The sequence below is a fragment of the Actinophytocola sp. genome, assembly GCF_009379765.1.
In the GTDB taxonomy this organism is placed as follows: Bacteria; Actinomycetota; Actinomycetes; order Mycobacteriales; family Pseudonocardiaceae; genus Actinophytocola.
Genome location: NZ_WHTD01000047.1, coordinates 1 through 49,931, shown reverse-complemented (window position 1 = coordinate 49,931; position 49,931 = coordinate 1). Strand labels below are relative to the sequence as shown.

The 49,931-nt window shown below is 71.4% G+C and carries 42 protein-coding genes; 22 read left to right on the top strand and 20 right to left on the bottom strand.

Annotated elements, in window-relative coordinates:
* Positions 1–95: 95 nt before the first annotated feature.
* From GEV28_RS16500 to GEV28_RS16490, 3 genes are all read right to left on the bottom strand, one after another.
* Positions 96–434, bottom strand: a complete 339-nt coding sequence (locus GEV28_RS16500) for a hypothetical protein (protein ID WP_291412959.1) — start codon at positions 432–434, stop codon at positions 96–98.
* A gap of 588 nt (positions 435–1,022) precedes the next feature.
* Positions 1,023–1,205 (bottom strand): hypothetical protein, encoded by a 183-nt coding sequence (locus GEV28_RS16495; protein WP_291412958.1) that lies wholly within the window; start codon positions 1,203–1,205, stop codon positions 1,023–1,025.
* A gap of 137 nt (positions 1,206–1,342) precedes the next feature.
* Entirely contained in the window at positions 1,343–2,374 is a 1,032-nt protein-coding gene (locus GEV28_RS16490; protein ID WP_291412957.1) for a hypothetical protein, read from the bottom strand.
* Positions 2,375–2,563: 189 nt separating this feature from the next.
* On the opposite strand from GEV28_RS16490, the gene GEV28_RS16485 reads away from it, so the two are divergent.
* The 9 genes from GEV28_RS16485 to GEV28_RS16445 all read left to right on the top strand — a co-directional run bounded on the left by GEV28_RS16485 (position 2,564) and on the right by GEV28_RS16445 (position 15,964).
* On the top strand, positions 2,564–3,934 hold the full coding sequence (locus GEV28_RS16485; RefSeq protein WP_291412956.1) for a GH1 family beta-glucosidase: 1,371 nt from the start codon (positions 2,564–2,566) through the stop codon (positions 3,932–3,934).
* On the top strand, positions 3,931–5,139 hold the full coding sequence (locus GEV28_RS16480) for an MFS transporter (RefSeq protein WP_291412955.1): 1,209 nt from the start codon (positions 3,931–3,933) through the stop codon (positions 5,137–5,139). The genes GEV28_RS16485 and GEV28_RS16480 overlap by 4 nt, the downstream gene beginning before the upstream one ends.
* A 62-nt stretch (positions 5,140–5,201) precedes the next feature.
* Positions 5,202–6,815 carry a methyltransferase domain-containing protein gene (locus GEV28_RS16475; protein WP_291412954.1) on the top strand — a complete coding sequence of 538 codons (1,614 nt, stop codon included), beginning with the start codon at positions 5,202–5,204 and terminating at the stop codon, positions 6,813–6,815.
* A complete protein-coding gene (locus tag GEV28_RS16470; RefSeq protein ID WP_291412953.1) occupies positions 6,803–7,078 on the top strand; it encodes a DUF6752 domain-containing protein in 276 nt (91 codons plus the stop codon). Before GEV28_RS16475 ends, GEV28_RS16470 begins: the two co-directional genes overlap by 13 nt.
* A 166-nt stretch (positions 7,079–7,244) precedes the next feature.
* Positions 7,245–7,514, top strand: a complete 270-nt coding sequence (locus GEV28_RS16465; RefSeq protein ID WP_291412952.1) for a GlsB/YeaQ/YmgE family stress response membrane protein — start codon at positions 7,245–7,247, stop codon at positions 7,512–7,514.
* Between the two features lie 362 nt (positions 7,515–7,876).
* The gene (locus GEV28_RS16460) at positions 7,877–8,503 is read left to right on the top strand and encodes a hypothetical protein (RefSeq protein WP_291412951.1); all 627 of its coding nucleotides are present in this window, start codon (positions 7,877–7,879) and stop codon (positions 8,501–8,503) included.
* Between the two features lie 16 nt (positions 8,504–8,519).
* A complete protein-coding gene (locus tag GEV28_RS16455; protein WP_291412950.1) occupies positions 8,520–10,520 on the top strand; it encodes a flotillin family protein in 2,001 nt (666 codons plus the stop codon).
* Between the two features lie 47 nt (positions 10,521–10,567).
* A complete protein-coding gene (locus GEV28_RS16450; RefSeq protein WP_291412949.1) occupies positions 10,568–15,490 on the top strand; it encodes a DNA repair ATPase in 4,923 nt (1,640 codons plus the stop codon).
* A gap of 3 nt (positions 15,491–15,493) precedes the next feature.
* Positions 15,494–15,964: a hypothetical protein gene (locus tag GEV28_RS16445; RefSeq protein ID WP_291412948.1), complete on the top strand. Its 471-nt coding sequence runs from the start codon at positions 15,494–15,496 to the stop codon at positions 15,962–15,964.
* Between the two features lie 7 nt (positions 15,965–15,971).
* On the opposite strand, the gene GEV28_RS16440 is transcribed toward GEV28_RS16445, so the two are convergent.
* From GEV28_RS16440 to GEV28_RS16430, 3 genes are all read right to left on the bottom strand, one after another.
* Positions 15,972–17,090: a cytochrome P450 gene (locus tag GEV28_RS16440; RefSeq protein ID WP_291412961.1), complete on the bottom strand. Its 1,119-nt coding sequence runs from the start codon at positions 17,088–17,090 to the stop codon at positions 15,972–15,974.
* Between the two features lie 130 nt (positions 17,091–17,220).
* Positions 17,221–17,634: a TIGR03668 family PPOX class F420-dependent oxidoreductase gene (locus GEV28_RS16435; RefSeq protein ID WP_291412960.1), complete on the bottom strand. Its 414-nt coding sequence runs from the start codon at positions 17,632–17,634 to the stop codon at positions 17,221–17,223.
* Between the two features lie 11 nt (positions 17,635–17,645).
* On the bottom strand, positions 17,646–18,809 hold the full coding sequence (locus GEV28_RS16430; protein ID WP_291412947.1) for a PLP-dependent aspartate aminotransferase family protein: 1,164 nt from the start codon (positions 18,807–18,809) through the stop codon (positions 17,646–17,648).
* A gap of 186 nt (positions 18,810–18,995) precedes the next feature.
* Between GEV28_RS16430 and GEV28_RS16425 the strand changes: the two genes are divergently transcribed.
* The 5 genes from GEV28_RS16425 to GEV28_RS16405 all read left to right on the top strand — a co-directional run bounded on the left by GEV28_RS16425 (position 18,996) and on the right by GEV28_RS16405 (position 23,704).
* Entirely contained in the window at positions 18,996–19,973 is a 978-nt protein-coding gene (locus tag GEV28_RS16425) for a thiamine pyrophosphate-dependent dehydrogenase E1 component subunit alpha (RefSeq protein WP_291412946.1), read from the top strand.
* Between the two features lie 111 nt (positions 19,974–20,084).
* Positions 20,085–21,137 (top strand): alpha-ketoacid dehydrogenase subunit beta, encoded by a 1,053-nt coding sequence (locus tag GEV28_RS16420; protein WP_291412945.1) that lies wholly within the window; start codon positions 20,085–20,087, stop codon positions 21,135–21,137.
* Positions 21,138–21,159: 22 nt separating this feature from the next.
* Entirely contained in the window at positions 21,160–21,555 is a 396-nt protein-coding gene (locus GEV28_RS16415) for a nuclear transport factor 2 family protein (protein ID WP_291412944.1), read from the top strand.
* A 4-nt stretch (positions 21,556–21,559) separates the two neighbouring features.
* Complete coding sequence (locus GEV28_RS16410) at positions 21,560–22,999, top strand: tryptophan 7-halogenase (protein ID WP_291412943.1); 1,440 nt, start codon at positions 21,560–21,562, stop codon at positions 22,997–22,999.
* 69 nt (positions 23,000–23,068) lie between these two features.
* Positions 23,069–23,704: an NAD(P)-dependent oxidoreductase gene (locus GEV28_RS16405; protein WP_291412942.1), complete on the top strand. Its 636-nt coding sequence runs from the start codon at positions 23,069–23,071 to the stop codon at positions 23,702–23,704.
* Here the strand turns inward: GEV28_RS16405 and GEV28_RS16400 are convergent.
* Positions 23,698–24,105: a nuclear transport factor 2 family protein gene (locus tag GEV28_RS16400; RefSeq protein ID WP_291412941.1), complete on the bottom strand. Its 408-nt coding sequence runs from the start codon at positions 24,103–24,105 to the stop codon at positions 23,698–23,700. The two genes, GEV28_RS16405 and GEV28_RS16400, sit on opposite strands and share 7 nt — an antisense overlap.
* Before the next feature lie 159 nt (positions 24,106–24,264).
* On the opposite strand from GEV28_RS16400, the gene GEV28_RS16395 reads away from it, so the two are divergent.
* Positions 24,265–29,511 carry a type I polyketide synthase gene (locus GEV28_RS16395; RefSeq protein WP_291412940.1) on the top strand — a complete coding sequence of 1,749 codons (5,247 nt, stop codon included), beginning with the start codon at positions 24,265–24,267 and terminating at the stop codon, positions 29,509–29,511.
* A gap of 10 nt (positions 29,512–29,521) precedes the next feature.
* Positions 29,522–31,192, top strand: a complete 1,671-nt coding sequence (locus GEV28_RS16390) for a (2,3-dihydroxybenzoyl)adenylate synthase (protein ID WP_291412939.1) — start codon at positions 29,522–29,524, stop codon at positions 31,190–31,192.
* A gap of 28 nt (positions 31,193–31,220) precedes the next feature.
* On the opposite strand, the gene GEV28_RS16385 is transcribed toward GEV28_RS16390, so the two are convergent.
* Both GEV28_RS16385 and GEV28_RS16380 read right to left on the bottom strand, forming a co-directional pair.
* Positions 31,221–32,186, bottom strand: a complete 966-nt coding sequence (locus tag GEV28_RS16385) for an LLM class flavin-dependent oxidoreductase (RefSeq protein WP_291412938.1) — start codon at positions 32,184–32,186, stop codon at positions 31,221–31,223.
* Positions 32,183–32,593 (bottom strand): hypothetical protein, encoded by a 411-nt coding sequence (locus GEV28_RS16380; protein ID WP_291412937.1) that lies wholly within the window; start codon positions 32,591–32,593, stop codon positions 32,183–32,185. The genes GEV28_RS16385 and GEV28_RS16380 overlap by 4 nt, the downstream gene beginning before the upstream one ends.
* A gap of 129 nt (positions 32,594–32,722) precedes the next feature.
* On the opposite strand from GEV28_RS16380, the gene GEV28_RS16375 reads away from it, so the two are divergent.
* Both GEV28_RS16375 and GEV28_RS16370 read left to right on the top strand, forming a co-directional pair.
* Positions 32,723–33,526, top strand: coding sequence for a helix-turn-helix domain-containing protein (locus GEV28_RS16375; RefSeq protein WP_291412936.1), 804 nt, complete (start codon positions 32,723–32,725; stop codon positions 33,524–33,526).
* 50 nt (positions 33,527–33,576) lie between these two features.
* On the top strand, positions 33,577–34,503 hold the full coding sequence (locus GEV28_RS16370) for an SEC-C metal-binding domain-containing protein (RefSeq protein WP_291412935.1): 927 nt from the start codon (positions 33,577–33,579) through the stop codon (positions 34,501–34,503).
* 476 nt (positions 34,504–34,979) lie between these two features.
* On the opposite strand, the gene GEV28_RS16365 is transcribed toward GEV28_RS16370, so the two are convergent.
* The 8 genes from GEV28_RS16365 to GEV28_RS16330 form a co-directional block, all read right to left on the bottom strand.
* Complete coding sequence (locus GEV28_RS16365) at positions 34,980–35,840, bottom strand: LLM class flavin-dependent oxidoreductase (protein ID WP_291412934.1); 861 nt, start codon at positions 35,838–35,840, stop codon at positions 34,980–34,982.
* Complete coding sequence (locus GEV28_RS16360; RefSeq protein WP_291412933.1) at positions 35,840–36,220, bottom strand: SchA/CurD-like domain-containing protein; 381 nt, start codon at positions 36,218–36,220, stop codon at positions 35,840–35,842. The genes GEV28_RS16365 and GEV28_RS16360 overlap by 1 nt, the downstream gene beginning before the upstream one ends.
* Before the next feature lie 26 nt (positions 36,221–36,246).
* A complete protein-coding gene (locus GEV28_RS16355) occupies positions 36,247–36,996 on the bottom strand; it encodes an SDR family oxidoreductase (RefSeq protein WP_291412932.1) in 750 nt (249 codons plus the stop codon).
* Positions 36,997–37,066: 70 nt separating this feature from the next.
* Positions 37,067–37,999, bottom strand: coding sequence for an amidohydrolase family protein (locus GEV28_RS16350; protein ID WP_291412931.1), 933 nt, complete (start codon positions 37,997–37,999; stop codon positions 37,067–37,069).
* A gap of 6 nt (positions 38,000–38,005) precedes the next feature.
* Complete coding sequence (locus GEV28_RS16345) at positions 38,006–38,491, bottom strand: cupin domain-containing protein (RefSeq protein WP_291412930.1); 486 nt, start codon at positions 38,489–38,491, stop codon at positions 38,006–38,008.
* 95 nt (positions 38,492–38,586) lie between these two features.
* The gene (locus GEV28_RS16340; protein WP_291412929.1) at positions 38,587–39,804 is read right to left on the bottom strand and encodes a cytochrome P450; all 1,218 of its coding nucleotides are present in this window, start codon (positions 39,802–39,804) and stop codon (positions 38,587–38,589) included.
* Between the two features lie 76 nt (positions 39,805–39,880).
* The gene (locus GEV28_RS16335; protein WP_291412928.1) at positions 39,881–41,053 is read right to left on the bottom strand and encodes an acyltransferase; all 1,173 of its coding nucleotides are present in this window, start codon (positions 41,051–41,053) and stop codon (positions 39,881–39,883) included.
* A 154-nt stretch (positions 41,054–41,207) separates the two neighbouring features.
* Complete coding sequence (locus tag GEV28_RS16330) at positions 41,208–42,464, bottom strand: MFS transporter (protein ID WP_291412927.1); 1,257 nt, start codon at positions 42,462–42,464, stop codon at positions 41,208–41,210.
* A gap of 227 nt (positions 42,465–42,691) precedes the next feature.
* Here GEV28_RS16330 and GEV28_RS16325 point away from each other — a divergent pair, with 227 nt between their 5' ends.
* From GEV28_RS16325 to GEV28_RS16315, 3 genes are read left to right on the top strand one after another with little or no spacing between them, the layout of a single operon-like run.
* Complete coding sequence (locus GEV28_RS16325) at positions 42,692–44,290, top strand: MDR family MFS transporter (protein WP_291412926.1); 1,599 nt, start codon at positions 42,692–42,694, stop codon at positions 44,288–44,290.
* Positions 44,287–45,714 carry a DHA2 family efflux MFS transporter permease subunit gene (locus GEV28_RS16320; protein WP_291412925.1) on the top strand — a complete coding sequence of 476 codons (1,428 nt, stop codon included), beginning with the start codon at positions 44,287–44,289 and terminating at the stop codon, positions 45,712–45,714. Before GEV28_RS16325 ends, GEV28_RS16320 begins: the two co-directional genes overlap by 4 nt.
* Complete coding sequence (locus GEV28_RS16315; protein WP_291412924.1) at positions 45,714–46,268, top strand: NUDIX hydrolase; 555 nt, start codon at positions 45,714–45,716, stop codon at positions 46,266–46,268. Before GEV28_RS16320 ends, GEV28_RS16315 begins: the two co-directional genes overlap by 1 nt.
* A gap of 20 nt (positions 46,269–46,288) precedes the next feature.
* On the opposite strand, the gene GEV28_RS16310 is transcribed toward GEV28_RS16315, so the two are convergent.
* A complete protein-coding gene (locus GEV28_RS16310) occupies positions 46,289–47,404 on the bottom strand; it encodes a DegT/DnrJ/EryC1/StrS aminotransferase family protein (protein WP_291412923.1) in 1,116 nt (371 codons plus the stop codon).
* 34 nt (positions 47,405–47,438) lie between these two features.
* Entirely contained in the window at positions 47,439–47,891 is a 453-nt protein-coding gene (locus tag GEV28_RS16305; protein ID WP_291412922.1) for an FdtA/QdtA family cupin domain-containing protein, read from the bottom strand.
* A 144-nt stretch (positions 47,892–48,035) separates the two neighbouring features.
* Between GEV28_RS16305 and GEV28_RS16300 the strand changes: the two genes are divergently transcribed.
* Complete coding sequence (locus GEV28_RS16300; protein ID WP_291412921.1) at positions 48,036–49,214, top strand: glycosyltransferase; 1,179 nt, start codon at positions 48,036–48,038, stop codon at positions 49,212–49,214.
* 19 nt (positions 49,215–49,233) lie between these two features.
* On the opposite strand, the gene GEV28_RS16295 is transcribed toward GEV28_RS16300, so the two are convergent.
* Complete coding sequence (locus GEV28_RS16295; RefSeq protein WP_291412920.1) at positions 49,234–49,794, bottom strand: hypothetical protein; 561 nt, start codon at positions 49,792–49,794, stop codon at positions 49,234–49,236.
* Positions 49,795–49,931: the final 137 nt, after the last annotated feature.

Genomic DNA, 49,931 nt, shown 5'->3' with positions numbered 1-49,931 from the left:
GTTTGATACGGCTGTGGTAACCGAAATCAAACCATCAGGAAAGGCCGTTGCCCACTCGACACGCCGACTAGATCCACGGGAAAGAAACTCCACTTTCAAATAGTCGGCGCATCACCAACTGACCCTTTTGAATAATCCTCCATGTTGTGCAGGCGCAGGCCCGCGCGCACGTATTCCACGAACGGGTGAATTAGTTGTGCGGTCGGGATATCGGGCGGAACCGCTACGACAAGTCCGTCGCCGCGGTCCTCCGAATAGCATTGGCGAAAATCGACCTCCGATTTGACGAAGGCGTTCTCGATGAGCGTGTGCAGGCTGTCGCGCAGATAGATCTGGACTTGCAGGTTCTTGCGCTGCCTGCCGAAACCGACCACGTCGGCGGCGACCAGACTGCACCTTCCCGCGGGAACCCATGTTGTTCGTCGTTCGGTCATGCCAGCCTCCCCAGCGGCTGTCGAATCCGGTGCTGCAAAGTCGTGACGGGGTGGCGGTGCGCCGCTGCCGTGTGCCGTGAGCCCGCTCAGTCGGAGCGTGTGACTGGGACTACAGTAGAGCATGCGTTGCGGCGACCAAAAGAGCATGACGACGCCGATGGCTAGCAGACTTTCGTGTGGCTCACGTGATGGAGCGAACGTCTCCGGCTGGGCTCCAGATTAATGACCAGCTCTCATCTACTCGACATCTGCTGAAGTAAGACGCCTCTCGGTGGTGGGGCGCACTGCAGCAGAAGTACTGCTCAAGTGTGCGGGCCGAAAGGGACGTGAACACGTTCTGAATTCGGCTCGGTTGCTGGGGAGCAACAGCTGAACCCGGGGATGAATTGGCCGGTCGTGTTCAGGTGAGCTGAATTCTTCAGTCGAGGTTCAGCGGGCTGATGCTGAACCAGTGGCACCGGACCGGAGCGTGCTGCCGGAGCCTGACGCGCCGGTGCGGAAGCCGGGGCCTGGTCGCCCGGCGGCGGGAGCCCATCGGCCGACGTTCGGGTCGATATCGTGGAAACTGCGTGCGTACCCGCTTTACCTCTACTTCTTTTTCTTTATCGCCTCACGCCAGATGATCTTGGCGATGCTCGGCCTGACCGCGGTGGTGACCACGGCCATCGCCTTGCCGACGTAGCGCTTCTCGGTCAGCTCACGCAGCATGCTCGCCGCGAGGTCGGCCCGGGCGGTGAAGAAGAACGCGCCGCCGACGTGCACCGCATCCACGGGCCGGCGCTGCGCGCGGCGCTCCACGGGCGGGGCTGCCCGGCCGACCGGTCAGGCGCTGAACGACCCGACGTCGGTCTGCCACAGACCGTCGCCGGCGAGCACGTACAGCGTTCGGCCGATCAGGGTCACCGCCGTCACCGCGCCGCTCGGGCCACCGACCGGACCGTCCAGCCGTCGCGGTCCGGGAACGCGATCCGCACCGCGTCGCCGTCGTTGATCACCTGGGTCGGCCGGCCGTCGACGTCGACCGGGGCCGCGAGCTTCTCGTCGTCGGCCACCGCAACGGCCGGGACGCCGGCCAGGCGCGCCCACCTGCCGTCGGTCAGCGACCACACCGCGAGCTTGTCGTCGACCCGGCCGGCGATCGCGCACGCCGACTCCCAGCACCGGGCCGCGACCGCGACACCCGGCGCGGCGGCGTCGGGCAGCGCCGTCATGGTCCAGCCGGTGTTCCCGGCACCCGACTGCCACACGACCGGTCGCTGCTTCCCGCCGGACAGCTCCCAGCCGGCGACGAGGATGCCCTGCCGCAGCGCCGTCGCCGCCATCGGGAACTTGAGCGACTCGCGCCGGTTCTCCAGCGCCGTACCGGCCGCGGGCCCGCGGAGCCACAGGTCGCCGTCCTGGGTCCAGATCCTGATGTCCAGGCCGACTTGCTCGCTCTCCCACGTCCCGACAAGCATCGGCCCCGCCGGCGTGTGTACGGCGGCGGTCAGGTCGCCCGCGCCGAGGCCGCCGAACGTGCTGAAGGCCTGCTCCTTCTCGGTGATCCCCGCGTCCGACCCGGTCCACGCGCTCCACCGGACATTGCCGTGCGCGCCGCCCCGCTTGCCGCCGATCGCGACGATCCGCTCGCCGTCGGTCGTGAGCGAGTACCAGAACGCCTCGCGCCCGTACGGCGTGCCGGGGTGCACCGCGATCTCGGCGATCTTGCCGTCCGGGCCGCGCCGCAGCAGCCCCGGCACGACCTGCGCGCCCTCCCGCCGCACGCCGATCAACAGCGTGTCACCGGTGCCCGCGAGGACTTCCGGGGTCCCGCCGGCCGGCAGCACGACCCTGGTGAACCGCACCGGCCCCGGCTCGTCGGTGCTGTCCGCGCCGCAGCCGGTGAGTACCAACAGTGCCACGGCCAGCGCCAGAGGGAACCGGGCGGGGCGGCTGCGCATGACGCACAGTATTCCTGGGCTCACACACGGCTGAACCCGCTTCCATGTCACGGCTTGGCGAAGAACGCCGAGCCGCGCGAGGCGCGAAGCGAGCAGTTGCCACAAACGTGTCTTGACCACACGGATCACACGGTCCAAGCTCTGTTGGCTCTTGATTCACGATCACGCCCTCGGGGAGGACGGCCACCGATGACGCCACCCGCGATTCCCGCGTTCCCGGACGGGTTCCAGTGGGGCGTCTCCTCCTCGGCGTACCAGATCGAGGGCGCGACCGACGCGGACGGGCGCGGTCCGTCTACTTGGGACACCTTCTGCGCCCGGCCCAACACGGTGCTCGGCGGCGACACCGGTGCGGTGGCAACGGACCACTACCACCGCTACCGCGAGGACGTCGCGCTCATGGCCGAGCTCGGCGTCGACACCTACCGGTTCTCTGTCTCGTGGTCGCGCGTGCTCCCGGCCGGCTGGGGCGAGGTCAACCAGGCAGGCCTCGACTTCTACGACCGGCTCGTCGACGAGCTCTGCGCCGCCGGCATCGCCCCCGCGGTCACGCTCTTCCACTGGGACACCCCGCAGGTCGTCGAGGACGCCGGCGGCTGGCTCAGCCGCGACACCGCCTACCGTTTCGCCGACTACGCCACCGTCGTCGGCACGAAGCTCGGTGACCGGGTCAGGATGTGGATGCCGCTCAACGAGCCCATGGTGCTCACGATGTTCGGCTACGCGGTCGGCGCGCACGCCCCCGGCTGGCAGCTGATGCTCGAGGCACTCCCGGTCGCGCACCACCAGCTGCTCGGGCACGGCCTCGCCACCCACGCGCTGCGGGCGACCGGTGCGCAGCGCATCGGCATCGCCAACCATCATGTGCCGGTGTGGTCCGCGTCCGAGGCGGTCGCCGACCGCACCGCGGCCCACACCTACGACGCGCTCGTCAACGACCTGTTCGCGGCACCCGTGCTCCTCGGCAAGTACCCGGACGACTTCGCCAACGCGATGCCCGGCCCGGTGTCGGAGGACCTGAAATCCATTTCCACGCCGCTGGACTGGTACGGCGTCAACTACTACCAGCCGAGCCGGGTCGGCGCGCCGCAGCCGGCGACCGCCGCCGCGGTGATCGACGGCGTCGCCATGCCCGACGGGCTCCCGTTCGAGTTCCCGCCGGTCGACGGCTACCCGATCACCGACTTCGGCTGGCCGGTGGTGCCGGACGGGCTGCGCGAGGTCCTGGCCGCGCTCAAGGCCAAGTACGGCGACCGGCTCCCGCCGGTGTACGTCACCGAGAGCGGCTGCGCGTACAACGACGGCCCGGACGACGACGGTCGGGTCGCCGACGTGCGGCGGATCGACTACCTGGACGGGCATGTACGCGCCGCCCGGCAGGCGATCGACGACGGGATCGACCTCCGCGGCTACTTCGTATGGTCCATTGTGGACAACTTCGAGTGGGCGGTCGGATACTCGCAGCGGTTTGGGCTGGTCCATGTGGACTACGACACGCTGGAGCGCAGGCCGAAGGACTCCTTCCACTGGTACCGCGAGCTGATCAGAGCCCAGCGTTGACCACCCTGGCCGAGCCGACGGAACGGGTCCCGGCACGCTGGACCGCGCTGCTGTCACTCGCCGGGCTCGGCCTCTTCACCGCCTGGTACGGGCCGATCCAGGTGCTGCTCGGCAAGCAGGCGGAGGAGCTCGCGCCAGCGAACAAGGAGCTTGCGCTCGGCCTCGTGGTCGGGCTCGGCGCGGCCGTGTCGATGGTGGCGAACCCGCTGTTCGGCGCGCTGTCGGACCGGACGACGTGGCGCATGGGCAGGCGGCTGCCGTGGACCGCGCTCGGCGCGGCAGGCGGCGCGGTGAGCCTGGTCGTGCTCGCCGTCGCGCCGAACATCGCGATGATGGCGCTCGGCTGGTGCCTCGCGCAGCTGACCCTGAACGCGATGTTCGCCGCGCTCGTGGCGGCGGTGCCCGACCAGGTGCCGCACCGGCAGCGCGGCATGGTCGGCGGGTGGATCGGCGTCGGGCAGACGCTCGGCATCGTGGCCGGCTCCGGCCTCGCGGCGGCAGTCGGCGGGCTTGCCGCCGGTTACCTCGTGTGCGCCGCGTTCCTGCTGGTGGCGACCGTGCCGTACCTCGGACTGCGGCGAGACACCGTGATCACCGAGCCGCCCGCGTTCAGCTGGCGCGGGTTCTGGGTCAGCCCGCGGCGGTTCCCGGACTTCGGCTGGGCCTGGCTGACCCGGTTCCTGATGAACCTGGGCAACAGCATCGCGATCGTCTACCTCCTGTACTTCCTGCAGGACGCGGTCCACCACGACGACCCGGACGGCGGCGTGTTCGTGCTGACCGGGATCTACGCCGCCACCCTGCTGTCCACCGTGGTCGTCGGCGGCATCTGGTCGGACCGGGTCGGGCGGCGCCGGACCTTCGTCTGCTGGGCCGGGATCGTGATGGCGGTGGCCGCGCTGCTGCTCGCCGCGTGGCCGACCTGGACGGGTGCGCTGGTGGCGGCCGCGGTGCTGGGCCTCGGGTTCGGCGTCTACACGTCGGTCGACTTCGCGCTGATGACCGAGGTGCTCCCGGCGGCGGGCGACCGGGGCAAGGATCTCGGCGTCATCAACGTGGCGAACGCGTTGCCGCAGGTCCTCGCGCCCGCACTGGCGGCGCCGATCGTCACGTATCTAGGTGGGTACCCGGTGCTGTACGGATTGGCGGCCGCCGTGGGGCTTGCCGGCGCGGTGCTGGTGTTCAAGATCCGCGCGGTCGCCTGAGCGCCAACCAGGTTTACGGGGATTCCACCTTTCGTTTACGCGCTGTTAGAGTGCTGCGAATCATGCCTGGAACCGACAGCCGCCGAGGCCCCGCGCTCCCTGACGCCGCCGGGAGCGCCTCCGCAACCACCGCCGGCGCAGCCCTCGTCGATCGGGACGGCGTTCGGGTCGCCGCCGACCAGCAGGCGGTCATCGACGTCCTGTTCGACGGCCAGTGGGTCTGGTCCTTCCACGCCGGCCGCGACACCCGGGCCGCCGGGAAGCGCAGGCTCGCCTCCTGGCCGGTCAACCTCAGGCCGTTCCTGCGCGGCACCGGCCACGTCACCGTCCGCGAGCGGTTCTCCGAGGAGACCCTCTTCGACGGCGACTACGCGTTCGACGACAGCGACCACCGCGTCAAGATCGTCGACGGGCAGGGCAGGCCGCTCATCGTCGACAAGGGCGGCGACATGCAGTGCTCGTTCGCCGAGCGTGGCCAGGCCACCGTCGACGCGTTGCTCGACGCCGTCGAGGACGTGCTCGCCCGCATGCGGGGCGCCGGGGTGGACGCGTTCCTCGCGTTCGGCGCGCTGCTCGGCGCGGTGCGTGACGGGAAGTTCATCCCGCACGACTCCGACGCCGACGTCGCCTACCTCAGCGAGCACCGCAGCCCGGTCGACGTCGCCCGCGAGTCGTTCGCGCTCGAGCGGGTGATGATCGAGGCCGGCTACTGGACCTGGCGCTTCTCCTCGGCCGACTTCAAGGTCATCGTCCCGGACCCGGAGGGCGGCCGGGCGATCGACGTCTTCGCCGGGTTCGTCGTCGAGGACACCTTCTACCTCATGCCCGAGGTGCACTCGACCACCTTCCGCCAGGAGGTCATCCTGCCGCTGGGCGAGATCGAGCTCGAAGGTCGCAAGATCACCGCGCCGGCCGATCCCGAGGCGCTGCTGGAGATCACCTACGGCCCGCACTGGCGCATCCCGGACCCGTCGTTCAAGTTCGAGACCCCGCACCGGGTGCGCCGCCGTCTCGACGGCTGGGCCCGCGGCAACAACAACAACCGCCAGCACTGGTGGCCGTTCTACTTCGGCAGGTCCAGCGCCGCCGTCTCGGACAACCCGTCGCCGTTCGCGCAGTGGGTGCACGACCAGGAGCCCGCCGACGCGGCCATTGTGGACATCGGCTCCGGCACCGGCCGCGACTCGCTGTGGTTCGCCCGCGAGGGACACGACGTGCTGGGCCTGGACTACATCCCCGCGGCCACCGAGCGGGCCGGCAACCTCGCGGAGAAGGACGGCCTGCCCGCGCGGTTCCAGACGTTCAACCTCTACGACATCCGCCAGATCCTGGCCATGGGCGGCGACCTTGCGCACCGCGCCGCGCCGCCGATCCTCTACGGGCGCTTCCTGATCCACGCGCTCGAGGACTTCGGCCGGCACAACCTGTGGCGGGTGGCGGGCATGTGCCTGCGCCGGGGCGGGAAGTTCTACCTGGAGTTCCGCACCGGCCTGGACGCCGGTGTGGAGAAGGAGTTCGGCGAGCACTTCCGCAAGTACCTCGAGCCCGACGTGGTGGTCGCGGAGATCGAGGAGCGCGGCGGGCAGATCGAGCATCGGGAGGCCGGATACGGCCTGGCCGTCTACAAGAACGAGGACCCCCACGTATGCAGGCTGGTGGCAACATGGAAACACTGAAGACGAGGCTGCGTGCCGGGACCCGGGACATCGTGTTTCGGCAAGCCAAGCGGCTCGCCCGGGTCGTCGGCGTGGACGAGGAACTGCGCCGGCTGCGTGACCGGGTCACCGAGCTCGAGCACGAGGTGCAGGAGACGCGCAGGCTGCACCAGCGCCTCGCCGAGCTGACCGACGTCGTCACCGAGGTGCTGGTGCCCGCGGCGGACCGCGAGGACGACAAGATCCGCGCGATCCTCGCGAAGTACAACCGCACGTCCTTCTAGCGCGCCCGGCCACCGGCCCTCGACCTCGGCGATGTCCATGTCGGTGGTCGGTCGGGTCGCGGGTCAGGGTTCTCTCCGGGTGATGCCCGATGTCACGGGGCCTCCGCGGGCCGATCCTGGTATGTGGGCGCCCGTGGACCGGCGCCCACAGGAGGAGGGAGCTCTCGTGGAGATCACCGGGATCATTACGGCCATCATCTTCGGGGCGGCTGTCGGTGGGCTCGGGCGGCTCATCGCCCCCGGAAAGCGGCAGCTGTCACTGTTCGTCACCATTCTTGTCGGAATCGTGGCCGCCGTGGCGGGCACCGGGGTGGCGGGCATCATCGGCGTCGCGGACACGCCGGGTGTCGACTGGACCGAGCTCGCGCTGCAGGTCATCTTCGCCGGTGGGGGTGTCTCGCTGCTGTCCGGGGTGCGGGCGCGCCAGCCGCGGTAACCCTGGTGTCCCTTGGCCCCCTGGCGCCCGCTGCGGCCCACGCAACCAGAACCACGGGACACTAGTATCGCGTGACCCTGAAACCTTTACGCCGCTGCGGCCAACGCGGCCCCTGGATGCGTTGGAGAAAAGCCCAAGTACATCCAGTACGAGCGGCTTTCCTCCGCCTTGCCAGGAGCCACGTTGATCCACAGCGGACGCAAAGGTTTCAGGATCACGCGACACTAGCGGTGGAAATACCCGCACAACAGCGCGCATTTTCACCGAACCGCTCCTGAACGGGCATTCCGCCTGAGTATGCTCGCGGCTCGCGGGCAACCCGGTGGCGGGATGCCGAGGGTGGGGCTCGGGAGGCATTGCACATGGGCGAGTTCGTCGACGCCGCGCTGTCCTTTCCCGCTGTACTCCTCAGTTTCCTGCTCGTCGTCGTCGTTCTCTACTGGCTGCTGGTCGTGCTCGGGACGCTGGACATCGACGTCGGGGGCGGGGACGACGTCGGCGGGGACGACGGTGGTGGCGACGACGGCGACGGCGGCGGCCTGCTCGACGGGCTCGGGCTCGGCGGCGTCCCGGTCACCGTCTCCCTTTCCGTACTGATCATCTTCGCGTGGTTCGTCAGCCTGGTCGGCGGGTTGCTGCTCGTCGGCCTCGACGGCGCGCTCGCGACCGCACTCGGCATCGGGGTGCTCGTCGTCGCGATCGTCGTGGGGCTGCTCGCGGCGCGGCTCATCGCGCTGCCGCTGCGCAAGCTCTACGTCTCCGGCCTCGAGCCGTCCCGCGCCGACTTCATCGGGCGCGAGTGCGTCGTCCGCACCGGCAAGGTCTCCACCGACTTCGGCCAGGCCGAGGTCACCGCCGCGGACGGGTCGTCCGCGGTCATCCAGGTCCGCCAGACCGGCGAGCACGAGCTGACCGCCGGCCGCCTGGCGCTGATCTTCGACTACGACACCGACGGCGAGTTCTTCTGGGTCGCGCCGGCCGCCACCTGATCAAGAAAGGTCCACGATGGAGCCAATCCTCATCGCGATCGGCGTGGTGCTCGCCGTTCTGCTCATCCTCCTCATCGCCATCAGCCGCCTGTTCCTCAAGGTCGAGCAGGGCAAGGCGCTGATCGTCTCCAAGGTGCGCAACGTGCACGTCACGTTCACCGGCGCGGTCGTGCTCCCGGTGCTGCACAAGGCGGAGACGATGGACATCTCGGTGAAGACCATCGAGATCGAGCGGACCGGCCAGGACGGGCTGATCTGCCGGGACAACATCCGCGCGGACATCCGGATCACGTTCTTCGTGCGGGTCAACAAGACCGTCGAGGACGTCGTCAAGGTCGCCCAGGCCATCGGCACCGCACGGGCCAGCGACCAGGTGACGCTGCAGGAGCTGTTCAACGCCAAGTTCTCCGAGGCGCTCAAGACCGTGGGCAAGCACCTCGACTTCGTGGACCTCTACACCAAGCGCGACGAGTTCCGGGATCGCATCCTCCAGGTGATCGGCACCGACCTCAACGGATACAGCCTCGAGGACGCGGCCATCGACTTCCTCGAGCAGACCCCGCTCGCGCAGCTGGACACCAACAACATCCTCGACGCGCAGGGCATCCGCAAGATCACCGAGCTCACCGCGATCGAGCACGTGCGCACCAACGAGTTCACCCGCAACGAGGAGAAGGAGATCACCCGCCAGAACGTCGACGCCCGGGAGGCCATCCTCGAGCTGGAGCGCCGGCAGGCCGACGCGGAGAACCGGCAGCACCGTGAGGTCGAGACCATGCGTGCCCGGGAGGAGGCCGAGACCGCCAAGGTGGCCGCCGAGGAGCGGCTCAAGGCCCAGACCGCGAACCTGCGCACCGACGAGCAGCTCGGCGTCCAGGACCAGAACCGGGCCCGCGAGGTCGCGGTCGCCGAGAAGAACCGCGAGCGGGTCATCGCGATCGAGACCGAGCGGATCGAGAAGGACCGCCAGCTCGAGGTCGTCGGCCGCGAGCGGGAGATCGCCCTCGCGAACGCCGCCAAGGACAAGGAGGTCGAGGTCGAGAAGCGCTCGGTCGCCGAGGTCGTCCGGGAGCGGATCGCGGTCGACAAGACCGTGGCCGAGCAGGAGGAGAACATCAAGCGGCTGCGCGCGGTCGAGGAGGCCGAGCGGTCCCGCCAGGCGATCGTCATCAGGGCCGAGGCCGATGCGCAGGAGAGCCTGGTCAAGGACATCAAGGCGGCCGAGGCCGCGGAGGCCGCCGCCAAGTTCAAGGCCCGCGAGGAGCTGCTGCTCGCCGAGGCCCGCCAGCAGGCCGCCGAGCTCGACGCCACCGCCAAGATCCGGCTCGCCGAGGGAATCCAGGCCGAGGCGGCCGCCGAGGGGCTGGCCGACGTGCAGGTGCGCGAGCGCGGCGCCGAGGTCATCGAGAAGGAGGGTCGCGCCGAGTCGATCGTGATCCGGGAGAAGGCGCTGGCCGGCGCCGACGCGCTGCGCGAGAAGCTCAAGGGCGAGGCCGAGGGCCTCACCGAGAAGGCCGCCGCGATGGCCACGCTGGACGATGCCTCCCGCGGGCACGAGGAGTTCCGGCTCCGCCTCGAAACCGAGAAGGACGTCCGGCTGGCCGGCATCCAGGCGCAGCGTGAGGTCGCCGCGGCGCAGGCCTCGGTGCTCGCGAAGGGGCTGGAGAAGGCCGACATCGACATCGTCGGCGGCGACACGGTGTTCTTCGACAAGCTCATGGGCTCGATCGCACTCGGCAAGGGCGTCGACGGCTTCGTGGAGAACTCCGAGGTGGCGCAGAAGCTCGCGGGCCCCTGGCTCAACGGCGAAGCCAACTTCGCCGACGACGTCAAGCAGATCCTGACCTCGCTCGGCAGTGACGACGTGAAGAACCTGTCGATGTCGGCGATGCTGATGAAGCTCATGAAGGACGGCGGCCCGAACGCGACCCGCATCCAGGAGCTGCTGAACGGCGTGCCGGCCGTCCCGGTCACCGTGGCCGAGCCGCCGGCCGCCGTCATCGCGTCGAAGCAGTGACCCACACGGTGACGGACTCCCCGGCCAAGCCGGCCGGGGGGTCCGCAGTGGCCGAACAGGACGGGCTGGACGCGCGCACCTACGAGGTGCTCCGGACCCGGCTCGCCGCCCAGGCGGCCGAGCTCACGAAGCGGGCCGAGGCGCTCAACGCGCAGCGGCTCGAGGTGTTCGGGAGCACCGAGCTGCGGCTCGTCGGCGCCGAGCGGATCCGCACCGAGCACAACTGCGTGCCGCGCGACATCGTGTCCGTCCCGGACGGCGACGGCAACGGGGCCGGCGGCCTGATGCTGTTCGGCTACAACGTGTTCATCGGCCTCAAGCCGGAGACCACGGTCGACGACGTGTTCTCGCTGCACCGGTTCACCCGGGACGGCGACGCGTTCCGGTTCGAGGACGCGGGCCCCGACGAGCGTCCCGAGCTGCTGCGTGACGAGCGGTTCCGGCGTGACTTCACCGAGCTGCACCGCTACTACCGGGAGACCCGGCTGCTACAGCTGCGCCCGGTCGAGGGCAAGCTGCTGGCGGTCTTCCAGACCGGCCCGCGCACCGAGGACATCAAGGTGCTGCGCTGGGCGGTCGGTTCCGGGCCTGCCGGCGCCGGGGGCCGCGACGGCGGCACGATCTCCTACCTCGACAACGCGGGCGAGCGCGATCACGTCTTCCCGCCACCGCACGACTTCGAGTGGGTCGATACCACCCGCGAGCACCATGTCCTCGGCCGGTTCCCGCACATCTCGATCGAGCACCAGGTCTTCATCGAGACGCTGGGCGGCGACCTGACCGTCAAGATCGAGAACAACACCGAGGTCGGCGAGGGCATCTACCGCGAGCCGGTGGACGAGCCGCTGCAGAGCCTCGCCGACGCCGACGTGCGCTACGCGATGGTCGGCCCGCTGATCCTGCTGAAGATCCTGCCCTACAAGGAGACGACCTGGCGCCACCTGGTCTTCAACACCCGGACCAAGAGCGTCGTGCGGCTCGACGGCATCGGCCAGGCGTGCCAGCGGCTGCCCGAGGACCAGGGCCTGATCTTCCCCGGCGGGTACTACCTCGCCACCGGCGCGTCCCGCACCTTCGACACCGACACCGACGACCTCGAGTTCGAGCGGGTCATCCGCTCACCCAACGGCGAGGACGTGGTGTACGCGTTCCACGCCCGCCGGGAGGGGCGCACGCTGCTGCTGCCCTACAACGTGATCCGCAAGGAGGTCGCCACCCCGCTGCCGTGTCACGGGTACTCCCTGTTCGAGGACGGCACGCTGGTCGCGTTCCGGGCCACGTCCGAGGAACCGACCCGGGTGCACCCGATGCAGGTGTGGCAGACGCCGTACGTGTCGGACAGCTTCGCCGCGTCGCAACCGGTGGGCACCGGGCCGCTGGAGCGGGTGGGCAACGCGGACCTCGTACGCGGCATCTCCGACTGCCTGTCGGTCACCCGCATGATCGGCGAGATGGCGCCGTCGACGGCCATGTTCGAGGGCCTCATCGCCGCGTGCGCCAGGGCGTTCGACAACTACCACTGGCTCGGCGAGTCCGAGCTGGGTGACCTGCGCACCCCGGTCGCGGACGTGCGGGCCACCGCCGAGCGGGCGCTGGCCGAGTTCGAGAACGTCCAGTCGCTCACCGGCACCGCGGCCAAGGAGCTGGGTGCGGCGGGCGAGGCGATCGCGTCGCTGGTGCGCCGGGTTCGCGGCGAGGCGCCGAAGTCGGCCGACCAGTGGGTGGCCCAGCTCGCCGAGCTGCGCCGCGCGCAGGGCCGGCTGGTGACGCTGCGCGAGCTGCGGTACGTGGACACCGCCGAGATCGACGAGCTGGCCACGACGCTGGAGTCCGAGCTGGGCGCCGCGGCCAAGCGGGCGGTCGAGTTCCTGCGCGGCCCGGACGCGTTCGCCGGCTACCACCGGACGGTCGACGCGCTGGTCGCCGACGCCGACGCGATCAAGACGGTCGCCGAGGCCGGCCCGGTGGGCGAGCGGCTCGCCGAGCAGGCGGGCGGGCTGGAGATCGTCACCGAGGTCGTCGGGTCGCTCGACATCGCCGACGCCACCGTGCGCACCCAGATCCTGGAGCGGGTCGGCGAGGTGCTCGGCGGCGTCAACCGTGCCCGGGCCACGCTGGACGGCCGGCGCAAGGCGCTGCTGTCCACCGAGGGGCGGGCCGCGTTCGCCGCCGAGTTCGCGCTGCTGGGCCAGGCGATCACCGGTGCGCTCGCGGTGGCGGACACCCCGCAGCGCTGTGCCGAGCAGCTCGGCAGGCTGCTGCTGCGGCTGGAGAACCTGGAGTCGCGGTTCGCCGAGTTCGACGACTTCCTCGCCGAGCTCGGCGAGAAGCGCACCGACGTCTACGAGGCGTTCTCCTCGCGCAAGCAGTCGCTGGTCGACGAGCGGGCGCGGCGCGCGGACCGGCTGGTCGACTCCGCCGAGCGGGTCCTCACCAGCATCAACCGGCGGGTCGCCGCGCTGTCCTCATTGGACGAGATCAACACCTACTTCGCCTCCGACCCCATGGTCGCGAAGGTCCGCAGCGTCGCCGACGAGCTGCGCGCGCTCGAGGACTCGGTGCGCGCCGAGGAGCTGGCGGGGCGGATCAAGGCCGCGCGGCAGGAGGCCGGCCGGTCGCTGCGGGACCGCGCGGACCTGTTCGGCAGCGACGACAAAACTGGCGGCGAGACCCTCCGGCTGGGCCGGCACCGGTTCGCGGTCAACACTCAGGCCATCGACCTCACGCTGGTGCCCAAGGACGGCCGGATGTCGCTTGCGGTCACCGGCACCGACTTCCGGGAACCCGTGCGGGACAAGGACTTCGAGGCGACCAAGCCGTTCTGGGACCAGATCCTGGTGTCCGAGTCGGCCGAGGTCTACCGCGCGGAGTACCTCGCCACGAGCCTTCTCGCCGACGTGCCGCCCGACGCCTCGCACGAGCCCGCGGACCTGCTCGACCTGGTACGCGAGGCGGCGGAGTCCCGCTACGACGAGGGCTACGAGCGCGGCGTGCACGACCACGACGCCGCGGCGATCCTCTCGGTGCTGCTGCGCCTGCACGCGGGCGCCGGGTTGTTGCGCTACCCGCCGGACGCGCGGGCCGCGGCCCAGCTGTTCTGGAGCTTCGGCGCCGACGAGCCCACCCGCCGGCTCTGGTCGACCCGTGCCGGGTCGCTCGCCAGGGCACGCTCGGCGTTCGGGCCGGTGCCGGCGGTCGCCGAGCTGTGCGCCGAGCTGTCGGCGGCGATGAGCGGGTTCCACCGCGGCGCGGGTCTCGACGAGCCGCCGGCGCTGGCCGCCGAGTACTTGTTCGAGGAGCTGGCGTCGACGCCGCTCGGGTTCGTCACGAGTGCGGGCGCGCGCACGATGGTCGACAAGTTCCGGCGCGCGCTGGGCGTCCGCAAGGAGCTCGACGGCGACCTGCGCGCGCTCGGTGACGATCTCGCGGCCCGGCACCAGCTGGTGCGGGCGTGGCTGTCCGCGTTCCTTCCCACTGTGGACGGTCTCGCGACGGACGACCTACCCGAAGCCGTGGCGCTCGTGCTGTGCGAGCTGCCGCGGCACGACTCGTCGGCCACGCTGTCGGCCACGGTGGAGGGGCTGCTCGGGTCGCACCCGCGGGTGGTCGATCGCAAGCTCCCGCTGCGGCTCGACGAGGTGCTCACCCGGACCCGCGAGTTCCAGGTGTCCAAGGTGCCCGCGTACCGGGCCTACCAGCGGCTCCGCAACGAGCTGGTCACCCGCGAGCGCGAGCGGCTGCGGCTCGAGGAGTTCAAGCCGAAGGTCATGAGCGCGTTCGTGCGCAACCGGCTGCTCGACGAGGTGTACCTGCCGCTCATCGGCGACAACCTGGCCAAGCAGCTCGGCGCGGTCGGCGACGCCAAGCGCACCGACCAGATGGGTCTGCTGCTGCTCATCTCCCCGCCGGGCTACGGCAAGACGACGCTGATGGAGTACGTCGCGAACCGGCTCGGGCTGGTGTTCGTGAAGGTCAACGGGCCTGCGCTGGGCCACGAGGTCACCTCGCTCGACCCGGCCGACGCGCCCAACGCCACCGCGCGCCAGGAGATCGAGAAGATCTCGTTCGCGCTGGAGCTGGGCAACAACGCGCTGCTGTACCTGGACGACATCCAGCACACCAACCCGGAGCTGCTGCAGAAGTTCATCTCGCTGTGCGACGCGCAGCGCAGGATGGAGGGGGTCTGGCAGGGTCGGACCCGCACGTACGACATGCGTGGCAAGCGGTTCGCGGTGTGCATGGCCGGCAACCCGTACACCGAGCAGGGCAAGCGGTTCCGGATCCCGGACATGCTCGCCAACCGCGCGGACGTGTGGAACCTCGGCGACGTGCTGTCCGGCCGGGAAGTGCTGTTCGCGTTGAGCTATGTCGAGAACTCGCTGACGTCCAACGCCGTGCTGGCCCCACTGTCCACACGGGAGCGTGCGGACATCGAGCTGCTGGTGCGGCTTGCTCGGGGTGAGGAGTCGGTGCGCTCGGACCAGCTGTCGCACGCGTACTCGTCGGTCGAGCTGGACCAGGTGCTCTCGGTGCTGCGCAAGCTGTCGCGGGTGCAGCAGGTGGTGCTGGCCAACAACCAGGCCTACATCGCCTCGGCCGCACAGGCGGACGCGTCCCGCACCGAGCCGCCGTTCCAGCTGCAGGGCTCGTACCGGAACATGAACAAGCTGGCCGAGCGGATCGTCCCGGTGATGAACGACGCCGAGCTGGAGTCGGTGATCGACGACCACTACCTCGGCGAGGCGCAGACCCTCACCGCGGGAGCGGAGGCGAACCTGCTGAAGCTGGCCGAGCTGCGCGGCACCCTGACCCCGGAACAGGCAACCCGCTGGTCCGAGGTGAAGGCCGGCTACCTCCGGGAGAAGGCCCTCGGCGGCTCGGGCGACGACCCGATGTCCCGCGCGATCGGCGCGGTAGGCCTGCTGGCCGACCAGGTGGCCGCGGTCGAGTCAGCCATCCGGGGCAGCTGAGCCGTGCTGGCCGATCGGTTCGCCCACCCGAACCCGGTGACCAACATGGTCATGGGCCTGGCGCTGATGCTGCTGCTCGTGGGCCTGGTGGTGTTCGCCAAGCCGGTCGCCCGGCTGCTCGACCGAGTCAACCTCAAGGCCATGCAGGCGCAGGGCCTCGCTGATCCGGAGCCCGACCCCGAGCCGGGGCCGCCGGTGCTGTGGGTGGGCGACCGGAACGGGCCGAACGCGGCGGTCCTCGACCGGCTCGCCGTCCCGGCCGATGTCGTCGGCGACGTCGACGAGGCATTGGACCACTTCGCCGACGGCGGCTACACGGTTGTCGTGGCGGACCTGAGCCGGGCGGACCCCCGCGCGGACCGGCTGCTCACGTCGCTGCGCGAGCTGGACGCCGACACACCGCTCCTCCTCGCCGGCGCCTTGTCGCGGGACGCCATGCTCGACCGGTTCCGCGCCCTCGGCCTGCTCGCCTGACGACCGCTCACCAGGCGACCGGGAGGCGGTCGACGCCGTAGATGCCGCGGCCGGTGCGCAGCGGGACCTCCTCGGCCGGGATCGCCAGGCGAAGGTCGGGAAAACGGCGCAGCAGCGTGGTGCAGCCGAGGCGCAGCTCGATCCGGGCCAGCTGCTGGCCGAGGCACTGGTGCACGCCGTGCCCGAACGCCAGGTGCCCGCCGGTCGCGCGGGTGAGGTCCAGCTCGTCGGGGTCGGGGAAGCGGTCCCCGTCGCGGTTGGCCAGCGGCAGCGACACCAGCACGCTCTCCCCGGCGCTGATCGTCTCGCCGGCCACCTCGACGTCGGCGAGTGCCGCCCGGTTCACCTCGTACTGCACGATGCTCAGGTGCCGCAGCAGTTCCTCGACCGCACCGTCCACATCGTCCACATCGGACTCGCCGGCGCGCAGGGCGGCCAGCTGGTCGGGGTGGCGCAGCAGCGCGAACGTGCCGAGCGCGAGCATGTTCGCGCTCGTCTCGTGGCCGGCGAACAGCAGCACCATCGCGATCCCGGTCAGCTCGACGTCGTCCAGATCGCTCCCGGTGAGGCCGCTGAGCAGGTCGTCGGCCGGCTCAGCGCGCTTGTGCCGGACCAGCGCGTGCAGCATCTGGAACATCGCCTCGCCGGCGGCGGCCCGCTCGGCCTCGTCCTTCGTCGGGTCGACCATGTCCAGCGACTGCCGCTCGAACGCCTCGTGCCCGGCGTACGGCACGCCGAGCAGCGCGCAGATCACCTGCGACGCCACCGGCAGGGCGAACTGGGTCACGAGGTCGGCCGGTGGGCCGCCGCGCTCCATCGCGGTCAGCGTCGCCTCGACGGTCTCGGCGATCCTCGGCTCGAGCAGGCGCATCCGCCGCACGGTGAACCGGCCGGTCAGCGGCTTGCGACAGCGGGTGTGGTCCGGCGGGTCCATGAACAGGAACGCGCCCGGCGGCCCCGCGTCGGGTGCGTTCCGGCGGATCGCCGAGCCGGCCAGGTCGAGCCGGGCGGAGAACCGGGGGTCGGCGAGCACTTGGCGGGCCTCGGCGTACCCGGTCACCAGCCAGCCGAGCGAGCCGTCCGTGAAGCGCAGCCGGGACAGCGGCCGCTCGGCGCGTGCCCGCAGCTCCTCCGGCGGGTCGAACGGGCAGGTACGGGCGGTGCGTCGGTCATGGTTCCGCCCCCGCGAGCTCTACTGCGTACGAAATAAACAATGCCAGACGACGTCACGCGGCGCGACTCCCGGGCCCGAGGGATCAGCCGGCGGCCGCCCAGCCGCGCCAGACCTCGACCTCGATCAGGATCACCGGGCCGGCGGGAGGCCGGGCCCGGTACTGCGGGTACTTGGCCACGAGCCAGCCGATCGGCTCGTCGCGGTCGTCGCCGCGCAGGACCCGGGCAGTACCGTCCGCGCGCACCCACCACAGCCGCGTCCAGTCCTGGTCGTCGTAGTGGTCGACGAGGACGCTCACCCGGTCGTTGGACTCGATGTTGGCGAGCCGCCTGAGCTCGGTGGTGCGCTTCGGCTTGTGATCGACCGCGATCGCCGCCACGTCGCCGCGGACGGCGAAGGTCACCGGCACCAGGTGCGGGCGACCGCCGCCGTCCACCGTCGCGAGCCGGGCCACGCGCGCCGCCGCGCAGCGGGCGCGGGCCGCCGGCACGTCCAGGTCCACCCCGGCTAGACCTTGTCGAGTGCCTGCGCGAAGTCCTCCAGCAGGTCGTCGACGTGCTCGATGCCGCAGCTGAAGCGGATCAGGTCGTCGGTCACGCCTGCCTTCGCGCGGTCCTCCTGGCTCATGCCGGCGTGCGAGGTGAGGGATGGGCGGGTGACGAGCGACTCGACGCCACCGAGCGACGGCGCGACCGCCGGCAGCCGCAGCGCGTCCAGCAGTGTGTCGGCCGCCTCCACGCCGCCGGCCAGCCGGAAGCTCAGCATGCCGCCGAAGCCGGACAGCAGCTCGGCCGCGTGCGCGTGGTCCGGGTGGTCGGCCAGGCCCGGGTAGTTGACCGTCGCCACCTTGCCGCTGGCGGCGAGGAACTCGGCCAGCGCCTGGGCGTTCGCGTTCTGCGCCCGGACCCTGATGGCGAGTGTCTTCAGGCCCCTGGCCAGCAGGAACCCGGCCTGCGGGTCGAGGCTGGCGCCGTAGATGTTGAGCTCCTTGCGCACCTGGTCCACCAGTGCCGCCGAGCCCGCGACCGCGCCGGCCACCAGGTCGGAGTGGCCGTTGAGGTACTTGGTGGCGCTGTGGAACACGAGGTCGAAGCCTGCCGGGACGGGGCGGAAGTTGACCGGGCTCGCGAACGTGTTGTCCACGACGCTGACCAGGCCCTCGGCCCGGGCGAACGCCACGACCTCCCGCAGCGCGCCAACCCGCATCAGCGGGTTGGTGATGGTCTCGACGAGGAACGCCTTCGTGTTGGGCCGCTTGGCCGCGGCCCAGGTGTCCGGCTGGTGCGGGTCGACCATCGTGTAGCTCAGGCCCAGCGCCTCGGCGTGCCCGGTGAGGAAGTTGTGCGTGCCGCCGTAGAGGACGTCGCCGACGAGCAGGTGGTCGCCGGCGTGCAGCAGCGTGTGCAGGATCGTCGTGACCGCGGCCATGCCGGACGCCGTCGCGAGCGCGGCCTCGGCGCCCTCGAGCGCGGCGAGCTTGTCGTGCAGGTAGACCTGCGACGGGGTCGAGTTCAGCCGGTGGTACTTGATGTCGTGGTAGCTCTCACCGGGCTCGGACGTGTAGACCGTGCCCTGGTAGATGGGGAACACCACGGAGCCGTCGGGCCCCGGCACCCGCTCGCCCGCGTGGACGGCGAGGGTCTCGATCCGCGAGTCGTCGCTGGTGTGCACCTGGACCTCCTGTCGGATGGGCTCGTTCCCACAGTACGTCGACACCTCGCTGACGAGCACCTGACAGTGCTCCGGCACACGCGGTCGAGGGCGGCTCGACCTTTCCCCGGATCCGCCGCAGATCGACCTAGCCTCGGCGAAGGCGACAGCACGAATCCCGCGGGAACTCGGAAAGGAAACCGTCCCATGGCGACAGAATCCGCCGGCGCGCTCGGCCGCGAGGAACTGATCGAGGCGTACCGGGTGATGCGGACCATTCGCGCCTTCGAGGAGCGGGTCCACACGGAGTTCACCACCGGTGAGCTGCCCGGGGCGGTGCACCTCTACGCCGGTCAGGAGGCGGTGGCCGCCGGGGTCTGCGGGGCGCTGGCCGAGGGCGACTACATCGCCAGCACCCACCGCGGCCACGGCCACGCGATCGCCAAGGGCTGCGACATCAACGAGATGATGCGCGAGCTGTACGGCAAGGCGGGTGGCTCGTGCAACGGCAAGGGCGGCTCGATGCACATCGCCGACTTCGAGCGCGGCATGCTCGGCGCGAACGGGGTCGCCGCCGGTGGTGCGCCGCTGGCCTGCGGCTCGGCACTGTCGGCCAAGGTGTTGGACAAGACGCACGTGTCGGTCGCGTTCGTCGGTGACGGGGCGGCCAACCAGGGCTCGTTCGCCGAGAGCCTCAACCTCGCCACGGTCTGGCAGCTGCCGGTGGTGTTCGTGGTGGAGGACAACGGTTACGCGCAGGCCACCGGCACCCGCTACCACCTGCGCGGGCTGGACGTGGCCCGCCGGGCCGAGGCGTACGGCATGCCCGCGACCATTGTGGACGGTACGGACTACTTCGCGGTCCGCGCGGCCACCGAGGCCGCGGTCGAGCGGGCCCGCACCGGCGGCGGCCCGTCGCTCATCGAGTGCAAGGCCGGCCGGTTCTTCGGTCACATGGAGGGTTTCGACCAGCAGGGCTACCGGGGCGAGGGCGAGGTCGAGCGGCTGCGCGCCGACGCCGACTGCCTCGACAGGTTCGCGGCCGCGAGCGAGCTGCCCGCCGACGACCTCGCGGCCGTCGACGTGACGGTCGATGCGGCCGTCGAGGTGGCCGTCGCCGACGCGAAGGCCGCGCCCGCGCCCGACCTGGCCGAGCTGCTCACCGACGTCTACGTCACGTACTGAGAGACAGCCATGACCGCACTTGACGAATCGCGTATCTGCGAACCGCAACCCAAGGGGAACGGGACGCAAACCGGCCACAAGTACGTGCCGAACCGGACGAGGTGAACCAAGGTGACCACAAGTTTTAATTCCGGAGAGGCGGAACAGCCCCGCGTGCTGTCCTACCTGGAGGCACTGAACGAGGCGCTCGCGCAGGAGATGGCCGCGGACCCGTCGGTGGTCGTGTTCGGCGAGGACAACATCGGCGGGACCGGCTGCGACGGCACGCTCGGCCACGCCTGGGGCCCGACCCGCGGGCTGCACAACCAGTTCCCGGACAAGGTGTTCGACGCGCCGATCACCGAGGCGGCGTTCGTCGGCGCCGCGGTCGGCGCCGCCGCCACGGGCCTGCGCCCGGTGGCCGACCTGCTGTTCGTGGACTTCGCCGGGGTCTGCTTCGACCAGATCCTCAACCAGGCCGCGAAGCTGCGCTACATGGTCGGCGGCAAGGCCAAGGTGCCGCTGGTGCTGCGGGCCATGTGGGGCACGGGGATGCGCCGCGGCGCGCAGCACTCCCAGTCGCTCTACTCGCTGTTCGCGCACATCCCCGGGCTCAAGGTCGTCGCGCCGTCCAACCCGGTCGACGCCAAGGGCCTGCTCGCGGCGTCCATCCAGGACGACGACCCGGTGGTCTTCTTCGAGCACAAGATGCTCTACTTCGGCAGCCGCGGCGTGGTGCCGGAGCAGCGGTACACGATCCCGCTGGGCGAGGCGAAGGTCGTGCGCGAGGGTGGCGACGTCACGATCGTCGCGATAGGACGGATGGTCAACGAGGCGCTCGGGGCCGCCGAGCGGCTCGCCGCGGAGGGGGTCGAGGCCGAGGTCGTCGACCCGCGCACGCTCTCGCCGTTCGACTTCGACACGGTGTACGCGAGTGTCGAGAAGACCAGCCGGCTGGTCGTCGTCGACGAGTCGAGCCCGCGCTGCTCGATCGCCACCGACATCGCCGGCAACGTCGCCGAGCACCGGTTCGGCTCGCTGTCCGCGGCGGTCCGCACGGTCACCGGTCCGCACGCGCCGGTGCCGTTCAGCCCGGTGCTCGAGGACGCGTTCCCGCCCAACGCCGGCAAGATCGCGGACGCGGCGCGCGCCACCCTCCCGGCCTCCCTGTCGAAAGCGTCCTGACCGTCCACTAAGGAGACGAACAATGTCCGACCACCCGAACGTCCAGCTGATGGAGAAGGTGTACGCGTCCTTCGGGGCCGGCGACGTGGAGACCGCGGGCACCTACTGGCACGAGGACTCGGTGCACCACTACCCGGGCCGCAACCCGCTGTCGGGTGAGCACGTGGGCATCGAGGACTCCACCGCGTTCGCCAACAAGATGTGGGAGCTGACCAACGGAAACCTCCACATGGAGGTCACGGAGATCGGCGCGAGCGACAACCACGCGTTCGCCATCCTGCACACCCGCTACGAGCGCAAGGGCATCGTGCTGGAGATGCCGTTCATCAACGTGGCGCGCATCGTGGCCGGCAAGATCAAGGAGTTCTGGACCTACCCGAACGACGTGTACGCCGTCGACGAGTTCTGGAACGCGTGAGCCCATGAAGATCATCGCTGTTGGCGCCAGCGTCACCGGGCTCGCCGCCGCGGCGGCGCTGGCCGACGCGGGCCACGAGGTCGAGCTGGTCGAGCGCGAGGCCGCCGCCCCACCGTCCACACTGGACGAGGCGGCGGGCGGCTGGGTGCGGCCGACCGTGCCGCAGGCCGCGCACTCGCACGCGTTCGGCTCGCGGGGCACCAACCTGCTGCGCGACCGGCTGCCGGACGTGTACGAGGCGCTGGTGGCCGCGGGCGCGGGCAAGGTCAACCTGGCCGACTTCCCACCGCCGATGCTGGGCGACTTCGAGCGCACGCCCTCCGACGCCGAGCTGAACATGCTCACCAGCCGCCGCTCGGTGTTCGAGTGGGTGCTGCGGGACCGAGCGCTGGCCAGGCCGGGCGTGTCGGTCCGGTCCGGCGCGACGGTCCGCGGGGTCGTCGCCGGGGGTGGCCGGGTCACCGGCGTGCGCCTCGACGACGGCAGGGAGATCGCCGCCGACCTGGTGCTCGACGCGAGCGGCCGCAAGACCGCCGCCGCGCAGTGGCTCGGCGCCGCCGGCCTCCCGGTGCCCGAGCAGACCAGCGAGAGCTGCCGGATTACCTACTACACCCGCTACTACCGCCGGCTGACCCCGGCGCCGCCCGGCCCGCTCAACCGCGGGTTCGGCGCCGGCGGCCTGTGGGACAGCTACACCGCCGTGCTGTTCCTCGGCGACGGCGACACGTTCTCCATCTCCCTCGGCGTCCTGCCGGACGACAAGGAGATGAAGGCACTGCGCACCGAAGAAGCGTTCACCGCGGCGATCAGGGCCACCCCCCTGCTCGCCGGATGGGTCGCGCCCGGCAACTCCGAGCCGATCTCCCCGGTGTACGCGATGGGCGGGCTGGACAACAGCTCCCGCCTCGCCGACCCCGCCGGTGACCTGCCGGTCGGCTTCTACGGCCTTGGCGACTCGGTGTGCACGACCAACCCGGCCTACGGGCGGGGTGTCTCGCTGGCGCTGGCGCACATCTTCGAGCTGGTGGACACCCTCGCCGCGCACCCGACCGTGGACCGCGGTCAGGCGGCGAGGTTCGCCGGCGCCAGCAAGGCACTGCTCGCCCCGTGGCTCGGCGAGTCGATCGCCAACGACCGCGGCCGGGCGGGGCTGTGGGAGGCCACCGTCAAGGGTGGGCGGCCGCAGATGCCGCCGCCCGGGGTGGTCACGTTCGGCACGGTCGTCGCGGCGTCCACCAAGGACGTCGAGATCTGGCGCCGGGTTGCGCAGGTGATGATGTCGCTGGTGTCGCCCGCCGAGCTGTACGCCAACGACGAGATCAAGGAACGGGTCGGCACGGCGCTGGCCGGCGGTCCGCCGCCGATGCTGCCGGGCGCGGGCCGCGCGGACCTGGTCGCCGCGGTGCGCGCGGCTTCCGGTGGGGCAACCGAGCAGGCTGCCTGACCCGTCCATCCCCGTGACGCCGCCCCGACCGGGGTGGCGTCACGGGCGACCGACTCACAGGAGAAAGCCATGCGGCTGGCCGTGTTCGGCGCGACCGGTGGCACCGGGCGCAGCGTGGTCGAGCAGGCGCTCGATGTCGGCGACAAGGTGACCGTGCTGGCCCGCCGACCAGAGGCGCTGGGCGGGCCGGCGGCGCGGATCAACGTGGTGGCCGGGGACGTCCTGGACCCGGCGGCGGTGGGTCGTGCCGTCGAGGGCGCGGAGGTGGTGATCTCGGCGCTGGGCATCGGCATGCACCGGCACGCCACCACGGTCTACTCGCAGGGCACCGCCAACATCGTCGACGCGATGCGCACCGAGGGCGTCCGCCGGCTCGTGGTGGTGTCGACGTCGTCGCTGGAGATCCCGGCGCCGCGGCGGGTCGCCGAGTGGTTCATCGCGAGGTTCCTGCTGCACCGGATCCTCGCCAAGCCGTACGCGGACATGGCGCTGATGGAGGAGCGGGTGCGCGCGTCCGATGTGGACTGGACGTTGGTGCGCGCGGCCCGGCTGACGAAGGGCGCGGTCACCGGCGTGTACCGGTCCGCATCGGGTGAGAAGCTGCGCGGCTGCTGGTCGATCTCCCGCGCGGACGTGGCGCACTATCTCCTCACCCACGCCGCGGACGCGTCGACCTTCCGGCGGACGGTCGAGATCGCTTACTGAGCTTGCCGCGCGCCAGGAGGCGGGCCGAGCGGGCCGGACAGCTGGCAGCTCACGATCACCCAGCCGGCGCCCGGATCACTGTCCTGGCGGGTCAGCACGATCACGGCGCGGAACTCGCCGTTCGCCGGGTGGCCGTGGTAGCTGCCCTCCTGCTTCTGGGCGGCCAGCGCGACCGCGGTCGCGCCGTACCGCCGGACGCCGACGTCCCGCAGCTCGAACGCGGCCGGCACCAGCGCGCCGCTGCGGTAGCGGTCGAGCCACTGGTCCTTGGTGAGCACGAACCCGAGTGGGCCGACGCCGAGGAAGTCCGCGGCGAGCAGCCCGTCGAGGGCGTCGGTGTCTGCCTTGCGTTCCGCGGCGGCGAACCTCTCGAGTACCGCCAGGACATCCTGCTCGGTCATGACAGCCATTCAACCAGGGGAAACGGGCCGGCGGCAGCGTGCTCGACCCGACCGCGAGCGGGCGTTGATCCCAGCCGGCAGGGGATCGCCGACCGATGCTCCCGGGACATCACCCACCGCAGACTGGCCCTGTTCGTCGACTCTTGCCGAGGAGGACCCGTGGACGCACCGGAGCCGATCGCGATCGTGGGGATGGGCTGCCGGCTGCCCGGCGACGTCGACTCACCCGAGGCGTTCTGGAACTCCCTGGTGGACTCCTTCGACGCGATCGGCGAGGTGCCGCCGCGGCGGTGGGAGCACTACGAGGCCGGGCCGGAGAACGCCGCCGCGGTCCGCAAGCTCACCAGGCTCGGCGGCTTCGTGTCCAATGTGGACGCCTTCGACGCCGCGTTCTTCGGGGTGTCCCCCCGCGAGGCGACGCTGATGGACCCGCAGCAGCGCATGGCCCTCGAGGTGAGCTGGGAGGCGTTGGAGCACGCGGGGATCGTGCCCGGTGATCTCGCGGGCTCCGACGCGGGCGTGTTCATCGGCGTCAACACCGACGACCACGGTCGCAAGCTCCTGGAGGACCTGCCCCGCATCGAGGCGTGGACCGGCATCGGCTCCTCGATGTGCGCGGTGGCCAACCGGGTCTCCTACGTGCTCGACCTGCACGGTCCCAGCATGGTCGTCGACACCGCGTGCTCGTCCTCGCTGGTGGCGCTGCACCTCGCCTGCCAGAGCCTGCGCCTCGGCGAGACTCCGGTCGCCATCGCGGGCGGCGTGATGCTGATGGTGGCGCCCGGCCTCACGATGGTGATGGACACCGCGGGCGCGCTCGCCCCCGACGGCCGCTCCAAGTCCTTCGACGCCTCCGCCAACGGCTACGGCCGCGGCGAGGGCTGCGGCATGGTCGTGCTCAAGCGCCTGACCGACGCCCGCCGCGACGGCGACCGGGTGCTCGCGGTGATCCGCGGCAGCGCGGTCAACCAGGACGGCAGGACCAACGGGATCATGGCGCCCAGCGGCGAGGCGCAGACCCAGATGCTGCGGCTGGCCTGCGAGCGGGCCGGCGTCGCGCCCGAGTCGGTGGACTACGTGGAGGCACACGGCACCGGCACCCGGGCCGGCGACCCGATCGAGGCGGCCGCCATCGCCGCGGTCTACGGTTCCGGCCGCCCCGCCGACCGGCCCTGCCTCATCGGCTCGGTCAAGTCCAACATCGGCCACCTCGAGGCAGCGTCCGGCATCGCCGGCGTGATCAAGGCCGTGCTCGCCATCGAGCACGCGGCCATCCCGCCGAGCCTCAACTTCGACACGCCCAACCCGGACATCCCGTGGCACGAGTCGGGTCTGCGGGTGGTCACCGACCTCACCCCGTGGCCCAGCACCGCAGGCCCGCGCCGCGCGGGCGTGTCCGGCTACGGCTACGGCGGCACGATCGCGCACCTCGTGCTGGAGCAGGCTCCCCGCCCCGAGCAGCCGATCACCGCGCTGGACAAGGGCACCGCGCAGCGGGTGTACCCGCTGTCCGGCAACTCGCCGGAGGCCGTCCGCGAGTACGCGGCCCGCCTGGCCGACTGGCTCTCCGGCGACGGGCTGCGCGCCGCGGACGCGGAGCTGGCCGACGTCGCCTACACGCTGACCCGCCGGCGCGGCCACCTCGCGCACCGCACCGGGATCGTCGCCACCGGGCAGGCCGAGCTGATCGCCCGGCTGCGCCAGGTGGAGGTCGACGAGCCGGGTGACGGGATCACCGCGGGCCGGCCGCTGGACGGCGCGGCGAAGGGCGCGGTGTGGGTGTTCTCCGGGCACGGCTCGCAGTGGATCGGCATGGGCCGCGAGCTGCTCGCCACCGAGCCGGCGTTCGGCCGGGTGCTCGACGAGCTGGAGCCGATCTTCCAGGAGGAGGCCGGTGTCTCGCCGCGGAAGGCACTGCTCGACGGCGACCTGCGGGACACCGACCGCATCCAGATGATGATCTTCGCCATGCAGGTCGCGCTCGCCGAGGTCTGGTACGAGCGGGGCATCCGGCCGGCCGCGGTGATCGGTCACTCGGTCGGCGAGATCGCCGCCGCGGTCGTGGCCGGCGTGCTCGACATCGCCGACGGCGCCAGGCTGAGCTGCCGCCGCTCGATGCTGCTGCGCCGGGTCGCGGGCGACGGCGGCATGGCGATGGTGAACCTGCCGTTCGAGGAGGCGCGGCGGCGCCTGGCCGGGCACGAGGGTGTGTGCGCGGCGATCTCCGCGGCCCCCGGTTCGACGGTGGTCGCCGGCGACGCGGCCGTGCTCGACGTGGTGGTGAAGCAGTGGGACGCCGACCCGGAGCTGCTGGTGCAGCGGGTCAACTCCGACGTCGCGTTCCACAGCCACCACATGGACCCGCTGGTGGACGAGCTGGCCGCGGCCGCGCACGACCTGACGACGAACGGGCCCACGCTGCCGGTCTACTCGACGTCCCTGGAGGACCCGCGCGGTGCCGCGCCCCGCGACGGCGCCTACTGGGCGGGGAACCTACGCAACCCGGTCCGCTTCGCCGGCGCGGTGAGTGCCGCGCTGGCCGACGGGTACCGGGCGTTCGTCGAGGTCTCGCCGCACCCGGTGGTGGCGTACTCGATCAACGAGGTCCTTGCCGCGGAAGGGATCGACGGCGCGGTGGTCGCGCACACGCTGCGCCGCAACCGGCCGGAGCAGACCACGCTGCTGGACAACCTCGGCACCTTGCACTGCACCGGCGTGCCGGTGGACTGGTCCGCGGCGTTCCCCGGCGGGCGGCTCGTCCCGTTGCCGGTGACCGCGTGGCAGCACCGGGACTACCGGGTCGAGGTGCCCGCGCCGTCCAGTGTCCACACGCGACTGCACGACGAGGAGAGCCACACGCTGCTCGGCTCGCCGCTGACCGTCAACGGCACCTCGTCGGTGCGGTTGTGGCAGACCCGGCTCGACCACTCGAGCCGGCCCTACCCGGGCGACCACCCGGTGCAGGGCACCGAGATCATCCCGGCCGCGGTGCTGCTCAACACGTTCTTCGCCGCGTCCGGCGGGCACGTGCTCACCGACGTGTCGCTGCGCGTGCCGGTGTCCGTGGCAGCCGCGCGGGAGCTGCAGGTCGTCCAGATGGACGGCACCCTGCGGCTGAGCTCTCGGCTGCCGGACGAGGCTTCCGAGCAGGACTCCGGGTGGCTCACCCACACGACCGCGGTGGTGCCGGCGGTGGCCGACCTCGGCGGCGACCTCACGCTGAACCTCGAGGAGCTGCGCAGCCGGTGCACCGAGCGGCTCGACCCCGAGTACGTGGTCGACCGGCTCGCCTCGATCGGCGTCGCGGCCATGGGCTTCCCGTGGCGCATCAACCGGATCCGGCGCGGCGCCGGCGAGCTGTTCGTCCGCGTGGTGGCCGACCCCACCGGCAACCTGCCGAAGACCTGGGCGTCCATCGTGGACGCCGCGCTGTCCGCGGCCTCCGTGGTGTTCGCCGGCCCGGCCACGCTGCGCATGCCGGCGCACATCCGGCAGGTGAGCGTCGGGGGCCGGCCGCCCGCCGAGGCGGTGATCAGCGTGCGGGTGCAGCGCGGCTCGGCCGACACGGTCGACGTGCGCATCGCCTCGCCGGACGGCACCGTGGTCGCCACGCTCGGCGGGCTGCGCTACGGCGTGCTGGACGGCGACATCGGCGCCCCGGCGAGTCCGCGGCGGCTGGTGCACGAGGTCACCTGGCGGGAGCTGGAGCTGCCGAAGCGGACCCGCGAGCCGGACCAGGTGGTGTTCGTCGGCGACCGTGGGCTGGCCGCGGAGCTCGGCGAGTCCTTCGCGGAGGCGGGTGTGCCGTGCCACGCGGTGGCCGAACCGTCCGAGCTGGACAGTGCGCGGATCACGGCGTCGACCGCGGTCCTCGTCGTCCCCGAGCGGGCCGAGGAGACGTGGCCGAGGTCGCTCGCCGCGACCTGGCTGCTGACCAGGACCGTGCGGCTGCTGTCCACCTGGGAGCGTCAGCCCGCGGTGTGGTGCCTCACCCGCGGCGTCCGGGAGGCGCGCCGGCTCACCGGGGTGGGCGACGGTGCGCTCTGGGGCGTCGGCCGGGTGCTGGCCGGCGAGTACCCCGAGCTGTGGGGTGGCATCGTCGACCTCGACGCGGCCGACCCGCTCGGCTCGGTCGGCATGCTGCGCCGGGTGCTCGCCACGCGGCCCAAGGACGACGTGATCACCTTGCGCCAGGCCGCCATCGAGGTCGCGCGGCTGGTCCCGGTCGACGGCACCCCGCACCGGCCGTCGGTGTCCTGCCGGCCGGACGGCACCTACCTGGTCACCGGTGGCCTGGGCGTCCTGGGCCTGGAGGTGGCGCACTGGCTGGCCGGTCGGGGAGCGCGCAGGCTCGTGCTCGCCGGGCGCCGGGGCCTGCCGCCGCGGCCCACGTGGGACACGGTCACCGACCCCGCTCTCGTGGAGCGGATCGAGGCGGTCAAGGCACTCGAGGCCGCGGGCGTCACGGTCCGCACGGTCGCGCTGGACATCGCCGACCGGGCGGAGGCCGCCAGGGTGCTGTCCGCGAACGAGCTCGGCCTGCCGCCGATCCGCGGTGTCGTGCACGCGGCGGGCGTGCTGGACAACAAGATGGCGGTCGACGTCGACGCGGCGTCGCTCGAGACGGTCATGCGGCCCAAGGTGGCGGGTGCGCTCGTGCTGCACGAGCTGTTCCCGCCGGGGAGCCTGGACTTCCTCGCGCTGTTCTCCTCCGCGGGCCTGCTGCTGGGCCTGCCCGGGCAGACCAGCTATGCGGCCGGCAACGCGGTGCTCGACGCGCTGGCCACGCACCGGCGGGCCGGCGGGCGGACCGACACGATCAGCCTCGGCTGGACGTCCTGGCGCGGGCTCGGGATGTCGACCTCGTCGGCGGCGATCGACGCGGAGCTGTCGGCCCGCGGCACCGCGGACATCACCGCGGCGGAGGCGTTCCGGTCCTGGGAGTACGCCGCCCGGCACGACGTCGCGCACGTCGCGGTGCTGCGGACCATCCCGTTGCTGCCCGGGATGAGGCGGCCCGCGCTGCTGGGTGAGCTGACCAGCGAGGAGCCCGCGGCTCCCGCCGCGGGCGGGGCGCCGTGGGCGGACCTGCGCGACGGCGAGCTGCGCGAGTACCTGATCGCGGAGGTCTCCGGCGAGGTGGCGAGCGAGATCAAGCTCGCGGTCGACGAGCTGGACGTGCGCCGCCCGCTCATCGAGATGGGCCTCGACTCGGTGATGACGCAGATCATCCGCAACCGGCTGGAGCGGCGGTTCCGGGTGAGCCTGCCGGCCACGCTGCTGTGGAACCGGCCGACGGTCCAGGCCATCAGCGACTTCCTCGCCGAGTTGCTCGCGCCCGACCGGGGCGCCGGCACCGGTGACGACGAGCCGGAGACGCCGCTGCCGCCCGCGGTCGCGGCGTGACGGGAGGAACATGAAGCGGGACGGTGTGACGCCCTGGCCGGCGGAGCTGGCCGACCGGTACGTGCGGCAGGGCTACTGGCGGGGCAAGCCGCTCGGCCACTGGATGTGGACGTGGGCCGACCGGGACGGCAACCGGGTGGCGGTGGTGGACGGCGACGTGGTGGTCACCTACCGGGAGCTGGCCGAGTACGCCGACGCGCTGGCCGACCACCTGCTCGACCTGGGGCTGCACAACGGGGACAACATCCTCGTACAGCTGCCGAACGGCTGGGAGTTCCTCGCCCTCTTCCTGGCCTGCCAGCGGATCGGGGTGGCGCCGGTGCTCGCGCTGCTGGCGCACCGGGAGCACGAGCTGCGCTGCCTCGCGGAGCTGGCGGAGGTCAAGGCGATCGTCGTGCCCGACCGGTGGCAGCGGTTCGACCACCAGCGGATGGCCGCTGACCTCGCCGACTCGCTGCCGTCGGTGCGCTCGGTGATCGTGCTCGGCGAGGCCACGGAACCCACTACAGGGTCCACTGTGGACCTCCGGTCGCTGCTGGAGCGGTGGCAGGACCCGGCCCGGCTGCGCGCCCGGCTCGACGCGGGCGCGCCGGATCCCGGCGAGGTGGCGTTGTTCCTCCTCTCCGGTGGCACCACGGGCACGCCGAAGATCATCGCCAGGACACACGACGACTACGAGTACAACGCGCGGCAGAGCGGCGAGGTGTGCGGGTTCGGCCAGGACACGGTGTACCTCGTGACGTTGCCGATGGGACACAACTTCCCGCTCGGCTCGCCGGGCATCCTCGCCACGCTGACCCACGGCGGCCGGGTGGTGATGCTGCGCTCGCCGAAGCCGGAGGTGGCGTTCCCGCTGATCGAGCGGGAGCGGGCCACGGTGACGTCGCTGGTGCCGGCGATCGCGCAACGCTGGGTCGAGGCCGCGCTGTCCGGTGACCACGACCTGTCCTCCCTGCGGCTGGTGCAGGTCGGCGGCTCGGTGCTGGATCCCGCGTTCGCCGCTCGGATCGGCCCGTCGCTGGGCGCGACGTTGCAGCAGGTGTACGGGATGGCCGAGGGGCTGCTGAACTACACGAGGCCGGACGACCCGGCCGACGCGATCACCCGGACCCAGGGTCGCCCGATCTCCCCGGCGGACGAGATCCTGCTGGTCGACGAGGCCGGCGACCCGGTGCCTCCTGGCGGCACCGGCGAGCTGCTGACCCGAGGCCCGTACACCCCGCGCGGCTACTTCCGCGCGCCCGAGCACAACGCCAGGGCGTTCACCCCCGACGGCTGGTACCGCAGCGGCGACCTCGTGCGGTGGGACGAGAGCGGCAACCTGGTGGTCGAGGGCCGGGTGAAGGACCTGATCAACCGGGGCGGCGAGAAGATCTCCGCCCCGGAGGTCGAGGCGGTGGTGGACGCGCTGCCCGCGGTCCGCCGCTCGACCGCGATCGCCCTGCCCGACCCGGTGTACGGCGAGCTGGTGTGCGTGTGCGTGGTGCTCCACAATGGACAGAAGCTCACCCTGTCCGAGGTCCGCGCCCTGTTCGCGGACCAGGGCGTGGCGAAGTTCAAGCACCCGGAACGCCTGGAGATCGTGGCCGACTTCCCGTTGACCCCGGTGGGCAAGGTGGACAAGAAGGCCCTCCGCGCCACGATCCTCACCCGCGACGCTGGTTCGACCCAGGCCGCCTGACCCCTCGTGACCACTCGATGGGCCGGCGTCAGGTGAGGAGCGGGAGTGCGGCGGCCACGGTCTCGAGTGCGCGCCGTGGCCGCTCGTCGGCAGCGCGGAGGACCACATGCCGCACCCCGGCTCGCAGATACGGCGCGAGCCAGTCGCGCAGATCGGCCGGAGTGCCCCCGAAGGTGGCCTGTCGCGCGGACACGGCGTCGAAGGGTCGGCCGTACCACCGCTCGATGGTCGTTCGCAGCCGGTGACGAGCCGCGTCGGCCGACGGGTCGAGTGCCACGGTGACGTAGAGACCCGGTGTCGGTGGGCTCGCGCGGCCGGCGGCCTCGGCAGCGGTTTGCACGCGGGCCCAACCCTCCGCGTAGTTCGTCGCCGTCGGCGGGTAGGGCAGCCAGCCGTCGGCCAGCCGACCGACCCGCCGCTCGGCGACCTCGCCCGCGCCGGCGAGCCAGATCGGTGGACCGTTCGGGGTGTGCGGCGTCGGGGAGAGGGTGACGCCGTCGAACGTGATGTGCCGGCCGGCGTGGCTGACGGGCTTTCCTGGCGACGACCACAGGGAACGGAGCACGGTGATCGTCTCGGTCAGTCGCCCGACCCGGCCGCGGAACGGCACGCCGACCGCGGCGAACTGTCGTTCGGTCTCCGGTGCGCTGAAACCCGAACCGAGGCCGACGACCAGCCGCCCGGTCGCCAACCGGTCCACAGTGGCCAGACTGTGCGCCAGAAGTACGGGCTGCCGCAGCGCCCCGAGCAACATGCCGGTCGCCAAGGTGACTCGTCGGGTCGCCGCCGCCAAGGCGGCCAGGACGACCACCGGGTCGGGCAGACCGTAGACGAGTGGGCTGTCGGGCACCCAGACGGCGTCGAAGCCCACCTCCTCCGCGCGAACCCCCAGCTCCACCAACGACGTGAGTTGCCGGCCCGGCTCGTCGGCCGCCTCGAAGGTGGGCAGCAGATAGCCGAACGTGGGTCTGGACTCCGTCAGTCGTGCCCTCATCCGATGAACTGGTAGTCCGCGCGAATCCGACCGGTGGCGTCGAGGACGAGGACGTCCGTGCCGCCGCCCGCCACCGCACCGTCGCTCGTGGACACCATCTCCCAGGAGAGCTTGACCACGTCGTGCACGCGCGCGACGTCCTTGCGACGCCGGAAGGTGAACTCTCCGGGCGCCACGAACTCCTCGTACGCGAGCCTGACCCGTACCTCCAGCGCGTCATGCCCGCGGGCCTCGAAGACGGGGTCGAGCCCCAGGCCGGCCGCCGTCTCCACCACCTGCTCAGGCGGCTGAAGGAGGTGCGCACCGTCCTCGGCCCACAGCTCGCCGACCGCCGCGCGGCGCGCGTCCGGGTCCGGCTCGTTCCAGACCGCCACGTAGCGATCGGCCAACTCGGTGGGGTTGCGCAACGTTCCTCCTCGGTTCCGCGCGGGGTTCGCAGCTACCCGCGCCGGTCTCGAAGGTGCCCGCCGGCGGGCGGCTCGGCAACTCCCCCGAGGGAATAGCCGAGTGCTCGTCGATGCGCTACACAGGGCGTCGTGGCAAGTGAGCGGACGCGCAGCGGCTTTGCCGACGACCTGCGCGCGTGGCGTCGACGCCGAGGAGTCAGCCAGATCGAGCTCGCCCTGCGCGCCGGGACCACCCAACGACACCTCAGCTTCATCGAGAGCGGGCGTTCGGCGCCGGGCAGGGACATGGTCATCCGCCTGGCGGAGTCGCTGGAAGTCCCGCACCGCGAACGAAACGTCCTGCTGCTGTCCGCCGGCTACGCACCCGCCTACCAGGAGACCCGCTGGGACGATCACCAGCTGAACCCGATTCGCACCGCGCTGGAGCGGGTGCTCCACGGACACCAGCCGTATCCGGCGATCATCGTCGACCGGCACGGCGATCTCGTCTCCGCCAATGACGCCTTCCGCGTGATCACCCACGGCGTGGCCGCCCACCTGCTGGCACCGCCGACCAACATCCCGCGCCTGCTGCTGCACCCGAAGGGCATGGCGCCGCGAATCGTCAACCTCGACGAATGGGCCTGGCACGTGATCGAGGGACTGCACAGGCAGGCCGCGCGCAACCCGGACGTCCGGCTGGACACGCTGATCGACGACCTGACACAACTCGTGCCGGAACGACCACGGCACCCTGGGCCGGATCATCTCGGATTCGCCGTCCCGCTGCGGCTGCGCACACCTGTGGGCGAGCTGCATCTGCTGACCACCCTCAGCCACTTCGGCACCGCTGTCGACGTCACGGTCGCCGAGTTGCGCCTGGAGGCGTTCCTGCCCGTCGACGAGGCGACCGCCGCCCTGCTCAACCAACTCGCCGAGGCACCGTCCGGCTGACCCGTGGATACTCTGCCGGCATGGGAAACGGATCCGCAGACCATACGCGTTTGGCTCGAGACCTGGAGGCCGAGCTCGTCGAACATCCCGAGGATCGCGGCGAGATCCTCATCGAGGCCGCCGACGCCTGGCACCTTGCCGGCGAGCACGACCGTGCCGTCGAGCTGCTCACCGAGGCCGCGGCGCTCGGCGGCGAGGACGGCGGCCACGCCAGGGTGGCGCTGGCGGAGGTGCTGTTCGATCTCGACCGCGGCGCCGAGGCCGCCACCCAGCTCGACGCGTTGCGTGCCGACCCGCTACCGGATCCGGCACCGTACTACCTCGCCGGCGAGCTCATGGCCGAGCGCGGCGACTTCGAGCAGGCGCTGACCTGGTTCGAGCTGGCCGCCGGCCAGCTCACCGAGGACGACATCGCCGACATGGCGACCGAGTCCGAGGTGTTCTCCCCGGCCGCCGCGATCCTCGCCGGCCGGCTGAACGCCCGCCAGGAGCTCGGTCTGCCGGTGGACGAGCTGGACGAGTCGGTGCTCGCGCTCGACTCCGACTTCGACGGCTTCGGCGACCTGGACGCCCGCATCGCCGAGGGCGAGCCGCCGGCTGAGGTGCGGGTGCTGTTCTGGCCGCGGGCCGAGGTCGCGCCCGCGCACGCACGCTGGCCGGAGCTCGTCGAGAGTGCCGACGCAGATGCGGTCCTCCGCGAGCACGAGGTCGCCAACCAGGACATGTCCGTCGCCGGGGTCGCCCGGATCACCATGGTGCCCCTGACCACCGCGAAGCTCGCGGACTTCGCGGCTCGCACCGGTGGCGATCCGCTGTCCGACATCACCCGCCGCGCCTGCCTGGACGAGATCGTCGACGAGGGCGGCCTGATCGACTGGCCACCTGCCCGCAACGAGCCGTGCTGGTGCGGCTCGGCGGCGAAGTACAAGAAGTGCTGCGGCCGTCCCGACTCGGCCCAGGCTCCCCCACGCGAGTGACCCGCGGCGGCGATGTCCCTCGTGCCGGCCATCGCGAGGACAGCCCTCCCGCGTGACGACCGCAGCCGCCCGCCCCGCCCCAGTGCCAGCCATAGCCGCGTCACCCACGACGTAGCCGTGCCGACCCGTGGCGTAGCCGTGTCGTCGGGTGGCGTAGCTGTGTCGCCTTGCGGCGTGGCTGTGTCGCCTTGCGGCGTGGCTGTGTCGACCTGTGGCGTAGCTGTGTCGCCTTGTGGCGTGGCTGTGTCGTCGGGTGGCGTTGGCGCCAGGTGGTGGCGCCACGCCGGCACGACCAGGCTGGCTCGGCGACGCGAGGGGTCGGTTCGGCGACGCCTCGGGTCGACACGGCGACGCCTCGGGTCGACACGGCGACGCCTCGGGTCGACACGGCGACGCCTCGGGTCGACACGGCGACGCCTCGGGTCGACACGGCGACGTCACGGGTCGACACGGGGCGTTGTGGGGCTTGGTGGCGTTTACTTGCCGACGACCGTGCGCAGCTCCTTCAGTTGCTCCAGGTCGGCACCGCACGGCGCGAGGACGACCTCGGAGCAGCCGATCTCCGCCAACGCGTCCACGGTGGACCGCAGCTTGGCCTCGCCCACCGCCGCGTTGCGCAGCACCAGCTGCGCGTACGGCGGCGCGAAGCCGTAGTAGTCGCTGAGGTACCGGTCCGCGAGCTCGTCGGCCCGCGAGCCCAACGCGTAGTACGTCAGCGACACGATCTTCGGCTCACCGGAACGGCCGGCGGCCTGCCACGCGGCCCGGAACGCCGCGACGCCGTGCCTGAACATCTCGACGCCGCCACCGCCGGAGATCCACCCGTCGGCCAGCCGGGCCGCCCGGTTGATCGCCGCCGGTGAGTGACCACCCATCAGGATCGGCGGCGCCGCGGGAAGTGACGGGCCGATGCCGCCGGCGAACCCGCGCCGCTCGCCGGACCAGATGGCCCTGGCCTCGGCGACCTGGGCCTCGATCCGGTTGCCCCGCCCGCCCATCTCGATCCCGCTCGCGCGGAAGTCGTCGGGACGCGAGCCCGCGGCGACGCCGAGGACCAGCCGGCCACCGGACAGCCGGTCGATCGTCGCGGCCTGCTTGGCGAACAGCGCGGTGTTCGCCTGCAGCGGCGAGATCAGGATCGACGTCAGCAGCCGGGCCCGCTCGGTCACCGCTGCCGCGGCGGCCAGCGTGGTGAGGCTGTCGTAGTTGTCGTACACCAGCCGGTCCAAGGTGGCGAGGCTGGAGAACCCCGCCTGGTCGGCCGAGCGGGCCCACTCCAGCACGGTCTCGCCCGCCACCCCGCGGATCACACTCGGCAGGCCGACCCCGATGTCCATCAGGCGGCCGCTTCGTGACCCGGCGCCTGCCGGTTGAGCACGTTCTCCATGCCGGCCAGCTGGAAGAAGGCGCGGGCGCCCTCCGGGGTGACCATGTCCCTGGCCACGCTCAGGTGCTCCTCCAGCTGCTTCTCGAACTCCCGGACCTCGGGCTGGCGGCTCATGTGCGCGGCGACCAGTGGCAGCGGGCCATCGACGTGGATCACCCGGATCGCGGACTCCTTGCCCACGAACGCCATGGTGGCCAGCAGCTTGCCGACGACCTTGCCGTCGCCGTCGGTGACCTCGAAACTGGGGCGCCCGCTGTTGCGGAACAACTCCTTGACCGTCTCCTCGCTACCCGCCTTGATCGGGTAGAACAGCGCGTGCCAGGTGGACATCCTTACCTCCGTAAACTGCGGAACAACTAGTGGCTGGCGGTCACGCCGCCGTCGACGTAGATGACCTGGCCGTTGACGAACCGGGCCAGCGGCGTCGCCAGGTACAGCACGGCGCTCGCCACCTCCTCCGGCTCGGCGAACCGGCCGATCGGGATGCGCTGCCGCAGCCGCGCGACGAACTGCTGGTTCTGCTGCGCCGCCTCGACGAAGTCCGTGCGCATGAAGCCCGGCGCGACCGCGTTCACGGTCACCCCCCGTGCGCCCCACTCCGTCGCGAGCTGCTTCACCAGCAGGTTGACGCCGGCCTTGCTCGCGCCGTACGCCGAGAAACCCATGCGGCCGCCGGCATCCCCGCGCACCGACGACAGGTGGATGATCCGCCCGCTGCCGCGCGCCAGCATGTGCCGGCCCACCGACTGGGACAGCAGGAACGCCCCGACCAGGTTGGCGTTGACCACGTCCGCCCACTGCGCGGCGTCGAAGTGCTCGGCCGGCACGGTGACCAGCTTGCTGGCCGAGTTCACCAGCACGTCGATGCCGCCCCAGGCCGCGTCCACCTCGGCCACCGCGGCGTCGATCGACGCCGGGTCGGTGACGTCCAGGGCCAGCGGCAGCGCGGTGCCGCCGTCGGCGGTGAGCTTCTCGGCCAGCTCGGTCGCCTTGTCCAGCGACCGGCCGGCGACCGCCACCGACGCGCCCGCGGAGGCGAACTGGTCGCAGATCACCGCGCCCAGCCCGCCGTACCCGCCGACGACGAGCACCCGCTGCTCGTTCACGACATCCCCTCGCAGGCTCGGTGCTGCCGCTCGCGGTCGTCCTGTGACCATGGTTCGCGCGCAAGCTTGCTCACGACGCCCTCCTCAACTCGGCCGGTCCGAGCCCGAACAGCGAGACCGCGTTGCCGCCCAACACCTTTGCCCGGTCCTCATCGGACAGACCGAGCGCGTCGACCGAGGCCAGCGCGGCGTCCAGCGGCGTGGCGAGCGGTGGCGAGTCGGTGCCGAACAGCATCCGGTCCGGCCCGAACACCTCGACCGCGGCCCGCAGCGCCGGCAGCGACGGCGTGGCGGTGTCCACGTAGATCTGGCGCAGCTGCGCGGACAGCGGCGGCCCCTCGATCTGGTCGCGCCGCTGGGCCATGTCGAGCTTCTCGGCCAGCAGCGCGAGCGCCCCGCCCGCGTTCGGCGCGATCAGCTTCAGGCCGGGGTAGGTCCGCAGCCGGCCGGCGAGCAGGATCGCCGCCACGCCCATCGTGATGTCGCACGGGCGCACGACGTGCTCGATCGCGCCGACCTTCTTCATGCTGGAGGCGGCGACCGGCACGGCCGGCGGGTGCAGCAGCACCGGTGCACCGGTCTCCTGCGCCATCGCGAAGAACTCGTCGCCGCGCTCGTCGTCGAGGAACTCGCCACGCACGCTCGTGTTCACGATGAGCCCGGTGAACTCGTCGTACCGCAGCAGCTCCGCCGCCCGCGCCACATCGTCGGTCGCGAACGGGTTGACGTAGACGTAGCCCGTGAGCGCACCGGCCTTCTCCCGCACGGTCTCGGCCACCCACTCGTGGAAGCTCGCCAGCGAGTCGGCCGACTGGGCGTAGTTGTCGATGCCCGGCGCCGGCAGCATCGTGCCCGCGCCGACCGGGCTGCCGACCACCGTGGTGGTGATGCCCAGCGCGGCCTTGCGCTCCACCATGCCGTCGATGTCGCCGAGGCTCGGTGGCATGGGGAAGCGCTTCAGCAGCTCGGGAGGCGTGACGTGCCCGTGCACATCGATGGTCATGCCGGCTCAGTCCCGCGGCGGGCCGAGGACCTGGCCGCCGTACTTCTGCGTGGTGGCCATCACCGCGCCGAAGTCGGGGAAGGTGGACGGGTCGAACGCGGGGATCTCCAGCCGCTCGGCCGGGGTGCCGGTCTCGACGAACCAGTTCTCGTAGCCGGCGGGGGTGCCCAGCACCAGCGTGCGCGCGGTGTCCGACTCGACCTTGTAGGAGTGCGGGATGTTGCGCGGCAGGAACACCGAGTCGCCGGCCGTGGCGTCGAACAGCTGGCCGCCGACCTCGATGCTCATCTCACCCTCGAGGATGTGGAAGAGCTCGTCCTCGTTGCTGTGCACGTGCACAGGTGAGCCGTAGCCGCGGTTGCACGACATCTCGGCCAGCCAGTACTGCCCGCCGGTGTCCTCGCCGGTGGCCCGGAAGACGACCAGCGAGCCGAAGTGCCAGATGGCCTTGCCCTGCGAGGGTCCGCACAGGAACGGTTTGGTGTCCGACATGGGGGCTCCTTCAGGGGATGACATGTCCTTGATCTCGTTTGTACTCAAGGGAACTCGAGGCCCACCGAAATGACGGTCGGGCCTCGACCGCGGTGTCAGGCGGCCGTACGCGACACGTCGGCCTCGGTGCCGAGGCGCACCGGCAGCGCGTCCAACCTGTTGATGCCGCGGGGAAAGCCGCGCCGCCAGGTGACCTCGGCGGCGGGCACGGAGAACGCGATGTCCGGGAAGCGGCGCAGGATCGTGCCGAACGCGACCTGTGCCTCGATGCGCGCGAGCGGCGCGCCGAGGCAGTAGTGGATGCCGTGGCCGAAGCCGAGGTGCGCGTTGTTCTTGCGGGTGATGTCGAACCCGGCCGGCCCGGCGAACTGGCCGCCGTCGCGGTTGGCGGCCGCCCAGATGACCTGGATGACCTCGCCCGCGGGGATCGCCACGCCACCGACCTCGATGTCCTCCTTGGTGAAGCGCAGCGCGGAGAGCTCGGCCGGCCCGGTGAAACGCAGCATCTCCTCGACCGCGGCCGGCAGCAGTGCCGGGTTGGCGCGCAGCCCAGCCAGCTGGTCGGGGTGGGTCAGCAAGGCGTACACGCCGTTCGCGATGAGCTGCGCGCTCGTCTCGTGACCCGCGTTGAGGATCGTGATGACCATGGAGATCAGCGCGTCGTCGTCCAGCCGGTCGTCGTCGGTGGAGTTCGCGAGGGCGGAGACCAGGTCGTCGCCCGGCTCCGCGCGGCGCAGGGCCACCAGCCGCGACGCGTAGTCCAGCATGGTCCGCGCGCCGGGCGCGACCTGCTCCCGGGTGCCCCACATCATCCCCTCGAGCGCCTCGCGCCACGGCGCGCGGAAGTCCCGCGGCACCCCGAGGAGCTCGCTGATCACATCGAACGGCAGCGGGTAGGCGAACCGCTCCAGCAGGTCCACCTCGTTCTCCCGGGCGAGGCCGTCGAGCAGCTCGTCGGTGATCTGCTGGACCCGCGGCCGCAGCGCCTGCACCCGGCGGGCGGTGAACACCTTCGACACCTGGCGCCGCACCGCCGTGTGCCGCGGAGCGTCCATCATGGACACGGACTTGCCGAGGTAGCGCACGTACTCGGCCGGGATGCCCGGCGCGGCAACGGTGTCCAGCCGGTTCTGGTACTCGGGGCTGTTGCTCACCCCGGGGTGGTTCACGACCGCCAGGACGTCGGAGTAGCGGGCGACGACCCAGGTCGGGGTTCCGTTGAAGTGCCGGACCCTGGTGATGCCCCGGTCCCGGAGCCGGCCGTAGGCCTCCTGGTCGAACAGCAGGTCGAGCAGCTTCGGCCCGTCGGTCATCGCGCACCTCGTTCGTGGAATGAGCCCGCACCGAACGACGCGTCCGAGGGCGCGTCGTTCGGTGCGGTCGGGCGGGTCAGGCCGGCACCGGTGTGACCGACCGGGTCGGGTCGGACTGGATCTTCTTCCGCGGCCGGCCGAACCGGCGCATGATCGGGTTCTCGACGTAGGTGAAGAGCAGGTGCGCGGTCAGCAGGCACACCCCGAGCAGCCCGACCCACATGAGGACGGCGACCGCCGGGCTGTAGGTCGTGCTGAACTCGCTGCGCAGCCAGTACACGAGGATCGTCTGGGTCATGAAGAACGCGTAGGAGATGTTGCCGCCCCACACCATGAACTTGTTCGTCAGGATGTTCTTGGAGCCGCGGATGTCCGCCGTGGCGACGGCACCGAGCATCATCACGTTCGGGATCAGCGCGACGGCGGCGTAGGTCCACGGCGCCGGCACGTACTGCGCGGCGACACAGGACGCGATCCAGGTCAGGAACACGGTGACGAAGTTCAGCCGGGGGAACTTGCCGGCCATCACGATGCGGGCGAGCAGCACGCCGAGCACGAACTCGAAGATGCGTGCGGGCGGGAACAGCGACGCGAACCACATCTGCTCGGTCGACAGCTGCAGCAGGTTGCCCGGGTACACGAAGCCGCCGATGAGGAACACGGTAACCAGGTTGACGCCGACGATGCCGCCGGCCATCCCGGCCGCCCAGCCCCACAGGTGCGAGGCCTTGATCCGCCGGACGAGGTTGAGCACCAGCGGGAACGACGCGTAGAACAGCAGCTCCGCGCACAGCGACCAGACGATGTAGTTGGTGCCGCCCTCAGGCTCGTGCACGTCCCAGGTGTTCACCAGCAGCAGGTTCGGCAGCCAGTTCGAGGTGGCGCCGGCGATGAGGAACAGCGCGACCACGAACGTCACCACGTGGTTGGGGAACACCCGGAAGAACCGGCGCCGCCAGAACGACCGGGCGGTGTCGGTGGGCCGGGCCGACCAGGTGAGCACGAAACCGCTCAGCATGAAGAACAGCGACAGGAACGGCAGGCCGATCGGGATGAGGAAGTTCGACATGCCCTCGGCGAGACCGCGGTCGGCGAAGAAGCTCACCGGCTTCTCGTAGTTGACCGGGTTCACCGCGTGGCTCGAGTGGATGAAGAAGATTCCTAAGGCGATGGGAAACCGGAAACCGGTTAAGCCATGCAGCCATTTGACCTTCGGCTGCTGGACTCCCGAGTCCGTGGACGCAGACATGTAGGCACCTTTCGAAATCCCGGGAATCCGGGAGACTCACATATGGGTAAGACTGAGCCCGAGCCGTCCCGGCGTCGTGGGGAACGAGTCTCCGAGTGGTGGGAATCTCGGCCGGGAGTCTCGGTTCGGGAATGCGGGTCGAGCGGGACCCGGGTTACGAGACGGACAGGCTCAGCGGCTCCGCCCGCGCGGGCACGACCTGGTCCCGCGACTCGCTGGTGTGCTTCTCGACGTACCAGACGGCCACGCCGACGACACCCACGACGCCGAGGCCCAGGCACACGTAGAGCGCGATCTCATAGCCCATCGCGGCGGCGATGTTGGCGATAACACCGGCGATCGCGAACCGGAAGGCCATCGAGATGGAGACCTGGACGGTGAAGTCCGAGCCCGCGTTGGTGTCCCGGGCGTAGTCCATGTTGATCGTGTACATGACGGTCCACACCGCCGCGTTGAACACGTTGACCAGCACGATCGCGATGAGCGCCCAGGTCATGCCGCCGACCGTCACGACGGGCAGCACGGCGCCGATCGCCACGAGCTGGCCGACGCTGTACAGGAGCAGCGCGCGCTTGCGGCCCATCCGCTCGACGAGCATGCCCGCCGCGACGGCGGTGACCATGCTGACCACACCGCCGACCCCGTTGGACAGCAGGCCGACCGCGCCGACCGAGACGCCGCCGTCGATCATGATCGGGACCAGCAGGCCGTACGCGCCGGGCATGGCGAGGGTGAGCAGCGGCGTGAGCACGAACGCCCAGCGCGCGGCGCCCTGCTGGCGGAACAGGGCGAGCACCGACGGGCGGCGCGCCCGCTCGACCGGGGCCGGCTCGTCGGCGTGGCGCTCGCGGTGGCGGACGATGAAGTAGACCGGCATGGCGGTCAGCGCGGCGAGGGACAGGATCGCGGGGACCCAGCCGAAGGCGTCGTACAGCACGAGGACGAGCCCGCCGCCGATGATGTCGCCGACGAAACCGGCTCCGACCTGCAGCCCGTTGATCGGGCCGCGGCTGCGGCCGGTCATCTCCCGCACGGCGAGCGCGTCGGTGGCGATGTCCTGGGTCGAGGACAGGATGGCGACGATCGCGAGCAGCCCGAGGATGACCCAGATGTTCTCGATCACATCGAACGGCGCGATCGCGACGATCGCCAGCGCGGCGGCGGGTTGGGTGATGAGCAGCCACGACCGGTAGTGGCCCAGCCTGCGGGAGCCGAACCGGTCGACGAGCGGGGCCCACAGGAACTTCAGTGCCCAGACCATGCCGAGCACGAAGATGACGCTGATGTCCTCGAGCGACCCGCCGCGGTCCCGGGAGATGGCCACCAGTGCGGTGAACAGGAAGCCGATGGCCAGGAATTGGCTCATGTAGAGCGGAATGAAGACCTTGTACAACGCGCGCTTGTCGTTCATCGGCCACCAGCAATCTCGTCAGGGTGAACTCGCCGCTGACGACGTTCTAGCGGCCCGGTGGAACCGCGCTCGAGACCCACTCGAAGGATGATCCCCCATTCGCGCGGAATGTCACAGCAGATTCGGGACGTTTCCCGGTCCGTGGTGGACCGCGGATTGATGCCATTGGGACATTCGGCGCGAAACCCTTGACCGGACGAGCGTCCTCGCCAGCCGAAGGAGCCCCGATGGTCGCAGTGAACCCCACAGGGAACCCGGCTGGAAGTCCGGCTGGGAGTCCGGCTGGGAGTCCGGCCGCGACCGGACCGCGGGCGGGCCTCGCGCCGTGGCAGCTGCGGACCGTGCTGCTGGTACTGCTGACGGGGCAGCTGCTCTCCGCGCTCGACCAGAACATCGTCGGCACCGCGCTGCCCACGATGGTGGGCGAGTTCGGCCGGATGGACAGCTTCTCCCTGGTCGTCACGTCCTACCTGCTGGCCACGACGGCCTCGATGGCGCTCTACGGCAAGCTCGGCGACCTCTACGGACCCAAGCGGATCTACATGGTCGCGATCGGGATCTTCACGGCCGGCTCGCTGCTGGTCGGGCTGGCCCAGGACATGACCCAGCTCGTCGCGTTCCGCGCGGTCCAGGGCATCGGCGCGGGCGGGCTCGTCGTCATGGCGTTCACGATCTCGGCGACGGTCGTGCCGCCCCGCCGGCTCGGCCGCGTCCAGGGACTGGTCGGCGCCGTGTACGCGCTCGCCTCGCTGGTCGGGCCGCTGGTCGGCGGCGCGCTGACCGAGTACGTGTCCTGGCGCTGGTGCTTCTGGCTGAACGTGCCGATCGGTGTCGCCGGGCTGATCGTGCTGGCCACGATGCTCAAGCTGCCGCACGCGCGGCGGACGGCCTCGGTCGACTACCTCGGCGCGGTCCTGCTGGTGGCGGCCACGTCGGTGCTGGTGCTCATCAGCATCTGGGGCGGCACCGAGTACCCGTGGCTGTCCGCGCCGATCCTCGCCCTGATCGCGGCCGCGGTCGTGCTCGCCGTGGTGTTCGTGGCGTGGGAGCGCCGGGCCGCGGAGCCGATCCTGCCGCTGTCGCTGTTCCGGCTGCCGGAGATCGGCCTGGCCATGGCGATCACGTTCGTCATCGGCGTCGCCACCATCGGCGCGTACTTCTTCATCCCGATCTACCTGCAGGTCGTCCGCGGTGACGACCCGACCGCGGCCGGGCTGAACCTGCTGCCGCTGATGATCGCGGTGATGCTCGGCTCCGGCGCGAGCGGCTGGCTGATCGCGGCCATGCTCGGCCGGGCCAAGGTCGTGGTGGTCGCCGGCGTGGCCGCGATGACCGTGGGCCTGTTCCTGCTGTCGCTGCTGGACGCCGCCACGCCGGCCTGGCAGCTGTGGGCCTACCAGGTGATCCTCGGGACCGGCATCGGCATGGTGATCTCCAAGCTGATCATCGCCGTGCAGAACCTGGTGAGCCGCCGCGAGCTGGGCACGATCACCGCGCAGGCCAACTTCGTCCGGGTCGTCGGCTCGGCGATCGGCGCGGCCGTCTTCGGTGCCGTGCTCGCCGCCCGGCTCGGCGCCGCCTGGACGCACAGCGCGGTCGCCGACCAGGTGCCCGGCGGCTCGGCCGTGCTCTACGAGGACCCGGCGTCGATCAAGGCGCTGGCCGGCACCGCGCCCGAGGTCTACCCGGCCGTGGTCGACGCGTTCGCGAGCGCGCTGCAGGGCGTCTTCCTCGCCGCCGCCGGCCTGATGGTGCTGGCCTTCGTGCTGACCTGGTTCCTGCCGAACACCGTCCTGCGGGACGACCACGAGGGCGCCCGGTCGTGACCAAGGAACGGGAGGCGCTCGACCGCAAGCTGCTCGCGGTCGCGCTGGTCGTGGCGATCGGCGCGGTGACCCCGATCGTCGACATGACGATCATCGGCGTCGCGCTGCACACGCTGTCCGACTCGTTCCACACCGGACTGTCCACCGTCCAGTGGGTGATCACCGGCTACATCCTCACCACGGCCATGGTCGTGCCGCTGACCGGCTGGGCCACCGAGGCGTTCGGCGGCCGCAGGCTATGGCTCGTTGCGCTGGCGATCTTCACGGTCGGCTCGCTGCTGTGCGCGCTGTCCTGGTCGATCGGGAGCCTGATCGTGTTCCGGCTGCTCCAGGGCATCGGCGCGGGCCTGCTCGGGCCGGTCGGCACGGCCATCGTCGCGCGGGCCGCCGGGCCGAACAGGATGGGCCGGGCGATGAGCGTGGTCGGCGTGCCGCTCGTGCTGGGGCCGGTCATCGCGCCGGTGGTCGGCGGGATCCTGCTCGACCTGGTGTCCTGGCGGTGGATCTTCCTGATCAACCTGCCGATCGGTGCCGTCGCGTTCGCGCTGTCCTGGGTCGTGTTCGACCGGGATACCGAGACCAGCCGCGGCCGCCTCGACCTGCGCGGGTTCCTGCTGCTCTGCCCCGGCGTGACGCTGCTGGTCTACGGGCTGGTGAACGTCACCTCACCGGGTGCGCTGACCTCGGCGGCGTTCCTCGTGCCCGTCCTGGCCGGGGCCGCCCTGCTGGCGGCGTTCGTGCGGCACGCGCTCACGGTCGAGAAGCCGCTGCTGGACCTGCGGCTGCTGGGCAACATCACGGTCTCCTCGGCCGGCGCCATCCAGTTCCTGATGAACGCCACGCTGTCCGGTGCGATGATGATCTTCCCGCTGTACTACCAGCTCGCCAGGGGCGAGTCGCCGTTGATCGCGGGGCTCCTGCTGGTGCCGCAGGGGCTCGGCGTCGCGATGACGATGCCGATCGCCGGCCGGATCGTCGACAAGGGCCGGCCGAGCCTGCTCGTGCTGTGCGGGATACCGTTGCTGGCCTTGGGTTTCGTGTCGTTCACGATGGCCGGCGCGGACGGGAGCTACCTGCGGCTCGGGCTGTCGCTGTGGGTCATCGGGGTCGGCGCGGGCTGCACGATCATGCCCGCGCTCACCACCGCCTACCGGGCGCTGGAGCCGCGGCGGATCCCGCACATCACCGCGACGTTCTCGATCCTCCAGGAGCTCGGCGCGTCCGGTGCGGTCGCGGTGTTCATCGTCGTGCTCGAGGCGCAGCTCGCCGCGAACGGGGCCGCTTCGGCCGCCGCGTTCGAGACGGTGTTCTGGCTGCCGCTGACCCTGGTCCTGCTGTGCCTGGTCCCCGCCTTGCTGGCCTGGCGCTCGACGACGCCCCGCGCGGGCACGGCCGAGCCGGAGCTGGCCGAGGTCGGCAGCTGATGCGCTGGACCGTGCACGGCGAGCGGCGCATCTACGGCAGCCCGTGGCTGGACCTGTGCCTGTCCGATGTGGAGCTGCCGAACGGGGCCCGCTACGAGCACCACCTCGTGCGCGTGCCGAGGTCGGTGGGCGCCGCCGTGCTCGACGGCGCGGGGCGCGTGCTCATGGTGTGGCGGCACCGGTTCACCACGGACACGTGGAACTGGGAGCTGCCCGGCGGCTGGGTCGACCCGGGGGAGACGCCGGCCCACGCCGCCGCCCGCGAGGTGGAGGAGGAGACCGGCTGGCGACCGAGGGGGCTCCGCGAGCTGGCCTACATCCAGCCGATCGCCGGTATCTCCGACGCCGAGCAGTTCATCTACGTCGGCGAGGAGGCGCGGCTCATCGGCCCGCCGAGCGACGGCTTCGAGTCCGACCGGATCGCCTGGATCTCCCTCGCCGACGTGCCGGCCATGCTGGGCCGGCGGGAGATCGTCGGCGGCGTGTCGGTGGTGGCGCTGCTGCAGATCCTGCACGGCCGGGACACCGGCGCCTCGGGATCTCGGGCCGCCTGAGCCGTTCGCGGACCTCTGCCTCAGGCGGCCGCGCGGCCGGCCAGGCCGGTGTGGACGGCCGCGATGACCTGACCGACCTGGTCGTCGGTGAGGTGCGGGCCGATCGGCAGGCTCAACACCTCGGCCGCGAGCCGCTCGGCCAGCGGCAGCGCACCGGGCGCCGTACCGAGCTCGGCGAACGCCGCGGACCGGTGCGGCGCGATCGGGTAGTGCACCAAGGTGTGCACGCCCGCGGCGGTGAGCCGGTCCTGGAGACCGGCCCGGTCCGCGGTCCGGACGACGAACAGGTGCCACACGTGCTCGGCCCACTCGCTGGTGGTCGGCAGCACGAGGCCGTCGAGCCCGGCCAGCTCGGTCCGGTACCGCCCGGCGACCGCGGACCGGCGCGCGTTCCACTCGTCGAGGTGCGTGAGCTTCACCCGCAGCATCGCGGCCTGCAGCTCGTCCAGGCGGGAGTTCGTGCCCTTGACCTCGTGGTGGTACTTGACCGTCGACCCGTAGTTGCGCAGTAGCCGGACCTTCGCGGCGAGCGCCGCGTCGTCGGTGACGACCGCGCCGCCGTCGCCCAGCGCGCCCAGGTTCTTGCCGGGGTAGAAGGAGAACGCCGCCGCGTACCGGCCGCCGATGCGCTCGCCCTTGTAGCGGGCGCCGTGCGCCTGCGCGGCGTCCTCGACGACCGCGAGCCCGTGCCTGGCGGCGACCGCGCCGATGGCGTCGAGGTCGGCGGGCCGGCCGTAGAGATGCACCGGCACGATCGCCCGCGTGCGCGGGGTGACGGCGGCGTCGAGGGCGGCCGGGTCGAGGTTGAAGGTCAGCGGGTCGGGCTCGACCGGCACCGGGGTGGCGCCGGTGGCCGCGACCGCGAGCCAGGTCGCGATGAACGTGTGCGAGGGGACGATCACCTCGTCGTCCGCGCCGATGTCCAGCGCCCGCAGCACGAGCACGATCGCGTCGAGGCCGGAGCCGACCGACACACACCTCCGGCCGCCGCAGTACGCGGCGAACTCGGCCTCGAACGCCTCGTTCTCCGGGCCGAGCAGGTAGCGGCCGGAGGCGAGGACGCGCTGGGTGGCGGCGTCGAGCTCGGCCTTGAGCTCCGCGTACGGGGCGGCCAGGTCGAGGAACGGAACGGTCATGATGCCGCCTCCGCGGAGAAGAGTGCGTCGGCGGTCATCGCAGGTCCCCGGTCATCGCCTTCGCGTCGCGGAGGAACGTCTCGTAGTCGCGGTAGTACTCGGTCTCGTCGTAGGGCTCGGAGACGAGCCACAGGCCGACCGTGCCAGGCGCGAAGTCGATCATGTCTCGCCAGACCATGGGGCCGACGTAGAGGCCGCGGCTGGGGTTGTCCAGGGTGACCTTGTCCTGGGTGAAGCCGTCGTCGACGACCACGTCGAAGCTGCCGTGGACGGCGACGATGACCTGGCGCAGCCGCCGGTGGCCGTGCGCGCCGCGCTCGGCGCCCTGCGGAATGTGGTGGATGTAGTAGGCCCGGCGGATCTCGAAGTCGATGCCCTTCCCTGGCTGGACCACGGTGAGCTTTCCCCGCGGGTCGCTGTGCTCCGGCAGGTCGACCAGCCGGCACGGGCTGACGCGACCGACGCCCCCCGGAATCACGTTCGTCACTGACAACCACCCCACTGGTCCGGAATTCGCCGTACGGTTGTCAACAATGACAGCGGCCGGCTCATTTTGACCGGTGGGATTTTCCCGGCGGCTCGGGAACATTTCCCGGCGGGCTCAGGACAATTCCGGTCATAGCATGGGTTCATGCGCGTACTCTTCTCCAGTCTCTCCGCCTACGGGCATTTCTTCCAGTTGCTGCCGCTCGCACTGGCCGCGCGCGACGAGGTCCACCAGGTGGTGTTCGCGACGGGCGAGGTCCGGCACCCGATGCTGACCGGCCTGGGTCTCGAGGTCCTCGCCGCCGGGCGGTCGACCGAGGAGGTCGTCGCGCAGGCCGCGCACGCGGCCGGGGTGCCCGTGCCCAGCGAGGACACGCGCCCGAACAAGGAGGCGATGGAGGCCATCTCGATGGGGTTCTGCCGGCTGATGCCGCAGAACTTCGTCGACGACCTGGCGCCGGTGCTCGCCGGCGGGGCGGTGGACCTCGTGATCCACGGCGCGTACAACCCGGGTGCCGGGCTGGCCGCGCGGGTCGCCGGGGTGCCCGTGCTGTGCCACGGGACCGGGCGCGCCCGGCCGGCGGACGACCAGCTGATCGCGATGTCCGAGGTGGTGCTGCGCGAGTACGGCGCGGAGCTCGGCGTCGACCTGCCGCCGGTGCACTCCACGTACCTCGGGCACCCGTACCTGGACATCACCCCGCGGTCGCTGCAGGACCCGGGTTTCCTTGCCGGGCCGACGAAGCGGATCGAGCTGCGGCCGGTGCCGTTCGCGCCGCCGGGTGAGCTGCCCGCGTGGGTGCGCGCGCGTACCGACGACCGGCCGCTGGTGTACATGACGCTGGGCACCGAGTCCGACGGCCGGGTGATCAACACGATGCGCCAGGTCGTCGACGGTCTGTCCACCTTGGACGCGCAGATCCTGGTGGCCACGCCGAAGCTCGTCGACGAGTTCCGCGTGGTGCCCGACAACGTGGTCGTGGAGCGCTGGGTGCCGCAGGCCGAGCTGCTGCCGCACGTGGACCTCGTCGTGCAGCACGGCGGCAACGGCACCACGTTCGCGACGATGGCCACCGGGGTGCCGCAGCTGTTCATCCAGAACCTGCCGGGTCCCGACCAGCTGCTGAACGCCGACATGGTCTGCGACGCCGGCGCCGGCGAGAAGATGCTGCTCGAGGAGGTCAGCGCGGAAGCCGTCGCCACCGCGGCGAAGCGCCTCCTGGCCGACACCGACCGGCGCGCCGCGGCCCGCCGGATAGCCGACGACATCGCGGCGATGCCCTCGCCCGCGGAGGTGGCCCGGCAGCTGCCGGGCCTGGCCTGAGCACCACCCGACCCTGGGGTCAGCGGTTGCCGGCGGGCGCGCCCCACCTCGTGCGCCCCCAGGGCTTGTAGATCGACAGCACCAGGCAGGTGAGGTAGCACGTGCCGGACACGATGCCGGGCGCGATGAGGCCCATCGTGTCGCCGATCTCCTGGACTACCAGCCGGCCCGGCGGCGTGCGGTCGGCGATGTCGCCCAGCTCCGTGAAGCCCGGCGTCAGCAGGAACGTCGTCAGCAGCACCGTGACCGACGTGATCAGGAACTTGGTGAGCACCCACTTGTGCCGCACCAGGCCCCACCGGGTGCCCAGCGACACCAGCAACCCCGTGAGGAACGCCGTCCACGCCACCGGGATCATCAGCACCTCGCCGAACACGTCCAGCGCGTGGAACAGGCCGACCTGCACGGCCGGGTTGTCCGTCGTCGTCGCGGTGACCGCCAGGGTCATGTTGCCGATCGTGAGGCCCAGCCAGGTGACCGACGACAGCACGTGCAGCACCAGCACCAGCTTGCGCACCGGTGGCGGCATCCGCGGGAATCGTCGGGCCTGGGCCGGCGCGCGCACCGCCGTGTCGCTCATGCCGTCACCTCGCAGGTTCGCTGACGCCCCAGCGTCGATGGTTCGCTCGCGAGCTCGGTCATGCCGTCACCTCGCAGGTTCGCTGACGCCCCAGCGTCGATGGTTCGCTCGCGAGCTCGGTCATGCCGTCACCTCGC

What these genes read in the sequence shown, in the direction of transcription:
- GEV28_RS16500 (WP_291412959.1), bottom strand. Translation starts at nt 434, where the DNA reads ATGACCGAACGACGAACAACATGGGTTCCCGCGGGAAGGTGCAGTCTG.
- GEV28_RS16490 (WP_291412957.1), bottom strand. Translation starts at nt 2,374, where the DNA reads ATGCGCAGCCGCCCCGCCCGGTTCCCTCTGGCGCTGGCCGTGGCACTG.
- GEV28_RS16485 (WP_291412956.1), top strand. Translation starts at nt 2,564, where the DNA reads ATGACGCCACCCGCGATTCCCGCGTTCCCGGACGGGTTCCAGTGGGGC.
- GEV28_RS16475 (WP_291412954.1), top strand. Translation starts at nt 5,202, where the DNA reads ATGCCTGGAACCGACAGCCGCCGAGGCCCCGCGCTCCCTGACGCCGCC.
- GEV28_RS16470 (WP_291412953.1), top strand. Translation starts at nt 6,803, where the DNA reads ATGGAAACACTGAAGACGAGGCTGCGTGCCGGGACCCGGGACATCGTG.
- GEV28_RS16460 (WP_291412951.1), top strand. Translation starts at nt 7,877, where the DNA reads ATGGGCGAGTTCGTCGACGCCGCGCTGTCCTTTCCCGCTGTACTCCTC.
- GEV28_RS16455 (WP_291412950.1), top strand. Translation starts at nt 8,520, where the DNA reads ATGGAGCCAATCCTCATCGCGATCGGCGTGGTGCTCGCCGTTCTGCTC.
- GEV28_RS16425 (WP_291412946.1), top strand. Translation starts at nt 18,996, where the DNA reads ATGGCGACAGAATCCGCCGGCGCGCTCGGCCGCGAGGAACTGATCGAG.
- GEV28_RS16415 (WP_291412944.1), top strand. Translation starts at nt 21,160, where the DNA reads ATGTCCGACCACCCGAACGTCCAGCTGATGGAGAAGGTGTACGCGTCC.
- GEV28_RS16410 (WP_291412943.1), top strand. Translation starts at nt 21,560, where the DNA reads ATGAAGATCATCGCTGTTGGCGCCAGCGTCACCGGGCTCGCCGCCGCG.
- GEV28_RS16405 (WP_291412942.1), top strand. Translation starts at nt 23,069, where the DNA reads ATGCGGCTGGCCGTGTTCGGCGCGACCGGTGGCACCGGGCGCAGCGTG.
- GEV28_RS16400 (WP_291412941.1), bottom strand. Translation starts at nt 24,105, where the DNA reads ATGACCGAGCAGGATGTCCTGGCGGTACTCGAGAGGTTCGCCGCCGCG.
- GEV28_RS16390 (WP_291412939.1), top strand. Translation starts at nt 29,522, where the DNA reads ATGAAGCGGGACGGTGTGACGCCCTGGCCGGCGGAGCTGGCCGACCGG.
- GEV28_RS16385 (WP_291412938.1), bottom strand. Translation starts at nt 32,186, where the DNA reads ATGAGGGCACGACTGACGGAGTCCAGACCCACGTTCGGCTATCTGCTG.
- GEV28_RS16365 (WP_291412934.1), bottom strand. Translation starts at nt 35,840, where the DNA reads ATGGACATCGGGGTCGGCCTGCCGAGTGTGATCCGCGGGGTGGCGGGC.
- GEV28_RS16360 (WP_291412933.1), bottom strand. Translation starts at nt 36,220, where the DNA reads ATGTCCACCTGGCACGCGCTGTTCTACCCGATCAAGGCGGGTAGCGAG.
- GEV28_RS16350 (WP_291412931.1), bottom strand. Translation starts at nt 37,999, where the DNA reads ATGACCATCGATGTGCACGGGCACGTCACGCCTCCCGAGCTGCTGAAG.
- GEV28_RS16345 (WP_291412930.1), bottom strand. Translation starts at nt 38,491, where the DNA reads ATGTCGGACACCAAACCGTTCCTGTGCGGACCCTCGCAGGGCAAGGCC.
- GEV28_RS16340 (WP_291412929.1), bottom strand. Translation starts at nt 39,804, where the DNA reads ATGACCGACGGGCCGAAGCTGCTCGACCTGCTGTTCGACCAGGAGGCC.
- GEV28_RS16335 (WP_291412928.1), bottom strand. Translation starts at nt 41,053, where the DNA reads ATGTCTGCGTCCACGGACTCGGGAGTCCAGCAGCCGAAGGTCAAATGG.
- GEV28_RS16330 (WP_291412927.1), bottom strand. Translation starts at nt 42,464, where the DNA reads ATGAACGACAAGCGCGCGTTGTACAAGGTCTTCATTCCGCTCTACATG.
- GEV28_RS16325 (WP_291412926.1), top strand. Translation starts at nt 42,692, where the DNA reads ATGGTCGCAGTGAACCCCACAGGGAACCCGGCTGGAAGTCCGGCTGGG.
- GEV28_RS16315 (WP_291412924.1), top strand. Translation starts at nt 45,714, where the DNA reads ATGCGCTGGACCGTGCACGGCGAGCGGCGCATCTACGGCAGCCCGTGG.
- GEV28_RS16310 (WP_291412923.1), bottom strand. Translation starts at nt 47,404, where the DNA reads ATGACCGTTCCGTTCCTCGACCTGGCCGCCCCGTACGCGGAGCTCAAG.
- GEV28_RS16300 (WP_291412921.1), top strand. Translation starts at nt 48,036, where the DNA reads ATGCGCGTACTCTTCTCCAGTCTCTCCGCCTACGGGCATTTCTTCCAG.
- GEV28_RS16295 (WP_291412920.1), bottom strand. Translation starts at nt 49,794, where the DNA reads ATGAGCGACACGGCGGTGCGCGCGCCGGCCCAGGCCCGACGATTCCCG.